The following is a 57,410-nucleotide window of genomic DNA, read 5'->3' as shown; positions in this document are numbered from 1 at the left end:
GGTATCACCGATGTACATGCCCGGTCGCTTGCGGACCGCATCGAGTCCCTTCAGGACCTTGATCTGGGTGGAGTCGTAGACGCTTGGGGAGAGATTCGGATCTGGCGTGGACATGAGGCGTTGTACTCGATCGATAGGCGCACAGTATAGCCGAAAGGGGCCGGACTCGGAGCGAAGGGCTTTGAGGCGTTGGGCGGGGATCAGTGGATGGATGGAGTGGTCCGTTTCACCTTCCGTGATTTCCGCGTTCTTCCGTGGCTGGATATTCACGCTAACTGTCATGCCGCCGGGCGCGCGGCACCCCCGATGATGAAAGATAATGGGCGTGCTGTCGCGTCGGGCTGAGGTCGCGATAATTCTTGATGGCGCCTGACCGCGCACGCTAACTCGACCCGCTGCCCTTCACTCGTACCCCGGATTGCCTGGCATGGCCTGGAAGGGTCATGGACAGCGCACGCTAAAAGAGCCGTCGAGTCCCGACAGGCCGTTGAAGGACGGCGCCCTTGGCGACAGCACATCGTGAAGGATAGTGCGTTTGCCCGAGGAGGTCAGCATGGACATTACCCCGATTCACCGGCGCGTTGTCGGTCTGGATGTGGCACCAGAGCAAGATCACGGCCCTGTGCGCTGATCGAGCAGCCCGATGGCAGTGTGGCGGTGGAGCACCGGGAGTTTGGTGGTTTCAAGCGCGATCGGCGGGCGTTGGCCGAGTGGGTTCGCGGGTTTGACCCCGAGGTCGTGGTGATGGAGAGCACTGGGATCTACTGGAAGAGCCCCCTATGCGGCCCTTGAGCGTGTGGGCGTCATGGCCTGGGTGGTCAATGCCCGTCACGCCCGAAACGTGCCTGGCCGCAAGACCGACCTCTCCGATGCCCAGTGGCTGGCCACGCTGGCCCGTGCCGGTCTGCTGCGGGCTTCGTTCATTCCTCCGGCCGAGATCCGCCATCTGCGCCTGATCGCCCGGCAGCGCCAGAAGCTGGTCGGGATGCTGGCCGCGGAGAAGAACCGGCTGCACAAGGTGCTGACCGATGCCGGGATTCGCCTGAACGTGCTGGTCTCCGACGTACACGGCGCGTCGGCACGGGCCATGATCAAGGCCCTGCTCGCCGATGCCCCCATGCACGCAATCCTCGACCTCGCCGGCCGCCTGCGGGCTTCCCGCGAAGAACTGTTCGAAGCCCTGCAACCGGAGGAACTGAGCACCAGGCACCGCTTCGTGCTCAACGAGGTTCTGGCGCACATCGAGTACCTCGAGGCCATGATCGCCCGCTTCGAACAGGAACTGCTTGCGGGTCTGGCCCCCTGGGAGCCGCAGGTGTGCCTGCTGGAACCGTGCCCGGCATCGACCGCATTGGCGCCGCCATGCTGCTCGTCGAAATCGGCACCGACATGGCGAGCTTCGGCAACGCGGAACGCCTGGCTTCCTGGGTCGGCATCTGCCCCGGCAACCACGAGAGCGCCGGTAAACGCAAGAGCGGACGCACGCGCAAGGGCAACGCCTGGGTCCGTCGCCTGCTGTGCGAGTTCGCGCAAGCCGCCTCCCGCACCCGCTGTGCGCTCAAGGACAAGTTTTCGGCCTTGTCCATCCGCAAGGGACACAAGCGCTCCATCGTGGCCCTGGCGCACAAGCTCCTGCGCATCGTCTACGCCCATGCTCAATCATGCGGCCCCCTACCCAGGATCGCACCGTCGATTACGAGGCTCTCGTCGTGCAGCGCAACGCGCCGCGCTGGCTGAAGATGCTGGAAAAGCACGGCTATCTCACCGCCACCTGAGCCGCCACACAGGCTCTTCGAGTCCCGCAAGCAGGCATTTGCGCACCGGCATGCGTCACGCCAGAATCTCGCTCGCCCCAACGTCAGGTTCTTTCACGCTAAGGGCTTCGCTTCTCGCGATGACGGTGGTTTCGATGACGGCCCGTTCCAATTTGGGGAGCTTCCGTGATAATCAGGAACAAGTTTGAAAGGCGCCATCGGCGTGGAACCGGCGTCGGTCGGACCGGCAGCGCGCAACTCGCTTCCGTACTGGGAACCGGTGACAGCGTCTTTACCGGGTGTTGGCGGTGTCAGATGGTGCTGCGAGCGTACGACGCTGTCGCGCCCTGCAGCGCGGGGGAGAACGAGAAAACCGGAGCTGGGACAGCACGGCATGGTGGCGGCCACGCGCGTGCCCAGCGTTCAGTCGCCTGGCACGTGTGATCGCAGCAGCGTGCCCTGTTTCACGTGAAACATCTCCGCGCCGCGATACCGGCTCGCGGTTCGCAACGCCCATTTCAGATCCACCGTGGTTGCCAGGCATTGCCACTGAAGCACGGCGATCGCATCCATCAGACCGCCCAGGCCCGCCTCGTCCATCTCGGCCACCGCGTCGTCCAGCAACAGCAATGGTGCAGCCCCCCCGGGACCGATCCCGACCAGCAACAGCCCCTGGGCAATCACCAGCACATTCAGTACCCGCTTCTGCTCTCCCCGCGACGCCTCACGGATCAGGCGCCCGCCCACCCGGATTTCGAGGTCGGCCTTCTGTGGCCCTGACTGACCGAACCCACGCTCCAAGTCACTCGACCGCGAACGGGCATACGCATCGCTCAGTGTTTCGTTCTCCGGCCACCCTTGTCGGAACGTCAGTTCGATCGCTCCGGCCAGCCCCTGCCGGAGTCCGCAGCTCGCCGCATCCGCAAGGTGGTGCCGCAGTTGCGCGACCACTGCCGCTCGCATTTCGGTCAAGCGGGTTCCTGCGTCGGCAGCGATCGCCTCGAAACGTGCCGCCGTCCGTGTGTCCTGTTGTCGCAGCGCCGCATTGCGCTGTTCATGGGCGCGACGCCAGGTCATCCACTGCTGCACGAAGTCTGCATGCAGATAGAAACTCCCCCAGTCCAGCAACCGCCGCCGCTCTTCCGGGGCACCGGCAAGGAGTTCGAACGACCCGGCGTGGACGCTCAGGAGCGGCATCCGCCTGGCGATCTCCCAATGGCCCTCGAGCCATTGTCCGTTCAAACGTGACCGACGTTGCCCCTTCCATTCCACGCCGGCCCACGATCGGCCGTGTATGGAATCCCATAGCTCGCCCGCGACCGAGAATGCCCCAAACCCGCTCCGGGCGACGCGCGCCAGGCGATGGGTACGGAACGACCGCCCGAGTGCCAGCACGTGACACGCCTCGAGCAGCGAGGTCTTCCCCGAGCCATTGGCACCGACGATCAGGTTGAGTTCGTTGCCGAACCGGATACGGGTTTCCTGCAGATTCCGCACGTCCCGCGTCCAGAGTTCGACCAACATCGCTTACCCACCAGCTCAGGCCCAAGGGACCCCATGAACGGAATCTGGATCCGGCCTTCTTGTTCCATGGGGATCCATCCCACTCGCTAGGATTTCCCATCCGGATTATCCCGGAAGCTCCGCGGAGAGTGAAACACCCCGCGACGTCGGTCGTCATTGCAAGCGTGCCGCTAATGCGCGTAGCGCGTTGAACAGCCGAACGCTAACTTTCATGGCCAGCGGCCACCCTGCAAGACAAAAAAGCGAGCCACGGAAAGCACCGACAGACACGGAACAAGGTTCCGGATAATCCCGGAAGCTCCGCAAATTGGAACAGGCCGTCATCGCGAGGAGCGAAGCCTTTAGCCGCGAGCGCAGCGTGGCGTCGTGCTCACGGTCGCGTTGGGTTCTGCCTGTTCAGAATTGTGCAGCTTCCGTGATCATCAGGTTACGCATTGGCGCCCCTGACCGGAGCCACGACGGTGGGGTACTCCCCGACTGCCACCGGCACGTGCTGCCGCTCCTGTCCGGCACCCCATCGCGCGAACGCGGTCCCGATCCGGAGGCACCGAATCGGCCCCGCGCTCAGCGACTATGACACGCCCATCGAGCCTCGGCCTCGGCCATCAGAGCCGCATCGGCATCACGACGTACCGTGCCCGATCGACGGGCTCTGAGCGGATCAGCGCGGATGAACCGCCGTCGCGCATATCGATCCGAATCTGTTCGGCATCGATCGCGTTCAGTACATCCTGAAGGTAAATGAGATTGAAACCGATCTCGATCTCCTCTCCCTGATACTGCGCCGGCAGTTCTTCCTCCGCCTCTTCCCGTTCCGCGTTGTGCGTCACCACGCGGCAGCCATCGGGATGGGCGATCAATCGAACTCCCCGGTATTTCTCGCTCGTCACGATCGCGACCCTCGCCAACGCCTGCCGGAACACCTCGCGTTCGACGACCAGATTCCCCGGAAGGTCGACCGGAATGACCCGTTCGTAATCCGGAAAACGGCCGTCGATCACCTTGCTCGTCAAGCGGGCGACCCCGAAATCGAACGCGACCTGCCCGGGAGCGAATCCGACTGCCACCGGCGTTTCGTCATCGAGAAGATTGCGTCGCAACTCCTGCACCGTCTTGCGAGGCACGATGCATTCCTGCTCGACGCCGAGCGGCGTCTCCAGGTCCGCCTCGCTGACCGCCAGCCGATGCCCGTCGGTCGCCACCGCTCTGAGCGTGTCGCCCTGCGCGACGAGCAATAGCCCTTGCAGGTAGTAGCGCACATCCTGCTGGGCCATCGAAAACATGGTCGCCTCGATCAACCGCCGCAGCAGTCGTTGCGGCATCTCGACCCAGTGTTCGATCGATTCCAGTTCCCATTCCGGGTAATCGGCCCCGGGCAGCGTCGCGAGACTGAACCGGGATGCTCCGAACCCGACACTCAGGTGATCTCCTTCTACCCGTGCCTGAATCGTCGATTCCGGCGGAGCCGCACGCACGATGTCGAGAAGCTTTTTGACCGCCACAGTGACATCGACTCCGGGACTGATTTCGCCGGCGCTCGTCGCCTTCCACGCGAGCTCGAGGTCGGTGGTGTCGAGCTGGATGCCTTCGCCGCCCGCGCGTATGCGGACGTTGCCCAGGATCGGCATCGTCAGCCGCTTTTCCGCGGCACCGACGATGCGCTGCAGCGTCTCGGTCATGGTGTCCCGGGAGAAGGATAGGTCCATGTCGGCGGTCCCTTATGATGATCTAGATATTTAAAGACAGTAGTAATAAGCAAACGGAAAACAGGCGATCCGTATGGAAGATTTCTCGCATTTTCAATTACTTATTCTTATTTTTGCTTCTGGGAACCTTGGTTCTTCCTGTGTTCACCCTGTGGATAAACCGCGACGAATTTTTCCGTTTCCGATCGCGGCGTATCCACGCACACGTTATCCACAGCGTCTCAACTGCTCAGTGTGCGTAACAGGTTCTTGTAGTCACTATCCACGTTGGCATCGCCTTCGCGCAGTTCCGCCACCTTGCGACAGGCATGCAGCACGGTGGTGTGGTCGCGCCCGCCGAAGGCCTCCCCGATTTCCGGGAGGCTGTGCTGAGTCAGTTCCTTCGACAATGCCATCGCGATCTGACGCGGACGCGTGATCGATCGGCTCCTGCGCGCGGAATGGAGGTCGCTGACCTTGACCCGGTAGTAGTCGGCCACGGTTTTCTGGATGTTTTCCAGCGTGATCAGTTTGCTCTGCACGGCGAGTAGATCGCGCAGCGCGTCCTTCGCGAAGTCGACGGTGATCGCCTTCCCCGTGAAATGCGCATTGGCAATCACCCGGCGCAGCGAGCCCTCGAGCTCGCGTACGTTCGAGCGAATGCGCTTGGCCATGAAGAACGCGACCTCACTCGGCAGCTCGACCCCCGCCTGCTCGGCCTTGCGCTGCAGGATCGCGACCCGAGTCTCGAGCTCGGGTGGCTCGATCGCGATCGTCAGGCCCCACCCGAACCGGGAGCGCAGGCGTTCCTCGAGGCCTTCCACTTCCTTGGGATAGCGGTCGGAGGTCAGGATGATCTGCTGTTGCCCTTCGAGCAGCGCGTTGAAAGTGTGAAAGAATTCCTCCTGCGAGCGCTCCTTGCCCGCAAAGAACTGGATGTCATCGATCAGCAACGCGTCCGCGGTGCGGTAGTGCTGCTTGAAGTCGTCGATCGCGTTGTGCTGCAGGGCCTTGATCATGTCGGCCACGAAACGCTCGGAATGCAGATAGATCACGCGCCCTTTCGGAATCCGTTCCAGGATCCGGTGCCCGATCGCGTGCATCAGATGCGTCTTGCCCAGGCCGACGCCGCCGTATACGAATAGCGGGTTGTAGGCCACGCCGGGGTTGGATGCGACCTGCAGGCTTGCAGCCCGTGCCAGCTGGTTGGACTTGCCTTCGACGAAGGTCTCGAACGTGAATGCGGGGTTCAGGTTGGAGACCGGGCCGCTGGGGCGCAACGGCGCTGGAGAACGCGACGGGCGCTCGGCCTGCGATGGAGCGCCCGCTTCCGGCCCGCCGATCCCCAGCACGACCTGCCAGCGCGATTCGCCGTTCCCGAGCTCGTCGACCGTGCCCTTGATTGCGGGCAGGAAATGATCACGGACGTGTTCAAGCACGAATTGGTTCGGCGCAAGCAGGCGCAGGTAGCCATCGGCCTCCTGTGCGTGCAATGGCCGCAGCCAAGTATTCAGCTGCTGCTCGGAGAGTTTCCCCTGCAAGCGATCCAGACAGGCTGACCACAGGGTATTCGGTGACACGCACTGACTCCGGGGAGAGAGACCACCGCCAGAGTCTACGCGCAACGCCTCCCGGGGTGCCAGCGGCCCCGGCGGCATCCACTCGTGCCGTCGCCCGGACGCCGGAGGATTGACTTTGGGGCGCCGCACGGGTAGCGTTCAGCGCCCGATAACGTTTTGAATTCCGGAAACTCGTCATGAAGCGCACATTCCAGCCCAGTCGCCTCCATCGCGCCCGTACCCACGGGTTTCGCGCGCGCATGGCCACTCGCTCCGGTCGCCGGGTGATCAACGCCCGCCGCGCCAAGGGCCGCAAGCGCCTCTGCCCGTAAGCAGCGCGTCCTCGTTGTGCCCGCCCAGGCGTGCACGCCGTGAGCGGGCCAGCTCCGACGCCGGGGGACCGTTTTCCCCGTAGCCTGCGCCTGCTCGACGGCCGCGCGTTCCAGCGCGTGTTTGCCCGCGCCCGCCGCATCCCGGGCCGGCGCTTCATGCTGTTGTACCGGGTTTGCGCACCGCCGCTCGATCATCCCCGGCTCGGGCTTGCGATCTCGAAGAAGCACGCCCGGCGCGCGGTGGACCGCAACCGGATCAAGCGCGTCGCCCGGGAGGCGTTTCGCGCGCGCCGTCGGTCACTGATCGCGGTGGACATCGTCGTGCTGTCCCGCGCCGGGATCGCCGATGCAGGCTCCCGGGAATTGCGCGCGGAACTCGACCAGTTGCTGGAGCACGTGAAATGATCCGGACCCTGATCCTGATGCCGATCCGGCTGTACCAGTACGCGATCTCGCCCTTCATGGCGCCGCATTGCCGGTATTATCCCAGCTGCTCCGAGTACACCGCCGAGGCCGTCTCCCGCCACGGGGCTCTGCGCGGGCTCTGGCTGGGGGTCCGGCGGGTCTCGCGCTGCCACCCCTGGTCGGAAGGCGGCTACGATCCCGTGCCGGAGACGACCCCGACCCACGAATCCCGGAAGTAACCGACCTCATGGAAAACCTGCGTCCCATCCTCTGGCTGTCCCTGGCATTTGTCCTGTTCCTGATGTGGCAGGCCTGGAACCAGGACTATGGGGTTCGACCGGAACCCCCGCGCGCGGTCGATCCGACCGCCGAGGAGACCGAGTTGCCCCCGGAAGACGTGCCCGAGGCCCCGGTCGCGGACGCGGATGCCCTGGATCCGGGCGCGATCCCGGAGGCCCTTCCGGAACCGACCCGGCGCCACGTGACGGTACGCACCGATCTGCTTGATCTCGCCATCGACACCCGCGGTGGCACGCTGGTCCGCGCCGATCTGCTCGAATACCCGGTCGATCTCGGCGAGCCATCGGTGCCGGTGCGCCTGTTCGACGAGCGCGTGCGTGGCTACGTCGCGCAGAGCGGCCTGACGCACGACCGCGTCGCCGATATCGACGCGGCGGCGCGTGCGCCTTCGCATCATGCGGAATTCCGGGTCGACGGCGATCGCTTCGAGATGATCGAGGGCCAGGACACGCTGCGGGTGCCGATGACCTGGACTTCCGACGACGGCACGGTCCGGGTGACGAAGACGTTCGTGTTCCAGCGCGGCACCCACCTGTTCGAGGTCGAGCACCGGATCGAGAATCTGGGTGACCAGCCCTGGATCGGCCGCCAGTACCGCCAGCTCCGCCATGGCCCGACCCCGTCGCGCGCGTCGTTCTTCCTGTATACCTTCACCGGTGCGGCCTACTTCGACGGGCGCTACAACAAGGAGAGCTTCGAATCGCTGCGCGATTCGCCGATCGAGCAGCGCCTGCAGGGCGGCTGGATTTCGGTCATCGAGCACTATTTCATGTCCGCCTGGGTACCGGGCGAGGACGAGGTCAACTCGATGTACGCGCGCGCGGTACCGGGTGCCGCCGGGACCGAGTACCTGATCGGCCTGCATTCGGAGCCGCTGACGGTTGCGCCCGGAAACGCGGGCGAGTTCCGTACCCGCATGTGGGTGGGTCCGAAGACCCAGGCCGAGCTGCGCGAGATCGCGCAGGGGCTGGAACTGACGGTCGATTACGGCATCTTCACGTTCCTCGCCAAGCCGCTGTTCTGGTTGCTGCGGGTAATTCACGACTTCGTCGGTAACTGGGGCTGGTCGATCGTATTCCTGACGATCCTGATCAAGCTGGCGTTCTTCCACCTGTCGGCAACCAGCTACCGCTCGATGGCCAAGATGCGCGCGGTGGCCCCGAAACTGCAGGCGCTGAAGGAGCGCTACAAGGACGACAAACAGCGCATGAATACCGCGCTGATGGAGCTGTACAAGAAGGAGAAAATCAATCCGCTCGGCGGCTGCCTGCCGATCCTGGTGCAGATCCCGGTGTTCATCGCGCTGTACTGGGTGCTTCTCGAGAGCGTCGAGCTGCGCCAGGCGCCGTGGTGGCTCTGGATCCAGGATCTGTCGACGCGGGATCCGTACTTCATCCTGCCCGTCCTGATGGGCCTGACGATGATCATCCAGTACAAGCTGAACCCGCCGCCGATGGATCCGATCCAGAAAAAGATCTTCATGGCGCTGCCGGTGGTGTTCACTGTGTTCTTCGCGTTCTTCCCCGCCGGGTTGGTGCTCTACTGGTTCACTAACAACCTGTTCTCGATCGGCCAGCAGTACGTGATCACGCGCAAGATCGACGCCGCCGGCGGCAAGAAGGACTGATCCGGTGGCCGGCGGCGCGGACACCATCGTCGCCGTCGCCACCCCGCCGGGAGTCGGCGGCATCGGCGTGTTGCGCCTGTCGGGTCCGCGGGCGCGTGTCGTGGCCGAGGCCATCGCCGGGCCGCGGCTCCCGGTGCGCTGCGCCAGCCACCGCCGCCTGCGCACCGCAGACGGGGCGGTCGTCGACGACGGTCTCGTGCTGTTCTTTCCCGAACCCGCGTCCTACACCGGCGAGGATGTCGTCGAACTGCAGGGCCACGGCAGCCCGGTGCTGCTGCAGCAGCTCCAGGACGCGGCATTGCAGCTCGGTGCGCGCCTGGCCCGTCCCGGGGAGTTCACCGAACGCGCCTTTCTGAACGACCGGATGGACCTGGCCCAGGCCGAAGCGGTCGCCGACCTGATTCATGCGCAAACCGCGGCCGCGGCACGACTCGCGCGCAGCAGCCTCGACGGCGCGCTCGCGCGCGAACTCGAGCCGGTGGCTGCCGAGATCCGCGCGCTGCGCGTGCTGATCGAGGCCGAGATCGATTTCGGCGAGACCGATCTCGAATCCACCGCCGCCGCCGATGTGGCTACACGCGCGGCCGTCCTCGCGGCCTCGATCGACGACCTGGTCGTGCGGCTGCGCCCGATGCGCGTGTTCGGTACCGGGCTGCGGCTTGCGCTGGTCGGGGCCCCCAACGTGGGCAAGTCCAGCCTGATGAACCGGCTCGCCGACGCCGACGTCGCGATCGTCACCGAGGTTCCCGGCACGACCCGCGACGTACTGCGCGCCCCGATCGCGATTGACGGCATTCCGGTAGAACTGATCGACACTGCCGGCCTGCGCGAAAGCGACGACGCGGTCGAGCGCATCGGCATTGAGCGCGCGCGCGGCGCCGCGGCGTCCGCCGACATCATCGTCGAGATTCTCGACCTGACGCGTCCCGCCGCACGAGCCCCACTGCCGGACCTGCCGGGGATTCCCGTGCTGCAGGTCTGGAACAAGGCCGATCTGATGCCCGGTGCGGGCGGCGAGGGCCTGCGGGTTTCCGCAGTCTCCGGTGAGGGAGTCGACACACTGCGTGCGGCGGTTCGCGCCGAGCTTGGTCTGGGCGATTCCGGCGAGCAGCGTTTCAGCGTCCGCAGCCGCCACCTCGAAGGCCTGTCGGCCGCAGTTGCCTGCCTGCGCCGGATCCACGCCGGCGTCGCGCCCGATCTGATCGCCGAGGAACTGCGGCTGGCCGAACGCGCACTCGAAGCACTGCTTGGCCGCGGTGATCACGAGGAGCTGCTCGGCGCGATCTTCGCCGGATTTTGCATCGGCAAGTAAGCTGGGATCTGTCGCCAGACACTGCTGCAGCGGCCGCGCCCACTCGTTATAGTCGGGCTCTCGATCAACTCCCCGGCTCGATCGATGGTTGGGAAAATTCTGGACGTCTTATGCTCTCGCGAGTACCATCGAACCTGCGTCCAGGACTTGAACTGGCACCGGTCGGGTCCCGGCGCAGGTATCCGTACCGAACCATGTCCGGCCGGATACGCGGGTCCCGCCCGGTGCCGCAGAGCACAGCCTGAGGACTGGCGATGGATGACACGCTGCAACGCCTGCTCGACGCCGAAACGAAGGCGGAGACCTTGGCCCGGGAGGCCGAGGAGGCGCATGAGCGAACCCTTCGCGAGGCCACCGCCGAGGCACACGAGCTCGACGATGCGTTTTCCTCGCGCATTCCCGACCTTCAGCGCGCCTGGACCACACGTGCGGAGGAACGTGCCGCCAAAGCGATCGCCGAGATCGAGCGCCGCTACAACGAACGGCACGAGCGCTTGCGCGACCTTGCCGAGGAACGCGAGGAGGAGGCTCTGAGCGCGGCCTTCGAGGTGTTGATCGATCCCAGCCTGTGAAGCCCATTCACCGCACCCGCGACCTCCGCGGGGACGAGGCCCCCAGTCCATGACCAGCGCAGCCCATAACGCCTACCTGAACACACGGGTGGCGGCTAAGGCAACGCAGTTGTTCTCACTCGACGACGTCCGCCGGTTCTCCCTTCTGAGCCTCGGCGAGATCGCGCAGGAGTTCGTCCTGGGTTCAATCCTGGAAGAGACGGGCAGCGCCCGGGCCAAGGGCCGGGCGGTCGAGCAGGCACTGATCCAGGTGCTGCTCGAGGAGCTGGCGCAGCTGGTGCGCCCGATGAACCACGAGGAACGAGGTCTGGTTCTCGCCTGGGCGCGCAAGTTCGCGCTGTTCAATCTGAAGACGCTGCTGCGTGGAAAGATCCGGCAGCTCGACCCGCAGGAGATTCGAGAGAACCTCTACGACCTGCCGCCGCAGGTCCGGCTGTCGAACGAAGACTTGTTCCGGGTGGAGAGCGCGGTCGAACTGCTGCGCTGCCTGGAAGGTGGTCCGCTGACCTTGCTCGCGCGCCAGGCCCGGGAAATCTACGAAAAGCGCCAGGAGTCGTTTGCGCTCGAGGCGGCGATCGACCAGCGCTATTACGCGGAACTGGCGCGACGGGTCGCGCGCCTGGGCGACGGCAAGGCGGCGCGTCAGATGCGCGTGCTGATCGGTTCGCTGGTCGACCACGCGAACGTGCTTTGGCTGCTGCGTTTCCGGTTCGCCTACCGGCTGTCGCCGTCGGAAACCTTCTATCAGTTGGTGCCATCGCCTCATCTGCTGTACCGGCAGCGGCTGCTGGACCTGGTTTCCCTGGACGACGAGGTGAAGGTGATCGCCGCGCTTCCGGGATCGCTGCGCGAGGTGCTGACCGGCTCCGGCAACCTGATGGAGATCCAGCGTCGCCTGGGCATGCACGGATCCGAGATCGCCCGCGACGTGCTGCGCCACGGCGAGTGCGGCCTCGCGCGCGCACTGGCCTACCTGATGCTGCGCGAGACCGACCAGCGGGTGGTATTCACGGTGGTGCAGAGCCAGCTGTTGAATCTTCCTGCCTACTACGTCGAACTCGCCCTCGGCCTGCAGCCTTCGATCTGCGTCCACCAGTGGCAGGAGGCGGCATGAATCCCGACGCCAGCGGGTGGCGGCCGCGCGAGAAGGAGATGCCGTGCTGAAGCCGAGACCGATGCGCCACGTGCGCCTGCTGGTACTGCGCGAGGACCTCCCGCAGGCCTCGCTGACGCTGGCCGATACCGAAAGCTTCCACCCCGACCCGCGGGCGCCACAGGAACAGCGCCTGACGCCGCTCGAGGACTGCCGCTACCAGAAACTGTACCAGCAGGCCCGCTCACGGCTCGACAAGATCCGGCAGGTGATCCCCGTCCCCGACGCGGATCTCCGCGAGATCCGCGTCGTTCCGCTCGAGGAACTGAGCGAAACCAACGCCTGGCTGGGCGAGGCCTGGGAAAGTTGCCTGCAACACCAGGAACGCTCCCGGAAGCTCGCCGAGCAGGCGCGTCTGCTCGAGGAGCAGGAGGCGGCGCTCGCGAACTTCTCTGAGCTGCACGTCGATCTTGGCGCGCTTCGGGCCCACAAGCGCTTTCTGGACCTCTTCATCGGTGTGGTCCCACGCGAAAACGTCGATCGCCTGCAGGGTGCGCTGGGACTCGCGGGACACCTGCTGTTCAAGTATATGGAACGCGGCGGCAACGCCCATGTGGTGATCGCCGGGCCCGCGGGGGAGCGCGAAACCGAGCTGCAGTCGCTGCTCGCGACTGCGGGCTTCACCGCGATCCCGTTGCCACAGGGGCTCGACGATTCCCCGGAGGCTATTCAGGCCGAGCAGCGCGCCGAGCGCGAGCATATCGAGCGGGCGCGCCGGGAGCTCGAACAGGAAGTCGAGGCCTGCGCCGCATCGTTCCGCGACCGGCTCGCCCGGGCCGAGACGGTGCTGACGCTTGCCGAGCCGTTCGTGACGCTGGACCCGGCGATCCGGAGTGCGGGACACCTTGCCTGCATTGCCGGCTGGGTTCCTGCCGAGGCGCTGCCACGTCTCGAGCGCCGCCTGGAGCAGACGCTCCCGCATCCTTTCAGCATGGAAAGTCGCAAGCCGCGTTCCGACGAGCGTCCGCTGGTGCCATCGGTACCGGTGCGTCACCGACTGCTGGCCCCGTTCGCGATGTTGGTGAAGCAGTACGGGGTACCGCGCTACGGCGAGATCGATCCCACCTTCCTGTTCACGATCACCTTCCTGCTGATGTTCGGCACGATGTTCGGCGACGTCGGCCACGGTGGCGTGCTGGCATTGCTGGCCTGGCTGTTCCGGCGCAAGCTCGGGCGCTTCTACCCCTTCGGCGTGCTGGCCGGCCTCTCGTCGGTGGTCTTCGGCTTCGTTTTCGGCAGCGTGTTCGGGTACAAGGACATCCTGCCGGCGCTGTGGATGTCGCCGCTGTACGACCCGATCCTGATGCTGCAGCTCGCGCTCGGCTGGGGCGTGCTGTTCCTCACGCTGGCGTGTTCGCTGACGATCTACAACCGCTTTGCGGTCGGCGAGCACATCGCCGCCGTGTTCGGCCATCACGGCCTGGTGAATCTGGTGTTCTACCTGGCGCTGGTCTGGGGTGGCGTGTCGCTCGGGGCCACCGGCGCGTTCGGTCTCGTTCCGGCGGCGCTGGTCATCGCTGCGCTGGCGGCGCTCGCGGTGTACAACTGGTTCCATCTCGACTCGCCGATCGGCGAGAAGATCCTGGTGGTGCTGATCGAGACCCTCGAGACCGTGATCGGCTACATCTCGAACACGCTCTCGTTCCTGCGCGTCGCCGCGTTCAGCATCAACCACGTCGCGCTGGCGATCGCGGTGCTGACGCTTGCCGGCATGATGGGCGCGGTGGGACACGTGCTGATGGTGATTTTCGGCAACATCTTCGTGATCGTGCTCGAGGGCGTGATCGTCACGATCCAGGTGATGCGTCTGCAGTATTTCGAGGGATTCTCGCGCTATTTCTCGGCCGACGGGCGGGAGTTCGCTCCGGTCCGCCTGCGCCGGCCGCCGCGGCCGGCATGAGGGATCCCATCCAGTTTCCGTTCACACAACCCGGGAGTTGATCATGTACTGGCTCGTAGGTCTCATGTCCGCCGCCATCCTCGGCCTGATTGCCGCAGGGGTGTACCTGGAGCTGCGCCCGGCGCTTTCCCCGCGCCTGCGCGAATTCTTCAAGCCCGCGCTGGCGATCCAGATGACGGTGTTCGTCGGCGCGATGTTCGGCCTGCTGGCGTTCGGTATCAACGACGCGCTGGCGCAGCCGGCCGGTGTGGACCAGGCGGTCACCGAGGTCAGTATCGGACTCGGGCTCGCGATCATCGGCGTCGGCATTCCGACCGCGCTGTCGACGATCGGCGCGGGCATCGCGGTGGGGCCGATCGGCTCAGCCGCGCTCGCCGCGATCACCGAGAAACCCGAGATGCTGGGCCGCAGCCTGATCTACATCGGTCTCGCCGAGGGCATCGCGATCTACGGCCTGGTCGTCAGTATCCTGCTGCTGAACCGGATCTGACCGGTGTCCGCCGTGACCACGGACGCGGTCCAGGTCCGCCCGACCCGGATGCTGTTTCTGGGCGAGAACAGCCTCGCGGACGGTTTCCGCCTGATCGGCTTCGAGACCATTCCCGACCCGGACGCGGCGCAGGTGAACCGTATCCTGCGTGATCTGAGCCGCTCGCGGGAGAGCGCGTTCGTCGTCGTCGACGATGCCATCATGGACTGGGATGTGCCCATGCTTGCCGAGCTTCGCCGCGAGGGCGGGCGCATCATCGTGATTTCCCTGCCCCCGCTGGCGATCAGGCCGCCACGGCTGACCAGCGATGTCGCCGCGCGGCTGCAGCGCCTGTTCGGGGCAGGCACTTTATCCGCCGGGGAACCATCGTGAATCAGGTACTGGAACTGGAGCAGGCGATTCTGGCACGGGCACAGCAGCTCGCGAGCCAGTATGCCGAGCAGGCGCAGCGGACGCGGGATTCGATCCTCCGCGAGGCCGCGGAGCGGCTGCGCCAGCGCGAACAGCGGGAAGAGACGATTGCACGCGCCCTGGCCGACCGCCACTACCGCCAGCGGGTGCAAGCCGCGGAACTGAAGCTGCAGAGTCACCTGGACCAGGTACGCTGGAACCTCGTCCGCGGCGTCGAGGCGCGCCTGGAGGACCGGATGCGCGCGTTCATCGACGACGTCGATGCCTACCGGGACTACCTGCGGGGCCTGATCCGGCGCGGCGCGGCGGAGTTGGAAAGCCCTGCGCTCACGCTGCGCGCCAACCGGGAAGACGCCGGCCGCCTGCGCGCGGACTGGGACCAGTTGCAGCAGGCCGTTCCCGGCAAGACGCTGAAGCTGTCCGACGAGCCGATCGAGACCCTCGCGGGTGTGCTGCTGGTCAGTGACGATGGCCGCATCCGGGTCGACAACACCTTCGAGGGCCGGCGGGCCCGCCTGCGTTCGCAGCTGCAGCGGGTGATTCTGGAACGACTGCTCCCGGCTTCGCTGGAATCGGCCAACCTCTTCACCGGATGAAATCATGAGCGAGAATCAACGCGTCGGCGCCGTCCACGACATCAACGGCCCGATTGTCACCATCACCCTCCCCGGCGTGCGTCACGGCGAGCAGGTCAAGATCGGCGATCTCGGCCTGTTCGGAGAGGTGATTTCGCTGAATGGCGATCAGGCCGTGGTGCAGACTTACGAATCCACCGACGGCGTGCGCCCCGGCGAACCGGCGGTCGGCCTCGGCTGGCCGCTGTCGGTGGAACTCGGGCCGGGCCTGATGGGCGGGATCTTCGACGGCGTGCAGCGCCCGCTGGAAAAGATCGCGCTGCAGTCGGGAGACTACATCCGCCGCGGCATCGACGTTGCCGCGCTCGACCGTTCCCGGCAGTGGGCCTTCGAGCCGGCCCGGGAGCTCGAGCCAGGTCAGACCATCGACCCGGGGACGGTGCTGGGTACCGTGCAGGAAACCGAGACCGTCGTGCACCGGATCCTGGTGCCGCCGGGCGTGCACGGCGAGCTCGAGGAGCTGGCGCCGGCCGGTGACTACGACATCGAGGCGACGATCGCCCGGGTGCGCGGCACCGACGGGCGCACCCGCCGCCTGCGCATGTATCACCGCTGGCCGGTGCGGACGCCGCGGCCGTACCTGCGCCGCGACGACGGAGTCGCCCCGCTGATCACCGGTCAGCGCGTGATCGACACCTTTTTCCCGCAGCTGAAGGGCGGCAAGGGCGCGGTCCCGGGGCCGTTCGGCGCGGGCAAGACGGTGGTGCAGCAGCAGATCGCGCGCTGGTCGAACGCCGACATCGTGATCTACGTCGGCTGCGGCGAGCGCGGAAACGAGCTGGTCGACGTGCTCGAGACCTTCCCGAAGCTCGACGACCCCTACACCGGACGCAAGCTGATGGAGCGCACGCTGCTCGTCGCCAACACCTCGAACATGCCGGTGGTCGCGCGCGAGGCGTCGGTCTACGTCGGCATCACGATGGCCGAGTACTACCGCGACATGGGCTACGACGTGGTGATGCTGGCCGATTCGACCAGCCGCTGGGCCGAGGCATTGCGCGAGGTCTCCGGCCGTCTCGGGCAGATGCCGGTCGAGGAGGGTTACCCGGCGTACCTGGCCTCGCGGCTGGCGGCAGTGTACGAGCGCGCCGGGCGCGTCGAGACGCATGGCGCCGGGTCGGGGTCGGTCACGCTGATCGGCGCGGTGTCGCCGCCGGGCGGGGATTTCTCCGAGCCGGTCACCAGTCACACCAAGGACATCATCGAGACCTTCTGGGCCTTGTCCAAGGAACTCGCCGACGCCCGCCACTACCCGTCGATCGACTGGGTGATGAGCTTCTCCGGCCACGTGCATACCGCCGCGCAGTGGTGGCACGAGAACGTCGATCCCGCGTGGGAGGAGCTGCGCCGGGAGTCGCTCGCGCTGCTCGCGCGCGATGCCGAACTGTCGCGCATCGTGAACCTGGTCGGGCCCGAGGCCCTGTCCTCCGCGCAGCGCTGGGATCTGGAGGGCGCCGCGCTGGTCAAGGAGGGCGTGTTGCAGCAGAGCGCGCTTGACGAGGTCGACACGTTCTGTTCGCCTGAGAAGCAGTTCGCGCTGCTGGAGCTCGTGCTGCTGATATACCATCTCGGCGCGGAACTGGTGAACCGCGGCGTGCCGGTGCAGGAACTGCAGCGCCAGCCGCAGCTGTCCCGGTCCCGCCGGATCAAGAGCCTGTATTCCAGCGATCAGCTCGACGAGATCGAAGCCTTCCGGACCGAGGTCGAGCAGGCTTTCGAGGCGCTGCGCCTGGAATACGCGACCCACGAGGAGCAGGCGGGATGAGCATCAAGGAATACCGCACCGCGGTCGCAGCCCGAGGCGGGCTGCTTGTGATGAAGAGCACGCCGGGTGTCGCGTTCGGCGACCGGGTGCGCATCGAGGATCACGCTGGCGGTATCCGCAACGGGCAAGTGATCCGCGCTTCCGACGAGGAGGTGCTGATCCTGGTGTTCGAGGGCGTCGAGGATCTCGACCTCGAGAACACCTGGGTGCGCTTTCTGGACGCGCCGGTCGAGATCGCGCTGTCGCCGGAGTTGCTGGGCCGCGAGTTCAACGGCCTCGGCGAGCCACGCGACGGCCGTCCGCCGATCCTCTCGAGCCTGCGCCGCGCGGTCGGCGGCTCGGCGATCAACCCGGCCGCGCGCACCTATCCGCGTGAGTTCATCCAGACCGGGATCTCGACGATCGACGGCCTGAACTCGCTGGTACGCGGTCAGAAACTGCCGATCTTCACCGGTTCGGGTCTGCCGCATAACCGGCTCGCGGCGCAGATCGTGCGCCAGGCGCGACTGAAGAACGAGGATGCGGCGTTCTCGATCGTGTTCGCGGCGATGGGCGTGTCCTACGCCGACGCCAAGTTCTTCCGCGACGAGTTCGCGTCGTCCGGGGTTCTGCGCAACGTGGTGATGTTCATCAATCTCGCCGACGACCCGCCGGTCGAGCGGCTGACCCTGCCGCGCACCGCGCTGACCGCCGCCGAATATCTCGCCTACGACCTCGACCGCCACGTACTCGTGGTGATGACCGACATGACCTACTACGCCGAGGCACTGCGCGAGGTCGCCACCGCGAAGGGCGACGTGCCCGCGCGCAAGGGATATCCCGGCTACCTGTACTCCGACCTCGCCGAAATCTACGAGCGCTGCGGGCGGATCCATCAGCGCCACGGCTCGATCACGATGATGCCGGTGGTGTCGATGCCGTCGGACGACATTACCCACCCGATCCCGGACCTGACCGGCTACATCACCGAGGGCCAGATCGTGCTCTCGCGCGAACTCAACAACCAGGGGATCTACCCGCCGGTGCACATTTCGCCCAGCTTGTCGCGACTGATGAAGGACGGCATCGGCAAGGACGACACGCGCGAGGACCACCCGCGGGTCGCGGCCCAGCTCTACGCGCTCTACGCCCGCGCACTGGAGACGCGCAACCTCGCGTCGATCATCGGTGCCGACGAGCTCTCCACTCATGACCGGCGCTATCTGACCTTCGCCGACGCCTTCGACCGACGCTTCGTCGGCCAGGGTGAGGCCGAGGACCGCAGCATCGAGGCGACGCTGGATCTCGCCTGGGAGCTGATGTCGATCTTCCCGAAGGACGTGCTAACCCGCGTCAGCGAGGCCGATATCGCGAAGCATTACCACGAGGCCGACGAGACGCAGTCCGGTACGCTCGCCAGCGGCCCGAGCAGTGGCGTCACGACCGCTGTGCAGTCGCATTCGCGGCGGCGCCGGCGCACCAGCACCGGGGCGCAGCCCGTCGCCGGCACCTGAGCCGATCGCGATGAGCCAGCAACTGATCAAGGTTCCGCCGACCAAGAACACCCTGCTGCGCCTGAAGCGGCAGGTGACCTTTCTCGAGGCCGGGCACGACCTGCTGGAGCGCAAGCGTGACCTGCTGACCCGGCTCGTCTACGAACGCATCGGCCAGTACCGACGGCTGCGCCAACAGGTCGAGACCATGCTCGAGCACGCCTACCGTTGCCTGAGCGTCGCGCAGATGCGCATGGGCGGTCGCAGCATCCACCAGGCCGCGCTCGGTGTCGAGCCGGCACTTTCGATCAGCATCGTGCCGCGGCGCAGCCTCGGGATCGAGTACCCGGCGGTGCGCGCCGAGCGGATCCAGCTCAAGCCGCTCGGGCTGCTCGGCACCGACATCAGCTTCGACACCACGCGCGAGATGCTCGCCGAGGCGACGGTGCTGCTGGCGCAGCTCGGCGAGGTCGAGATCGCGCTGCACCGGCTGATGGAGGAGCAGCGCAAGGCGCAGAAACTGGTAAACGCACTGAAGTACAATATCATCCCGCGCTACGAGCGCACGATCCGCTTCATTCAGTCCTCGCTCGAGGAAGAGGAACGCAACGCGCTGTTCCAGGTCAAGCTGCTGCGCGAGCGCGCCGAAACCGGCTGACCCGCGCGGGGTTTGCGCGGCCGCGATCCGTGCGACTGCCTATCCTGCGGCGCTTGCAGGCGACCGCGTCTGCAGCCAGAACGTGACCGGCCCGTTGTTGACCAGTGCCACCTGCATGTCGGCCCCGAAGCGGCCGCTGGCGACGTCCGGGTGCGACATCCGGGCCCGTTCGACGAGTCGTGCGAACATCGCGGTGCCGAGTTCAGGGCTCGCCGCGTCGCTGAAACCGGGACGCATGCCCTTGCGGGTGTCGGCCGCCAGCGTGAATTGCGGCACCAGTAACAGGCCGCCGCCGGTATCGCGCAGGCAGCGGTTCATGCGCCCCTGTTCGTCCGCAAACACCCGGTAGCCGAGCAGGCGTTCGAGCGTCCGCTCGACCGCCGCCTCGGTGTCCCCCCGCTCGACCGCGACCAGTGCCAGCAGCCCCGGTCCGATCGCGGCCGTTACCTCGGCACCGATCCGGACGCTGGCTTCGGACACGCGCTGGATCAGCGCGATCACGCCAGCCGAGCCGCGAAGTCGTCGGTCGCTGCCACCAGACGCTCGGCGATGCCGGGCTCCGCCGCGGAATGTCCGGCATCGGGAACGATCTGCAACTCGGCCGCAGGCCATGCGTGGTGCAGTGCGACCGCCTGTTCGACCGGGCAGACGATGTCGTAACGCCCGTGCACGATTACGCCCGGGATCCGTGCCAGACGTCCGGCATCGCGCAGCAGCTGATCCGGAGCCAGGAAGCTGTCGTTGATGAAATAGTGGCACTCGATCCGCGCCAGGCTGACCGCGACCGCAGGCGCCGCGAAATGCGCCAGCACGTCCGGGTTCGGTTGCAGGCAGGAGCAGCGACCTTCCCAGACCGACCAGGCCTGCGCCACCCGCTCGCGCACTGCCGGATCGGCATCGGTGAGGCGCCGATGGTAGGCCGCGACCAGGTCGCCGCGCTCGTCCTCGGGAATCGGCTCCAGGTAGTCGGCCCAGGCCTCCGGAAACAGCCGGTCGGCGCCCGACTGGTAGAACCACGCGATGTCCCGCGGCCGGCACAGGAAGATCCCGCGCAGGATCAGCCCCAGCACACGGCCCGGATGGCTTTCGGCATAGGCGAGCCCCAGCGTCGAGCCCCAGGATCCGCCGAACGCCAGCCAGCGCTTGATGCCGAGTTCAGTCCGCAACCGCTCGATGTCCGCGACCAGATGCGGCGTGGTGTTCGCGTCCAGGCCGGCGTGCGGGGTCGATCGTCCGGATCCGCGCTGGTCGAACAGCACGATGCGGTAGCGCGCCGGGTCGAAGAACCGGCGGTGCCAGGGTTCGCATCCGGAACCCGGACCGCCGTGCAGGAAGACAACGGGAATGCCGTCCGGGCGGCCGCACTCCTCCCAGTACAGCCGATGGCCGTCGCCGACATCGAGCGTGCCGGCCCGGTAGGGTTCGATCGCGGGGTAAAACGGGGTCATGTCGAGACGTGCTCCTGGATGCCGGATCCCGAAGTTTGTCGAAAATGTGCGCGCCGGGAAACCCGGGCCGCCGGTGCAGCCAACTGGAACCCGGATGCCCGCCCGATCCTGCATTGCAAAAAAAGCTTCGATCCGGCGCTTATCCATGCAGAAATACTGGTTTTGTGGCCTGCCCGCGACAGGCACCGCCGGAATCGGCCCGAAACTCGAGCCGAGCGGCTTCCGGAACCGAGACGTCCCGCGCGCGGGAGTGCTATAACGGGCTTGGGCCGCGCCCGCGCGCCGGATGGGAACCCACCGGCACAGCGAGCCCGGGCGGCCTTCGGCGCGTCGGCCAGAACCCCCGGCTCGCCGGATCCCGCGCGGTGTCCCCGGGAACGGCCTGCCGGCGTTATCGGCCGGCCCGGGGCATACCGCGGGACGGGTTCTGGCCCGGTCTCCGCAGGAAAGTCATTCCAATGGGCTGCGCCATGACCGTGGCCCGAACAAGGAGACTGCAATGAAGCATCGATTCATGGGTTGGCTGGTCATCGGGCTGACGGCCATCGCGATGGCTGGTACCGGCGCGCTGGCCCAGGAACGCAGCGACTGGCCCGGGTCGGTCAAGATCGGCACCGCCTCGCAGGGTGGCACCTACTTCATCTACGGCGCCGGGTGGGGCAACCGGGTCCAGGAACAGCTGGGCGTGAACACGACCGCCGAGGTGACCGGCGGCCCTGCCCAGAACCTCGTCCTGGTTCATTCCGGCGAACTGCAGTTCGGCATGACCACCATGGGCCCGGCCCGCGACGCTTGGGATGGCAAGCTGGAGATGGCGCCGGGACTGGAAACCCGAAATGTCCGCGCGATGTTCCCGATGTACATGACGCCGTTCCAGGTGGTCGCGCTGCAACGCTCCGGGATCGACTCGATCTCGGACCTGCGTGGCAAGCGTGTCGGCGTCGGCCCGCGCGGCGGCACCGCCAGCGTGTACTGGCCGCGCTTCTTCCAGGATCTGGGCGTGAACGTGCGCCTGCAGTACGGCGGTGCATCCGACCTCGCCGGCCAGCTGCAGGACGGTCTGATCGACGCTTTCGCGTTCGCGGCCGGTGTGCCGATTTCGGCATTCAGCCAGCTCGAGGCACAGCAGTCGGTGAACATCTTCTCCTTCACCGACGCCGAGCTCGACGTCGTCACCGCGAACAATCCGGTCAGCCCGGTCGTGATCCCCGGCGGCACCTACCGATCGGTGCCGGGGGATCAGACTACCGTGGCGATGTGGAACTACGCGATTGCGCACAAGGACATGCCGGAGTCGCTGGTTCAGCGAATCATGGAGGTGGTGCTGGATGACAACGAGCGCATGGTGCGCATCCATCGCTCCGCCACCGAGACGTTGCCCGAGAACTACACCACCAACAGCTTCATGTGGTTCCATCCCGGGGCCGTCTGCTACCTCCAGGCCAAGGGCTTCGAAGTCGACGAGCGGCTGATCCCGCCGGAAATGGCCGGCTGCCACTGAGCGGCCGCGCTCGTGCGTACCCGGTCCGAGGCCGGGTATGCCTTCGGCACAGCCCGGGCCGGGATCGGTCGTCGCCGGACCCGGTCGCCAACCTCTGGGGAACCACATGTCGGAGTCAGTCAGCCCCGTTAGGCAGGCACGCGCAGCAGCGGATCCGGAGGAACGCGCCGGTCAGGAGCGTGAGCTCTCCAGCTGGCAGGGATGGATCCTGTTCGTCGCCAGCGTCGGTTTCATCCTGTTTCACCTGATCGTCCTGAACCTGTTCCCGCTCGAGACCTGGACCTTCCGCATCGTTCACGTCGCCGGCGGCCTGTTCATCGGCTTCGCGCTGGTGGCGTCCTGGGCACCGCACCCGGAGAAGGCGGGCCAGCGGCGCTGGTGGCTGGAACTGCTGCCGATGCTGGCTGCGACGGTGCTGATCGCCTATGCGATCGGGGCGCTGGTCGCGGCCTATGCGATGCGCGACTGGATCGGTGTGACCCCGATCCCCCCGTGGCTGTTCCAGTACTTCGGCTGGTCGCTGTTTGCGTCGACCGTGATCGCGATTCCCGCTGGCTGGGCGTTTCGGCCGCAGGCGCACCGGATCGTCTGGTACGACTGGATCCTGATGGCCGCCAGCCTCGCGGTAGCGGGCTATCTGCTGTTTCATCTCAACATGCTGCAGTTCCGTGCCGGCGTGGTGCCCACACAGCCGGACATGTGGACGATCCTCGCAGGGATCCTGCTCATCCTGGAGATCACGCGGCGCGTGGCCGGGCTCGCGCTGGTGGTGATCGCGGCGATCTTCATCGCCTATGGCTTTGCCGGGCCCTGGCTGCCCGGCTTCCTGGAGCACAGTGGCTATCGGGCGGACCGGTTCTTCACCTACCTCTACACCGACAACGGCATCCTCGGTCCGACCACCGCGGTGTCGTCCACCTACATCGTGCTGTTCATCACCTTCGCGGCCTTTCTGCAGGCGTCCAAGGTCGGCGACTATTTCGTGAACTTCGCGTTCGCGGTCGCCGGGCGTCGGCGTGGCGGGCCGGCGAAGGTCGCGGTGTTTGCCAGCGGCCTGATGGGAATGATCAACGGTACCTCGGCCGGCAACGTGGTAGCCACCGGGTCGCTGACGATCCCGCTGATGAAACGGGTCGGGTACAAGCCGCGCTCATCCGGCGCGATCGAGGCCGCGGCGTCGACCGGCGGGCAGATCATGCCGCCGGTGATGGGCGCCGGGGCGTTCATCATGGCCGAGATCACCGGCATTCCCTACACCGAGCTGATCGTTGCGGCGCTGATCCCGGCATTGCTGTACTTCGCATCGGTGTATTTCATGGTGGACTTCGAGGCTGCGCGCACCGGCATCAAGGGTGTGCCGCGCAAGGAGCTGCCGCAGGTCGGCCGTCTGCTGCGGCGCATCTACCTGTTCACGCCGATCATCATCCTGATCGGCGCGCTGTTCATGGGCTACTCGGTGATCCGGGCCGGCACGGTTGCGCTGGCCAGCGCCGTGGTGGTGAGCTGGCTGACGCCGTTCCCGCTTGGGCTGGTCGGGATGCTGCGGGCGCTGAACCTGTCGGCGCGGATGGCGGTGCAGCTGATCGCGGTCTGCGCCGCCGCCGGGATCATCGTGGGCGTGATCGGGCTGACCGGGGTCGGGCTGCGCTTTTCGTCGATGCTGCTCGCGATCGCGGCGAACAGCCAGTTGCTCGCACTGCTGTTCGCGATGGCGATTTCGGTGTTGCTCGGCATGGGGATGCCGACCACCGCCGCGTACGCGGTGGCCGCGTCGGTGGTGGCGCCGGGGCTGATCCAGATGGGCGTGGAGCCGCTGGTGGCGCACTTCTTCGTGTTCTACTACTCGGTGATCTCGGCGATCACGCCGCCGGTCGCACTGGCAGCGTATGCCGGTGCCGCGATCGCGGGCTCGGAGCCGATGCGGACCTCGGTCACCGCGTTCAAGATCGGGCTGGCCGCGTTCATCGTGCCGTTCATGTTCTTCTACCACCCCGCGCTGCTGATGGTCGGCGATAACGTGACGATCGGGCTGAACTTCGCGACCGCCCTGATCGGCGTGTTCCTGCTCGCGGCCGCGGCCCAGGGCTGGTTCTTCGGTGCCGCCGCCTGGGCGGTGCGGGTGGTGCTGTTCGGCACCGCGCTGCTGATGATTTCGGGCGCGGTCGTGACCGATCTGGCCGGTCTGGCGCTGTTTGCAACGGCGCTGCTGTGGCAGTTGAAGCTCGCGCCGGCATTGGTGCAGCGGACCGCGCCGTAGCGGCCGGGTGCGGTTTGTCGGGAAGCGGCGTCCGGGCGGGCAAGGCCGCCGTTGGTCCCTGGCCTATCCCCACCCGGCTGCACGCCCGGGGCTGTGCATATGCCCGGGTCAGCGTGCGTAGTAGTCCGCTAGGGCCTCGATCTCGGCGTCGGTCAGATCCCAGGCGAACTGGCCCATGCCATGATAGACGTCGTTGTCCCGGCTGCGGTCGCGGAACGCGCGCATCGCACGCACCAGGTATTCCGGTTGCTGGCCGGCGAGCGCCGGGGTTTCGTTGCGGCCCCCCTGTCCTTCCACGCCGTGGCAGGCGGCACAGGGTGTGATCAGCCGTTCGGGATCGCCGCGGCGCACCAGCGTGTCGGCCGGGTGCTCCTTGCGCAGCGGCGCCAGCGCAGGCAGTTCCTGCGCATCGTAGAACGCGGCCACGTCCGCCATTTCCTGCTCGGACATCATTTCCGCCAGCACGGCCATGGGTTCGGCCTCGGGTTCTAACAGGCGCCCGTCCCGGTAGTCCAGCAGCATCTTGTAGACGTACGGCCCCCGCTGCCCAGCGACCGTGGGCCAGTTCCGGCTCGGGGATTCGCCGGAGGGGCCGTGGCAGGACGCGCAGAACATCCGGTCGTGGACCTCGCGCCCGCGGTCGGGGTCGCCTTTCGGCATCGCGGCCAGCGCCGCGTGCAACTCGGCCGGGGTCCAGGGTTCGGCCTTCGGGCCAGTTCCAGGTTCGGCCATGACGGGCCCCAGACCCACCCCCGCCAGCGACAGTGCAAGCAATGCGTATCGAATCTTCATCGGTCTCTCCGTCGGGCATCGGGACACCCGATGTCCGGTATTCAGAATCCGCCCTATCAGGTGCGTCGGGTTGCGTACCCCGGTCCGGCTCGCCCCCCGAGGTCAGCCTCAGGCAAAGCAGTCCTTGGTGAAAGTCTGCATCCAGTGGTTCTGGTACAGCGCACCGAGCCGGATCTGGGCGCGCGACGCGTCCAGCGGCAGAAAGCGTGGACCGTCCATGCGACGGATGCGATCGTCGACCAGCCGGAATACGTCCGCCACGTACAGTCCGTACTCCTGCCCGGCCAGCGCGTAACAGGTGTTCTCCCAGAACGGTTCCTCCGTCTCGCGCCCGGCCAGCAGGTCGACGACCGCGCGCGCCGCGACCTTGGCCTGGGTGTTCGCCGAGTACCCGGACTTCGGCATCGTGTCGGCCTGGCAGGCGTCACCGATCACATGGATGCCCGGGTGACGCGTGGATTCGTGGGTGCGCCGGTCGATCGGGCAGTAGCCGCTGCCGTCGACCAGGTCCATTTCGAACGCGACGCGACCGGCGACCATCGGCGGCACGATGTTGATCACGTCGGCCTCGAAGTGGCCCGCCTCGGCTTCGACCGCACCGCCATTGGCGTCCAGCGCCAGCACGCGCCCGCCGTCGTACCCAGGCACCCAGTCGATCATGCCCGGGCCGTCGTGCTCGCGCAGGGGCCAGTCGCCGTCGAGTGGCATCCCCTCGCGGAAATGTTCGGGAACGTTGTAGCCGTAGAGGCGGTTCCAGCCGAGCAGCATGCTGGGCCCGGGCACGAAGCTGTCTTTCGAGTCGAGAATGATCACTTTCGCGGTCGGGTTGTGCGTCTGGAACCACTCGGCCATCAGCGCGCCGCGTTCGTACGGACCCGGCGGGCAGCGGTAGGGGTTCGGCGGCGCGACGATCAGGAACGTGCCGCCGGGCCGCATTGCATGGAGCTGGTCGCGCAGTAACCGGGTCTGCCCGCCCGGGATCCAGGCGCTGGGCAGCCGGGTCTCGGCCAGCGTCTCGCTGTAGCCGTCGATCCGGTCGTACAGCAGCTCGATGCCCGGCGATACGATCATGCGGTCGTAAGGCAGGCGGGTGCCGCCGGCGGTCTGCACGACGCGCTGCTCCGGGTCCACGCCGGTCACGGTGTCGAACAGGAACTCGATCCCGTAGCGATCCCGCAGGGCATCGTAGCCGACCTCGAGGTCCTCCATCCCGATGTGGTCGTTCAGCACCTCGCTCGATCCGTACGGCCGGATGTAGACCGGGTTCTTTTCGATTACCGTCACGCGCAGGCCGGGATCGGCGAGCTTCAGGTATTTCGCTGCGGTGGCACCGCCGGCGCCGCCGCCGACGACCACCACGTGCGGGGCGGCTCCAGCGAAGGCGCTCCCGACCGGCAGACCACCGGCCAGTGCGGCCCCGGCGCCGATCAGCCTCAGAAATTCACGACGCTGCATGGATCTCATTCCTCCTTCGTCTGCGCGGCGAAGAACTCGGCCATCCGCCGGGTTTCCTCGTCGCTGAAGCCCTTGGCCACGCTGTGCATCAGCGTCGACGGGCGGGTGTTGTCCCGGAATTCGCGCATCGCGCGGATGAACTCGTCCTCGTCCATGCCGGCCAGCGGTACGAACGCGGACCCGGAAAGGCGGCCGTGGGTACCGTGGCAGGCGGCACAGGTGTTGCCCATCATCTCCCCGGTCGGGCCGGCAGACTCGGCGGCCAGCGCCCCCGGGAGCGCCAGCGCCAGGCCCAGCAGGAAGGTCGGGTAGAGCCGTGTCATGGTTCTCGTCTCCGTGTCGTTCACAGCGCCCACCAGTAGAAGCCGAGCGCGAAGTAATGCAGGATCCACAGCACCAGCATGCCGATCGCGACGTTGCCCATGCGGTCGACCGCGGCGCTGGCGGTGTACACGCCCCGGGTCTGGCCGGCGCGCCAGGCGACCGTCAGGTAGTAGGCGAGCACCCCGGCGCCCATCACGCCGAAGGTGATGAAGAAGGTCAGCGTGCTGTACCAGTCGGTGTTCACCTTGTAATCCAATGCGTTGTAGCCGTGGATGCCGTGCAGCATTCCCCAGCGCAGCGCCTCGCGGGCCGCGGCGACCATGATGATTGCGAGTGTGCCGACCGCGAGCACCGCGTAGGCCCAGGGGCTGTCGGCCCGGCTGCGCACCCAGTGTGCGAAGCCGACGAAACCGAGCAACCCGGCGAGCGCTCCCATCACCCAGGGGGAGAAGCCGAAGCGGGCGATCGATTCCGGCAGCGTGGCCATCCAGGCGGCGCCCAGCGCGACCGCGACCACCCCGCCGATGTTTATCAGCCGGAAGGCGAGCGTTCCGACCCAGTCGAGGTAGGCCGGATCGACGTCGTTGCGTGCGCGGAAGTAACGTTGGTAGGCGACCAGCAGGGCACCGGTCACCGGCGCGCCGAGCGCGATGAAGAACAGGAAACGCCAGGGATGGAACGCGTGCATGCCGGTCCCGCTGGTATCCAGTTCGCCGTTCGGCGCATACCAGGCCATCCACTGTTCGGGATGCAGCATCTGCTGGGCGAGCACGTGCATGATCCAGCCGACCACCAGCAGCAATGCCACCGATGCGATCATCGCCCAGGTCGAGCGCGCCCTGGGCGCGGTGGCAAGCGCGGTGTTGCGCCAGTAGAACACGTACAACAGCGTGTATCCGACCAGCAGGATCAGGATGAAGCCGATCACCCACCAGGCCGAGAGCACGTTCGAGGTATACCAGAACGGGTCGTAGATCACCTGCACGAACAGCAGCGGCGCGACTCCCAGCACGATCGCGACCGAAACCATCACCTTGGCGACGTTCACCATCGATTGCGCGAGCCGGCGCCGGTACTCGCCGCGGCTGAGCGCGCCCCAGATCGTCAGCGCGGCGGTGCCGAGCATCATCTGCACTGCGGCGATGTGCAGCGCGAAGGTCAGCACCCCCAGTACCAGGAAAATGACCGGGTGCGACGGCACCCCGGCCGGATCGCGCAGTGCGTAGAGCAGTTCGGTTTCCATGGTCTACTCCTTCGAGGTCGTGGCCGCGTCGTCGGACCGGGCAATCCCGGCGCGCTCCTGCGCATAGCGCAGCGGCAGCTCCGGGTCGTTGAGGCTGGCCAGGAACACCGCCAATGCCTCGGCCTCGTCGTCGGTCATCGGGATCTGCGGCATGTACAGCGTGTTGCCGGTCGCCAGCGCCCCCAGCAGGTAGGTCTTGATCCGGGCGACGTCGGTACTGCCGCCGAGATAGTTCCGGATCGGGCGCATCCCGGTATCGGTCACGCTGTGGCAGTTGGAGCACATGCTGAGCGCGATCGCGTGCCCGACCTGCGCCGCGTTGTCCGGCGCCACTTCGCGCAGTCCCTCGGGCAGGAACACATGGGTCTTCAGCAGCCCGTGTTCCTGGATCACCGGGATCTCCGAGCGGATTCCCATGCCGGGCACGTCGCGCGCGATCACCTGATTCGAGTACAGGTACTCGCCGGCGACGAAGGGCTTGCGGATCGATTCGCGCGCGACTTCCTCGGGCCACAGGCCGAAGACCAGGATCGCGACCGTCGCGACCCCGGCGACCGCCGGGGTCAGCATCCGCGGCACCAGCAGCGTCGCGATGAAATAGACAATGATTCCGCCAAGCACCGCGATCAGACTGATCGAGAACCAGTCGGGCAGCCGCGCCTGCATCACCAGGTGGGCATGTTCCGGTAGCGTGCTGGTATACCAGCTGAACAGTGCGGTCCCGACCACCGCCGAGACGATTCCCAGCCAGGCGAGCATGCGCGTGATCTCCCGGCGCAGCGCCAGGTCCTGGATCCGGGAGGCCACCACGCCGCCGACCACCGCGGTCATGGTCAGCATGAACGCCATGCGCATGGCCAGCTGCGCAAAGGTGTTCGGCCCGTAGAAGCCGTTCAGGTAGCCGCCCTCGTCGAACCAGATCTCCTTCCCGGGCCAGAGCATGAACGACAGGATGCCGATGATGATCAGCATCGTCGCCAGCGACGACAGCGCAAAGATCCAGGTGACGCGCAGATGGGTGCGCGGATCGACCTTGCCGACCAGGTACACGACCAGGTACACGCCGACGACTTCGATCACGAAGAAGACCCATTCGGTGGCCCACTTCCAGACGAAGCTGTGGATCAGCGCCGAGATCCCGCGCGGGCTTGCGACGGTGGTCGAATACCAGATGCCGACGCCGGTGATCGAGCCGGCGACGTAGGCGAACACCAGCAGGAACAGGCCGTACTGCTTCACGAAGGTCAGCAGCTCGGGCCGGTTGCGCTGGTAGGCGAGCGTCGCGAGGAACGCGAAGAAGATCGCCGCTCCCACCGAGGTATGGGAAAAGAGCACGTGGGCCGTGGCGATGATGCCGACGACCCAGCCGCTGCCGAGCGACGGTTCGAACCAGGTTGGATAAAGGCCGATGAATTCCATCGAGTCCCCCTTGCTGCCAGGGCTTGAACGAGACCCCGTCGTGAATCACGGCGGGCCGATTGCATGCGCGGACCGGAAAAGCACGATCCATGCCATGCATGGAGTTCGGCGGCTGCAAGCCGATGAAATTCCAAGCTTTGGCATCGAATCCGCGGGTTGATTCGGAATGTCCAGGCCGCGTTAGCCGGGGAGTGGCTCGGCAATCCGCTGCCACATGTGACAGAAACGAACCCGGCGCCGCCATAATTGGCAGCGTACTCTGCGTGGCTGGGCCCAGGCCGGGACTGCGCCAGAAGTCGTACCGGTTTCACAATGCCTGGGGCCGGAACGGCCTAGACTCTTTACTTCCGGATTTCCAAACCGCAAGGAGGACGCGATGCGTTATCTATTGATGCTGGCCCCACTCACCTTCGCACTGACGCTGGCCGGCTGCGAACCCAGCGACCCGCCCGCGCCTGCCGCGGAACCGCCGACGGAACCGGAGACGGTCGCACCCGAGATGCACGAACCCGACCCCACGGTAGCGCCCGACGAGGCCGAGCCGGCACCCCCGATGGACGAGATGGCAACAGACGAGCAGTCCGAGGCCGAGCGGTTGTGGAACCGTGCGCAGGACCTGGCCGAGGAGGCGCAGGAACGCGCCGAGCACGCCTGGCAGGTCGGTCAGGAGGAAGGCGGAGAGGCCTGGGAACGAGCCAAGGAAGCTGCTGCCACCGCCCGGGATCGGGCGCAGCAGGCCTGGGAAGACGCGCGCGAGTTCTCGGGGGACGCCTGGGAAGGCGCCCGGACGCGAACCGAGGCGCTGTGGGACGATATCCGGGGAACCTGGGACCGCCTGACCGACGACGGCGAGCCGGCTGAACCGGGTGCAGAGCCTACGGAAGCTTCCGATCCCAACGAATAGGCCAGCGCTTACCTGACCGCCACCCGGGTTCGATCAGGCCACGGGATCGAGCCGAGCGAAGCTGAGCACCAGCCACTTCGCGCCGACATCGGCGAAGTGCACCTGGACCCGGGCGGAGGCACCGCCGCCCTCGTACTCGGTGATCACACCTTCGCCGAACTTCGCGTGGCGGACCCGGCTGCCGATCGCGAGGCCCGCGTCGGCGGCCGCGGCCTGGCGCGCACCCTGCCCCGAGCGAATGCCGGCGAAGCGTCCTGCCGACGGGCCGCGTGCCTGCGGCCGCAGCGGTTCGACCATCTCCGCGGGCAGTTCGCCGATGAAACGCGATGGCATGTTGTAGGACTCGCGCCCGTACAGGCGCCGCGTCTCGGCATGGGTCAGGTACAGTTCCCGCTGCGCGCGGGTCATGCCAACATAGGCGAGCCGGCGTTCTTCCTCCAGCCGGCCCGGTTCCTCGAGCGAGCGGGCGTTCGGGAACAGGCCCTCCTCGAGGCCGGTCAGGAACACCAGCGGGAATTCCAGCCCCTTTGCGGAATGCAGCGTCATCAGCTGCACCGCATCCTCGTGTGGGTCGGCGGCACCCTCGCCGGCCTCGAGCGCGGCATGCGCGAGGAAATCGGTCAGCGTGCCGGTTTCAGCATCTACCGGCAGATCCTGGGCGAAGGCCCGCGCGGCGCCGACGAGTTCGTCGAGGTTCTCGACGCGAGCCTGGCCGCGCTCGCCCTTCTCGTTCGCGAAATGCTCGCGCAGGCCCGAGCGGGCGATCGCCGACTCGATCTGGTCCGGCAGCTCCTTTCCGGATATCTCCTCGCGCAGCCGCAGCACGAGCTGCAGGAAGCCGGCGACCGCATTGCGCGCGCGCCCCGGCATGGCTTCCGAGGCCACCGCCTGTTGCCCAGCCTGGATCAGGCTGAGCCCCTGCTGCTGGGCCCGCAGGCGCAGATCCTCCAGCGTCTTCTCGCCGATTCCGCGCGGCGGCTGGTTCACCGCTCGCAGGAACGCGGCATCGTCGTCGGCGTTCTCGACCAGGCGCAGGTAGGCCAGTGCATCCTTGATCTCGAGCCGCTCGAAGAAGCGAAGGCCGCCATAGACCCGGTACGGAATGCGCCGGGCGAACAGCGTGTCCTCGATCACCCGCGACTGCGCGTTGGAACGGTACAGCACCGCGCATTCGCGGTGCAGGCCGCCGTGTTCGACGTGGCGTGCGATCGTCTCGGCGACGAAGCGCGCCTCGTCCTGTTCGTTGATCGCCGCGAACAGCCGTACCGGAGCGCCGGCCTGTCCGTCGGTCCACAATTCCTTGCCGAGCCGTCCTTGGTTGTTGCGGATCAGCGCGTTGGCCGCATTCAGGATGTTGGCGCTGGAGCGGTAGTTCTGTTCCAGCCGCACCACCTGGGTTCCGGGAAAGTCCTTCTGGAAATGCTGCAGGTTCTCGACGCGCGCGCCGCGCCAGCCGTAGATCGACTGGTCGTCGTCGCCGACCGCGAACACCGGGGATCTGCCGCCTGCCAGCAGCCGCAGCCAGCCGTACTGGATGTCGTTGGTGTCCTGGAATTCGTCGACCAGCAGGTGCCTGAACCGGTGTCGGTAGTGCTCGAGCAGTTCTTCGTTGTCGCGCAGCAGTTCGAGCGAGCGCAGCAGCAGTTCGGCGAAGTCGACCACCCCGGCCCGCGCGCAAGCCTGCTCGTAGGCGGAGTAGACGCGTACCCACTGGCGTGACACCGGGTCCCCAGTATCGGGCAGGTGTTCGGGGCGGCGACCCTCGTCCTTGCGCGCATTGATGAACCACTGCGCCTGGCGCGGCGGCCAGCGTGCCTCGTCCATTTCCAGCGCGCGCAGCACGCGGCGAACCAGGCGCAGCTGATCGTCGCTGTCAAGGATCTGGAACGACTGCGGCAGCTTTGCCTCCTGCCAGTGTTGGCGCAACAGCCGGTGGGCGAGGCCGTGGAACGTACCCACCCAGAGCCCGCTGACCGGCTGGTCGAGCAGGGTCTCGATGCGCCCGCGCATCTCGTTCGCGGCCTTGTTGGTGAAGGTCACCGAGAGCAGGCTCCACGGTGCCACGCCTTCGACCTCGATCAGCCAGGCGATGCGATGCACCAATACGCGCGTCTTGCCGCTGCCGGCCCCCGCGAGAACCAGGGTCGGGCCGAGAGGGGCGGCAACGGCCTCGCGCTGGGCCGGGTTCAGGGAATCGAGCAGACGGGAAACATCCATTGCCGAATCGTATCAAAAGGGCACGCATCGATGGCCGATGGCCCGCTGTGTCACGGAATTTCGCGGCCATTCGCGCTAAGCTGACCGCCAACGGGATGCCAAACCCTGGACACGACTCTGGAGAGTCAGGAACGCTCATGAACGAACCCCCCTCACGGCAACGATCGCTCGGGATGCTGCGGCGCATGGATCTCCATCCCGACAGCCTGGCGTTCGCCGAGGCGTTGTTCGAACGCTACCGGAACGATCCCGACGCCGTCCCCGCGGCCTGGGCGGATTATTTCGGCGCACTGCAGCGGGAGACTGCTCCCTCCGCGTCGGCCGCCGGCGATTGCATCGACGAGCGCGACCTGCAACTCGAGCGCCTGCAGGTGCGCGTACTGCAGTACATCAATGCCTACCGCTTCCTCGGCCACTTCGCCGCTCGGCTCGACCCGCTGCAGCGGAATCTGCCGGAAACGCCGCCGGAACTGACGCGGGCCTATCACGAGCTGGACCGGGTGGATCCGGCCCAGACCTTCGATCCCGGTTCCCTGCACGGGCCAAGCCCGGCACGCCTGGACGAGATCGAGGAGATCCTGCAGGACACCTACTGCGCTTGCATCGGTGCGGAGTTCATGCATCTGACCTCCACCGCGGAAAAGCGCTGGCTGCAGCAGCGGCTGGAATCGGCGCGGGGGCATTTCGGCTTCGATCCGGATACACAGCAGGCGATCCTGGAGCGGATCACTGCGGCGGAGGGGCTGGAACGTTATCTGCACCACCGCTATGTCGGACAGAAGCGGTTCTCGCTGGAGGGGGCGGAGAGCCTGATTCCGCTGCTGAACGCGCTGGTGCAGCGCGGCGGCGCGCGCGGGGTGAAGGAGATCGTCGTGGGCATGGCCCATCGCGGGCGGCTGAACGTGCTGGTGAACGTGTTCGGCAAGTCGCCACGCGAGCTGGCCGACGAGTTCGAGGGCCGGCCGAGCCGCAATCGCGGTACCGGAGACGTGAAATATCATCTCGGCTACTCGAGCGATGTCCAGACCCCGGGTGGCGCGGTGCACCTGGCGCTGGCGTTCAACCCCTCGCACCTGGAGATCGTGACTCCGGTGGTCGAAGGTTCGGTCCGTGCCCGGCAGGTGCGGCTCGGCGACCGGCAGGGCCGGAAGGTGATGCCGGTGGTGATCCATGGCGATGCCGCGTTTGCGGGCCAGGGGGTGGTGATGGAGACCCTGAACATGGCGCAGACCCGGGGTTTCTCCACCAAGGGCACGGTGCATATCGTGGCGAACAACCAGATCGGGTTCACGACCAGCACGCTGAAGGATTCGCGGTCCACGCACTACTCGACCGATGTCGCAAAGATGGTCAGCGCACCGATCATGCATGTGAACGGCGATGACCCCGAGGCCGTCGTGTTCGTGACGCAGCTTGCGCTGGATTACCGGATGCGTTTCGGGAAAGACGTGGTGATCGACCTCGTCTGCTACCGTCGCCAGGGCCACAACGAGGCGGACGAGCCGGCCGCCACCCAACCGATGATGTACCGCATCATCCGGGAATTGCCGACGACCCGCGAGCACTACGCCCGCCGCCTGGTCGAGCAGGGCGTGATCGAGGAGTCGATGGCGCAGCGGCTGCAGGAGCGTTACCGCGACTCGCTGGAGTCGGGCGAGTCGGTGGTGCCGGGTCTGCTGTCGCCGGACGAGGCCGACGGCCACAAGCCAACCAACTGGGGGCCGTTCGTGAACCAGGCCTGGGACCAGGACATCGAAACCGGTGTTCCCCGGGAGCAGCTGAGCAGCCTGCTGGAGCGGCTGAACCGGCTGCCCGAGGGCTTCGTGGTGCATCCCCGCGTGCGCCGGATTCTGGAGGCACGGACCGCGATGGCCGTCGCCGAACAGCCACTGGACTGGGGCACCGCCGAGACGCTGGCGTATGCCACGCTGTTGCAGGATGGCTACCGAGTCCGGATGTCGGGACAGGATTCGGGCCGGGGCACGTTCTTCCATAGGCACGCGGTGTTGCACGATCAGGAGACCGGCCAATCCCTGGTGCCCCTGCGCCAGCTCGACTCCGAGGATCCGCGGTTCCTGGTGATCGATTCGCTGCTGTCCGAAGAAGCGGTGCTTGCTTTCGAATACGGCTACGCGACCGCCGCCCCCAACGCGCTGGTGCTGTGGGAGGCACAATTCGGCGATTTCGCGAACGGGGCGCAGGTGGTGATCGATCAGTTCATCAGCTCCGGGGAGCAGAAATGGGGCCGGCTGTGCGGACTGGTGCTGCTGCTGCCGCACGGCTACGAGGGGCAGGGGCCGGAACATTCCTCGGCGCGTCCGGAGCGTTTCCTGCAGCTCTGCGCGCAGGAGAATATGCAGGTGTGCGTGCCGACCACGCCCGCGCAGATCTTCCATCTGCTGCGGCGCCAGCTCGTTCGCCCCTACCGCAAGCCGTTGGTGGTGATGACGCCGAAGAGCCTCCTGCGCCACAAGTTCGCGGTCAGCGACCTGGATGACCTCGCATCCGGAGGGTTCGAGCTGGTGATCGACGACATCGACCGCCCGGACCCGGCCGACGTGCGCAGGGTGATCCTGACCTCCGGACGGATCTACTACGACCTGCTCGGCGAGAAGCGCGACGCGGGTCACGACGATGTCGCGATCCTGCGGGTCGAGCAGTGCTACCCGTTCCCGGATGCAGTTCTGACCCGTCTGCTCGGGCGTTACGATCAGGCCAGCGAATTCGTCTGGGTTCAGGACGAGCCGGAGAATCAGGGGTACCTCGGATTCATGGAGCCGCGCCTGAACGCGTTGCTGGAAGTGCGGGGCCAGCGCTTGCACGCGGTGGCCCGGCCGGCGGCCGCGGCCCCCGCGGTCGGGTATCCGGAGGTGCACAAGGCCCAGCAGCAGGAACTGATGCGCCGCAGTTTCGGACCCATCACCGCCCGGGATACTCCGCGCCCGACCGAGTAACCGCCAACACCAGGGAATCGCGATGCCTTCAGAACGTACCGCCCTCCGGGTCCCCGAACTGCCGGAATCCGTCGCCGATGCCACCGTGGTCGCGCTGCACAAGCAGCCGGGCGAGCGCATCCGGCGCGACGAACTGCTCGTCGAGCTCGAAACCGACAAGGTAGTGCTCGAAGTCCCGGCCCCGGCCGACGGGGTGCTCGAAGAGTACAGCGTGGAACAGGGCGCGGTGGTCGAGGCCGACACGGTACTTGGGTACATCAGGCCGGGCGCCGTCGAGGAGGGTAGGCCGGATGATACGGCGGAACGCGCGGAGCCCACAGGCGTCGACGATGCCCCCCGGCGGGAAACGCCGGCGCCCGAGCACAAGGCCGAGCGGGCGGCCGCCGAGAACGCGCCGCCACCACCAAGCCCGGCGGTGCGCCGCCTGCTGACCGAGCACGACCTCGATGCGGATGCGATCGCAGGTACGGGCCAGAATGGCCGAGTGCTGAAGGACGACGTGGAGCGGTTTCTTGCCGGGCGCGATGCCCGCCGACGCGCCGAGCCGCAGCCGGAGGAGACTACCGAGGCGGAGCCGCGCGGGCAACCAGCGGAGCGCGCGGCCGCCGCTCGCCCCCCGGAGGGCCGCAGCGAGGAACGCGTGCCGATGTCGCGACTGCGCAGGCGCATCGCCGAGCGCCTGCTCGAGGCCAGGCAGACCACCGCGATGCTGACCACCTTCAACGAGGTCGACCTGTCGGCGGTGATGGACCTGCGCGCGCGGCACAAGGAGGCGTTCGAAAAGCGGCACCGCGTGCGCCTGGGGTTCATGAGCTTCTTCGTGCGCGCCTGCACCGGCGCCCTGCAGCGGTTTCCGGTGGTCAACGCGGCGCTGGACGGCGACGAGATCGTCTACCACCACTATGCCGACATCGGCATCGCCGTGTCTTCGCCGCGTGGCCTGGTGGTTCCGGTACTGCGCGACGCCGGGGAGCTTCCGCTGGCGGCCATCGAAACGCAGATCCGGACGTTTGCGGACAAGGCACGGGACGGCAAGCTCGACGTCGACGACCTGCGCGGCGGCACTTTCACCATCACCAACGGAGGCGTGTTCGGCTCGCTGCTGTCGACGCCGATCCTGAATCCGCCACAGAGCGCGATCCTGGGCATGCACGCGGTGCAGGAGCGCCCGGTGGCGCGGGACGGCCAGGTGGTGATCCGGCCGATGATGTACCTCGCGCTATCCTACGATCACCGGCTGATCGACGGCGCCGACGCGGTGCGCTTCCTGGTCAGCGTGAAGGAGTCGCTGGAAGACCCCGGCCGGATGCTGCTGGATCTGTAGGCAAACATCCGCGGGTCCGGCCAGCGCGACGGGCCAAGGAATAAGTCGTACCCTTGAGCACGTCTGATAGACTGTCGATTGGCTCGGCGAACAACACCACCTGGAGGAACCCTGATGAAGAAAATGCTCGTGTCGCTCATGCTGGCCCTGGGCCTGATGGTTGCCGCGCAGTCGTCCGCGATGGAGATGGACAAGGAAACGATGCGGCAGATGGTCGACTACAGCATCCAGAAATGGAAGCTGGACGATGGAGTCACGGTGCAGGACGCAGTCGACTCGATGCAGCTGCGTGCCAACCTGCTCAACTTCATGATGGTCGCCGATCTGCCGCTGTCCGAGCAGGTCGAGGCCATGGGTGAAGAGGATGTGCCCTACATGCGTATCCTGGCCTTTTGCGACGCGCTGATTGCAAACGAGATGGTCAAGTACGACATCATCTTTTCCGGCTTCCTGCCCTGCCGCATTGCGGTGGTCGAGGATGAAGAGGGCCAGGGCTGGATCACCACGATGAACATGGACATGATGCTGCATGCCGTCGACCTGAGCCCCGAACTCGAGCCGCTGGCGCAGCATGTCCGCGACGTGATCTACGAGATCGTCGAGGCCGGGGTCTCGGGCGACTTCTGATCCCCGAGGGCAATGCGCTAGCCGAAGGGCGGTCCCAGCGACCGCCCTTTTTCGTAGCATCACGCCGGTGTGCCCGGCTGGCAGCAGGCACGGAGACATACCCACGGCAAGGACCCGTACAACTACCTGGATCCTGGGAGTCTATGACCCCGCGTGCCTGGTCACGCTCGCGGGCGTACTGATGGCCGGGGCCGCGATCGCGCTTGCGGCGGTGGGGCGGATCGAACTGGCGCTGGTCGGGCTGATGCTCGCGGGGTTGGCCGACCTGTTCGACGGCGCGGTCGCGCGGCGTCTGCGCTGAAACGACTACGCGCGCGCGTTTGGAATACAACTCGACACCGTCAGCGACGTGGTGTCCTTCGTGGTGACCCCGGTGGTGATCGCGCTGCACGCGGTCCCGCCCTCGGGTTCGGGAATCGCTGCAATGGGCGTATTCCTGATCGCGGGCGTGGTTCGCCTGGCGCATTTCAACACGCTCAGCGTGCGTGCAGAACACCCGGCAGGCCAGCATCGCGGGCTGCCGGTCACGTACACCGCCCTGCTGTTTCCGCTGCTGTTCCTGTTGCAGGGCGTAATGCCGACGGCGGATTTTGCATGGGTGCTCGCGTTCGCCTTCGGTTTGCTGGCGCTGCTATTCGTCGTCGACATCCCGGTACCGAGGCCCGGACGCGTGTTTTACGTGCTCCTGCCGATGCTTGCTGTGGGGCTGATCGTGTACTGGGTCTGGCGTTCGTTCGCCTGAGCCTCGGTGGTGGCCTACCGATGACCTGTACAGGATCGGCGGACGGGATCGACAGCCCGGGTCACACATGAACGCCGAACCGCTCTCCCAGGCGCTGTTCCTGCTGGTCACGATGAGCGCCGCGGGTGGTCTGCACGTGCTCTGGCTGCGCACGCGGCTGGCCCGTCGATGGCGGCCTGACCTTCCGGGGGCGGCGGCTGTTCGGGGGCAACAAGCGCGTCTGCGGATTCCTGGTGCTGCCGCCGGCTGCCGCGGCCGCGTTCGTGGTGCTCGAATCGCTGCGCGAGCGCATACCCGAACCGCTAATGGCGGGCTGGTGGCCACTCGGTCCGCTGGAATACGCCGGACTCGGATTCGGCTGCGGCGTCGCTTTCATGGCGGCGGAGTTGCCCAACTCCTTTCTGAAACGCCAGCTTGGCGTTCCCCCGGGCCGCGCGCCGGACCGGCGTTGGCTGCGCTTCGTCGCCTTCGCGATCGACCAGCTGGATTCGGTCGTCCGCGTGCTGCTGGCATTGACCCTCCTGGTGCCGGTCCATGCCGCGACCTGGCTCTGGGTGCTGCTGTTCGGCCCGGGGCTGCATGCCGGCTTCAGCCTGCTGATGTACCGGCTTGGCCTGAAGGTACGCGCGGCATGAAGCTGCAGGTGGCCAGCGCACTCCGCGACGCGGCCGACCCCGCGGTCTACGGCGCGAAGGCCGCAAACCTGGCGCGCTTGCAGGCGGCGGGTGTCCCGACGCTGCCCGGACTGGTCCTGGGCGTCGACGTGTTGCGCCGGCAGGTCGAACGCCTCGGGCTGGCTGCGGCGGCGGACGCGGTATTCGCACGCCTCGGTCGCGCTGATCCCGAAGCCGCACGCTCCGAGGCATATCGAATCCGTGAGGCCCTGCTGACGGCCGCGCTGGAACCGGAGCGGACCGCCACGCTGCAAGCACGCCTGAATCCGGGCACCGCGTATGCAGTGCGCAGTTCCGCCCCCGGCGAGGATGGCCGGGACGCATCCCTCGCCGGTCAGTTCGACACCGTGCTCCACTGCCAGTCGCTGGACGAAGTCGCGGTCGCGGTGCGTCGAGTCTGGGCGTCATTGTTCGGCGAGCGTCTTCTGCAATATGTGCAGCACCGGGGGCGCGCTCCACAGGGCATGGCGGTCCTGATCCAGCGCCAGGCCCTTGCGGCGGTCTCGGGAGTGCTGTTCACACGCGATCCGCGGCAACCCGAATCGGACAGCGTGCTCGTCGAATACTGCGCCGGGCTCGGTGAGGGGCTGGTTTCCGGGCAGTTGACCCCTGCGCGCCTGACCCTCCACCGCGACGACGGACGGGCCGTCAGGGAGCGCCCGCACGACCGCAATCTGCCGTGGGATCCCGGAGCCCCGGCTCACCGCCGCATCCTGCTGGCACTGGCCGACCGGATCGAGACGCTGTTCGACGGGCCCCAGGACATCGAGTGGAGCGTGGACGCGGCTGGTGACCTCTATCTGCTTCAGGCACGCCCGATCACCGCGGGTGTTCCGGAGCGGCCGACCGTCGCCTGGACCAACGCGAATATTGCAGAGAACTTTCCGGATCCGGTCTGCCCGCTGCTGAGGAGTTTCGTTACGCACGGGTATGCCGCGTACTTTCGGGGGCTCGGGCGGGCATTCGGGATCTCGCCACGGCGTCTTGAGGCGATGAACGAACCGCTGGAGCAGCTGGTCGGCTGCCATGGCGGCCGGCTCTACTCCAATCTGACGAACATTCACACGGTGCTGCATCTGGCGCCGGGCGGGCCGTGGCTGGCGCGCTTCTTCAACCAGTTTACTGGAGCTCGCGGTTTTCCCGTGCCCGCTCGGGTTGCGCAGGGTCGCATCGAGGCGCTGCTGGAGCGCCTGAATGTCGCGGCCCGCGTGTGCTCGTGCTAGCTGTGGCTCGGGCGCCGTCTGCGCCGGTTCGAGCACCGCGTGGACGCCCATGCCGCTGCGAGCACGCCGGACGACCTGGGGCGGAAGACCGCGCGGGAATTGGCCGCGCTGTTGCGTGAGTTCCGGTCGATCCGGCTCGATCACTGGACCCCGGCGGCGCTGTCGGACACCGCCGCGATGGTTTGCTATGGCGCGTTGCGTTCGCTGCTGCTGCGCGGGAGCGGAATCGGACCCGGCGACCTGCTCAAAGGTCTGCCCGGCTTGGCCAGCGCGGTCCCGGTCGAGCGGCTCTGGGACCTTTCCCGGGTGGTGCGCCAGGATCCGGGGCTCTTGCAGCTCGTGCTGGAGGCTCCACCGGAGGCGTTGTTGGCACGCGTCGAAGCTGGCGAGTTCGCGGCGTTTCGCGCCTCCCTGCGACATTATCTCGATACCTGGGGCTTTCGCTACTCGGGCGAGCTGACCCTGACGCAGCCGACCCCGCGCGAGGATCCGTTACCGGTGCTGCGGCTGCTGCGCAGCTATGCCGCGCTCGAGGGTGAGGGGCCGGCCGACATCAGCCGGCGCCAGGCGCTGGCACGGCAACGGGCGACGCGGAGCGCGCGCGGGCGTCTACGCGGGCTGCGCCGTGCCGCGTTCGGTCCGGTTCTGGCCGCTGCCCAAGCGTCGATCCGGCTCAGGGAACGGGCGCGGATGAAGCAGGCGCTGCTTTACACCCGGTTGCGGCTGGTGGCGCTGGCCTTGGGAGACCACCTGGTCGCACGCGGGTGGCTTGGGCGGCGGGACGACGTGCTGTTTCTCGAACTGAACGAGGCCATCGCGCTCGCGGAGGGTCGCATCGCCGTTGACGCGGACGTGAAGGAGCGCATCGCGGCCCGGCGCCGGGAACTGGAGGCTTGCCAGGGCTGGAGTCCGCCCGACAGCTTCGTGCTGCCCGCCGGCGAGGCATGGCGGGCCAGTGCCGGCTCTGCCGTCACCGATGCAGGTACGCCCGATGCGCCGCTGACGGGCACCGGGGCGTGTGGCGGGCGCGTCTGCGGGACCGCCGCGGTTGTGCTCGATGTATCCGGGATCGACCGGATCCTCCCCGACCAGATCCTGGTGACCCGGCAGACGGATCCGGGCTGGGCCGCGGTATTCTTCATGATTCGCGGCCGGCCCGGCTCGACGGCCGGCCGGCCCTACGAGTCCTACCTCGCCGCCGGCCAGCGCCGCATCGCTGGCACGCGAACGCGGGTCCTGCTGGACCGGCTCGGTCTGCAAGAGCCCCGGCTGGGAGCGGAGCTGCTGCACCGGTATTTCGCACAGTACCGGCGGCTCGGTGTCCTCCCGGCCCAGCCGATGCGTTCCCCGCCGAGCATCCGCGTCGAACGCGTGCTCGAGGGTCCCTGGCGCAGGACTGCTCGCGACGCGCCCGATTTCGACCCCGGGCTGCTTCCGCAGGCGCGGCTCGAGCGCATCGACTCCGACGATGCCATCCTGAGCGAAATCGCGTCTGCGCGGGTGGCCGATTCAGTCGCCCTGTGGCGGCTGGACCTCGCGCCTCGGGAGGGCGCCGCGGCCGCATCAGCGCGGCAACTGGTGCTGAAGGTCAAATCCGGCGAATGCGAGCTGGAGGAGCTGACCGTCACGCTCGCGGGCCTATGTCGGCCCGCGCTCGGGCAACTCTTCCAGCGTTTCCAGGGGGATCTGGGGCTGGCGGGTTCGACCGAAAGGGAACTGGAGCTGTATGCACTGAACGAACCACGGTTACAGCGTCATCTACCCCGCTGTTACGGCCTGCAGCGGCGGGTGAACGACGATCGCTGGGCGTTGCTGCTCGAATGCCTGCCGGAAACGCGGGATCCGGCCAGTCGGCAGCGCCTCCGGGATCCGGCGGTCGTGGCGCCGGCGCTGCTCGAGGCATTTGGCGCTATCCATGCCATCGGGTTTGGTCGCGGTCCGGCCCCTGCGGCGACCCCTGGAACCGGTACCCCCCGGAGCCCGGAACGGATGCTGGAGATGCTGCCGCTGTGGCACGAACTTGCCGACTTCGCGTCACCCTGGTTCGCACGCTGGGGCGGCCCGAACCTGCCGCGCCTGCACCTGGAAATTATTAAGGGCCTGGACACCTGGTGGCAGCGGTTGCAGGCTCTGCCGGCCGCGCTCGTCCACAACGACTTCAACCCCCGCAACGCAGTGCTGCGCGACCGGGGCGGGTGGCAGCGGCTTTGTGTCTACGACTGGGAACTGGCGACGCGGGGGATACCACAGCACGACCTGGCCGAATGGCTGTGCTTCTCGTCGCCCATGGCCCTTGCACCCGGGCATCTGGATGCGTTGCTTGTCGGGCACCGGGAGGCGCTGATCAGGGCCACCGGGCAGGATATCGATGCCCGCGAATGGCACGAGGGCTTCGTGCTGGCCCTGAGGCATCTGCTGATCGAGCGGTTGGCGATGTACACGCTGATCCATCGTTTCCGTCCGCTGGACTACCTGCCGAGCGTGCTCCGCAACTGGCTGCGCCAGTACGCCTGGGCGACCGACCGCCCTCGTTTCTGAGTCCGGATCAGGGCCGAGCGAAGACCCCGGCGGCGCCATCGCCGCGGGGATCCGATGCCGCCTCGAGCTGACCCTCGCTCCGGTCCCAGACGACCACCTGCATGTCGCCGAAGGGCCGTAGCTGCGGCACCATCCGGTGTCCGCGCCGGGCCAGGGACACCTGCAACGACGCAGTGAACGCGCCGGTTTCGAACTCGACCCGGTCGGGCAGGTACTGGTGGTGAAACCGCGGCTCGGCTGCGAGGGTCTCGGCGTCGGTGCCTTCCAGCGCGGCGAGGATACCCTGCAGCACGATCGTGATGATCCGGCTTCCGCCCGGGCTGCCGAGTACCACGATCCGCTCCGGGGTCTCGACGAACGTCGGGCTCATGCTGGACAGTGGCCGGCGGCCCGGTCCGACTGCATTCGCGTCGAACCCGATCAGGCCGTATACGTTCGGGGTGCCGTGGCGGATCGCGAAATCGTCCATCTCGTTGTTCAGCAGCACGCCGGTACCGGGCGGGACGAGGCCGGAACCGAAGGGATAGTTCAGTGTGATTGTGCCGGACACCCGGTTGCCATCGGCATCGAGCACCGAAAAGTGGCTGGTCTGCCGGCTCTCCCGGGCCGTTCGCGTCGTCGCCGTCGGTCGCGCCTCGCCTGTCAGCGGCAGATCCGCGCTCGGTGTGGCCCGGTCCGGGTCGATCCCGGCATACAGTTCGGCTGCGTAGTCCGGGGAAAGCAGCCGGGTCAGCGGGATGTGCACGTGGTCGGGGTCCCCGAGGTACAAGGCGCGGTCACGGTAGGCGCGGCGCATCGCTTCGATCAGCAGGTGGGTGCGCAGCGCGGTATCGTCGACCGGCCCGGCCGCAGCCACGATGTTCAGGATCTGCCCGATCGCGATTCCGCCCGATGACGGGGGAGCGGCGGTCACGATCCGCGCGCCTCGGTGCTCCACTACTACCGGCCGCCGTTCGACCACCCGGTAGCCCGCCAGATCGTCGCGGGTCCAGATTCCGCCCGCGTCCCGGATGCCCTCGACCAGCCGCTGGCCGACCTCGCCTTCATAGAAGCCGGAGCGCCCATGCTCCGCCAGCCGCCGCAACGTGCGCGCGAGGTCGGGTTGCACGATCCGGGTACCCTCGTTGGGTAGTTCGCCCTCTTCGAGGAAGATTCCGGCCGCATCCGCGCCTGCGCGCAGCGCCTGCAGGCGGAACGCGGCCAGCTGCAGGTAGGTCAGGCCGGCCGGCACCCCTTCTTCCGCCAGACGAATCGCCGGCGCGAGGCTTGCGCCGAGAGGTAGGCGCCCGTAGTACTCGGCGAGGTGCACCAGCGCCGCGGGCATTCCGGGGATCGCAGCGGCAAGCGCGCCGTCGAGCGACAGGCCGGGGACCGGCTTTCCAGTGTCGTCGAGGAAAAGATCCCGGTGCGCTGCTGCCGGAGCGGTCTCGCGGGCATCGAGCATCGTCGCGTGCCCGGTCTCTGCATGGTGCAGCAGGAAGAACCCGCCCCCGCCGAGGCCCGATCCCTGCGGCTGGGCTACCCCCAGCGCCGCGGTCACCGCGATCGCAGCGTCGAAAGCGTTGCCGCCTGCCGCGAATACGGTCTCTGCGGCTTTTGTGGCTAGCGGGTGCGCGGTGGCCACCGCGTGCTGATCCGGCCCGGCGTGGACGGACGTCCACGCCAGCAGCATCACGATCCAGGCGCAGGCGTGCACGCGCATCCAAGGCGCGCGCCGGGCGGTCCGGCGGTACATGTCGCTTCAGGCGATCAGGTGGCGCTGAGGCGCTCGTATTTCGCCATCAGCTCTTCGCGGGACTCCCGACGGTCCGGGTCCAGCGGAATGCAGTCGACCGGGCAGACCTGCTGGCACTGGGGCTCGTCGTAGTGGCCCACGCATTCGGTGCACAGGTCGGGGTCGATCACGTAGATCTCGTCTCCGGCCGAGATCGCGCCGTTCGGGCATTCAGGTTCACAGACATCACAATTGATGCATTCGTCGGTAATGATCAGGGCCATGGGCGCATCTCCGCTTCGATTTTCCGTCGCCGGGCCGGCTTAGGCGGCGGAATAACGCTCGGCGAGGGCCCGATCGACTGCCGGGCTGACGAAGTTTGAAACGTCTCCCCCCAGGCGGGCGATTTCCCGCACCAGACTGGAGGACACGAAGCTGTATTCTTCGGAGGGCGTCAGGAACATCGTCTCGACCCCCGGGTTCAGTTGCCGGTTCATCGCCGCGAGCTGGAACTCGTGCTCGAAGTCCGACACCGCGCGCAGTCCGCGCAGGATCACGTGGGCTCCCTGCTCGCGCGCGAAGCTGGCGAGCAGCATGTCGAACCCCCGGACCTCGACATTCGCAAGCCCCGCCAGCGCGCGCCGGGCAAGATCGACCCGGGCGTCCAGGGGCAGTTCGGGATGTTTCGCCGGGCTTTCCGCAACCGCCACGACAATGCGCCCGAACAGGCGCGACGCGCGCCGGACGATGTCGGTATGGCCGTGCGTGATGGGATCGAAAGTTCCGGGATAGATCGCGGTCAGGTTCATCGAGAAGGCATCGTCGGTTCGGTTCAAGCTTAACGCAAATCGCGGCAGACGCGTTCCGGCCGTCGCGCGCCGAGTCAGGGGATTCAGGGGCGGACGTCGCCCGGCGCGGCTTCTGTCTCCGCGGGACACGATGGCAGCGGCCGGCACGCGGTACCGGATGCGGCGGCACCGGCAGCCGTGCGCACGGTGCGCTGGTAGGTCTCGGACTGCGGTGCCAGTCGGCTGGCACAGGCAGCCGCTTGCCGGGCGAGCGGGCCGCACTGGCGCGCGACCAGCACGTGCGCCAGATTGTTCCAGACCTCATGGCGCCCGGGCTGCGTTTCCAGCAGCGCGTGCAGCGCGTCCTCCGCTCCCGGGAAGTCGCCAGCGGCGAACTGCGTGTTCGCGAGGCCGATATAGCCGATCGGCTGCCCGGGCCAGTGGCGGATCGCGGTCTCGTAACCGGTTCGGGCCGGCTCCAGCATTCCGGTCTGCTCCAGTTCGTTCACCGCGCTTAGCCAGCGCAGCGGTTCGGCGCTCGCGGGCAGCCGGTCCGGCGGCACGGCCACGAACGCCCAGTGGTCGCCCCGGGCCCAGGTCCGTTCGAAACGCGGCAGCGCGTTGACATGGCGTTCGATCGTGCCGCTGCGCAGCACGATCTGCCCGGCCTCGAGGTCGTACCCGATGACCACCGCATAATGCCAGCGCGGTGCGAAACCTAGGCCAAGGTTCTGGAACACGACCACGGGCCGCCCTGCCGCGATCTCCGCGAGCAAGTCGTCCAGTTCGGGCCGCAGCCGATAGGCGACCAGGCCGCGTGCCCTCGCGGCGGCCCGCATTTCGGCCTGCAGGCTGCCCCTGCGTTCGGGGACATAGACCTCGGCCACCAGATCGTCCGGCAGGACCTCGATGTCCTCTGCTGTCAGTACCGTCGCGAGCGCGGCCGGACCGCACTGATACTCCTGCTGGGGGAAGAACGGGGTCGCGGTCAGTTCCACGCGCGGCGGCAGGTCGGCGGGAACATCGTGCTGGATACGTGTGCTCTGCGGTGCGCTCGCACATCCCGCGGCGAGCGCCGCGAGCAGCAGCCATACCGGCATCGCCGGCCCGGCCCGGCGGATCCGGGGTCCGCGACGTCTCATGGTTCAGCGGGCCGGGCGCACGAAGCTGAAGACATCGGTGATGCCGAGCGCGTCGGTGATCACGAAAACGAGGAGTACGATCAGTACGGTCTCGAGCGCACCGGCCCCGACCGGGATCGCGTCAAGCCGTGCGTGGAGTTCGGCCGCTTCGGCGTCCGTCAGCCTCGCGACACGGGCCCGGGCATCGGCCGGATCCACGCCCAGGCGCGCGAGCGCCGATCCGAGTTCCTGCGAGTCCAGCCTCTGCACCAGTGCTGCGCGGGCCGATTCCGCACCGGCGGCCGCGATCAGTGCATCGGTGTCGAGCATCCCGGCCAGCACCGGCGTAGCCGGAAGCGAGGTCAGGAACAGCGTGCAGCACAGAACCAGCAGCCGCGAGCACCATCTTCCAGGGGTCGTCATTGGATACCCTCCACGGTAGGTTGCCAGGCCACGCCCGGATCGTCGCGCGTGTGCCCCCGAATGTCCTTATACAACACTCGCGCCGCCGGTTGCCGGAACTGCATCACCGTGTCGTGCGGGTTCGAATGTGGGTCTCAGTCGGTCCCAATCATGAACTCAGGACAGCGTTTCGGGCGCAGCACGCCGCGGATTCGGGGGTAGCAGGGCAGCCCGTTTTCGAACGGCGGACAGTCCTCGCCGTCGATCAGCGGTCGCAGGTAATCGCGACAGGCCTGGGTGATGCCGTATCCGTCCGGCGAAATGAATTCGCGCGGCATGCTTCGCTCGATGTTCGCAACGCGCTCGAGTGGCACGCGGCCGATGCTCCAGCGATACGGCACACTGGTCTGGCGGCGGATGACTGGCATGAAGCTGCGGTGTCCGGCAACGACGCCCTCCACCGCCGCCTTGCCGACTGCGTAGGCCTGCTCCACGTCGACCTTCGAAGCCAGGTGGCGGGCCGCGCGCTGGATGTAGTCGACCACCGACCAGTGTAGTTTGCGGCCCGTCTCCCTCTTGATCAGGTCGGCGAGGCGAGGGGCGGCGCCGCCGAGCTGCGTGTAGGCATAGACATCGTGGCTCTGCGCGACCGCGAACAGCGTACCGTCGGGTTCCTTCAGGCCTTCCGAGACCACCACCACGCAGTACCCGTGGCGCTCGATCGCCAGGTGCAGATGACGCAGAAAATCCGTCTGGTCGAAGGGCACCTCGGCGAACAGGATCAGCATCGGTGGCTGACCGTCGTATTCCTGGGCCAGTGCCGCCGCCGCGGCCAGCCAGCCCGCGTGGCGTCCCATGACCTCGAGCAGGAATACGCGGGTGGAGCTGGTGTGCATCGATTCCACGTCGAGGCTGGCTTCGCGCACCACCGTTGCGATGAATTTCGCGGCGGATCCGAAGCCGGGACTGGTATCGGTCGCGTCGAGGTCGTTGTCGATCGTTTTCGGCACCCCGACCGCTGTGATCGGATACCCCATCAGCTCGCCGATCCGTGCGACTTTCAGTGCGGTGTCCATCGAGCCGCCACCGCCGTTGTAGAAGAAATAGCCGATGTCGTGGGCACGGAAGACCTCGACTAGGCGCTGGTACTGGCGCGGATCGCGCTCGGGGTCTCCGAGATCGAAGCGGCAGGAACCGAACGCCCCTCCGGGCGTATGGCGCAGCGCGGCCAGCGTCAGCGGGTCTTCCTGGTCGAGATCGATGATTTCTTCGCGGAGCACTCCGAGGATCCCGTCGCGCGCGGCGAAGCAGGTACCGAAGTGCGCCGGATGCGCGCGCACCGCATCGATCACGCCGCAGGCGCTGGCATTGATCACCGCGGTGACCCCTCCGGACTGTGCATACAGTGCATTTTTGGGCATCGATCCCTCCCCCTGGTGACGCGGCGCAGACCCGGCACGATACCCATACAGACACGGTACCTGCGGGATTGCTGCACAGCTTTTGCTAACATGTGGCGAACTTGTGGCCGGGTCCAGCCCGGTGGCGCCCCGGAGCGGGCGCTCGCGGGCCGCGTTTGCTGCAGGATGCCGGTCGGCGCGGACGCCGGATGCCGATTTTGTGTCCCATCGGTCCGCCATGCAAACCGGGGTGCTCCGGCGGATTTGCGATCGCAGCGCCGATGTCCGCATGCCTGCATCCGGACCGCACAGCCCATACAGCGGCATGGCCGCAGACTCTCATCCGACCAACCAGGAACCAGATCATGCACATCGGCACTACACTGACGAACTACATCATCGAGACCCAGCGCCAGATCCAGGGCGCAACCGGAGAATTCACTGGTTTGCTGAACGACATCGCGGTCGCCTGCAAGAAGATCTCGGATCTCGTGAACAAGGGCGACCTGATCGGTGTGCTCGGCTCGGCGGGCTCCGAGAACGTGCAGGGCGAGACCCAGAAGAAGCTCGACGTGATCACCAACGAGGTGTTCATCGAGGCGCTGGCCCACAATGGCCACGTTGCCGGGTTGGCGTCGGAGGAGATGGATGAGATCTACCAGTTGCCGGCGGACGCGCCGCGCGGCCACTACCTGGTGCTCTTCGACCCGCTGGACGGCTCGTCCAACATCGACGTGAACGTGTCGGTAGGCACGATTTTCTCGATCATCAAGGCGCCGCCGGGGGTTGTGCAACCGACCACCGAGGATTTCCTGAAGCCCGGTGCGGAACAATGCGCTGCCGGCTACTGCCTGTACGGGCCGTCGACGATGATGGTCTTCGCCACCCGCGATCGCGGCGCGCAGATGTTCACGCTGGACAAGGATTTCGGCGAGTTCCTGCTGACCCACGAGAACGTGCAGATCCCGGAGGACACCGCCGAGTTCGCGATCAACGCGTCCAACAGCCGGTTCTGGGAGGCCCCGGTCCAGCGCTACGTGGACGAGTGCCTGGCCGGCAGCGAAGGTCCGCGCGGCAAGGACTTCAACATGCGCTGGGTCGCGTCCATGGTCGCCGAGGTGCACCGCATCCTGACGCGCGGCGGTGTGTTTCTGTATCCACTCGACGAGAAGCTGAAGACGAAAGGCCAGGGCGGCAAGCTGCGTCTGATGTACGAAGCCAACCCGATGAGCCTGATCATCGAACAGGCCGGGGGAGCCAGCACCACCGGCCGCGAGCGGATCCTGACGATGCGGCCCGAGGGCATCCACCAGCGCGTGCCGGTGGTGCTCGGCTCGAAGAACGAGGTCGAGCGGATCGCGTCGTATCACCTGGATTGAACCCCCGCTGCCGAATGCACGACTTGATGATCACGCAGCCTCCGCAGCGAGTACGGCACCGCGCTGGGTCGGTCGTCTTTCTCCCCATCCTTCTCCCGCAAGCAGGAGAGGAGGGTTCGTACGCGCTGCGCGCGATTTTCACGCTAACTGTCATGCCCTCGGCCGCGAGGCACCCCGAAGGATGAAAATACGATTATAAATCAGAGACATACGATTCTAGGGCGGCGTATTTTCACGCTAAGGCTTCGCTTCTCGCGATGACGGTGGTTTCGAGAAGGTCCGTTCCAAATGGCGGAGCATCGGTGACAATCACGATGCACGATGCACGATGCACGATGCACGATGACCGTCTGGGGCTGCTTCCGGCGGTGAACGAACGGTAGGGCGGAAGAGGCCGAAGGCCGTCATCCACCGTTCCGCCGTGAGATTGGCCCCGGTCGCCGACATAGGTCCGGGAAAATGCGGACTCGACGCGGTTCGTTCATGTATACTGTGCTGTTTGGCGCAGCGCGCCCAATCGCCGGTCTGCGATCGGCCATCCCCGAGTAATCCGAATGCCGCATTCCCCATCTTTTTCCGAGCTCGGCCTGTCCGGGCCGCTGGCGCTCGCCGTCGAGCGCCTGGGCTTCCAGCAACCCACGCCGGTCCAGGCGGCGTGTATCCCGGCCCTGCTGAGCGGCCGCGACGTGCTGGGCGAGGCTCAGACCGGCACCGGCAAGACCGGCGCATTCGGCCTGCCGTTGATCGAGCGCGTCGACGCCGGCGAGCGCCGCGTCCAGGCGCTGGTACTGACACCCACGCGCGAACTGGCGAACCAGGTGGCCGCGGCACTCGGTGGCTTTGCCGAAGGGATCGGCGGGATCGACATCCTCCCGGTCTACGGCGGACAGCCGATGGGCGCGCAGCTGCGCCGCCTGCGCGAGGGCCCGAAGATCGTCGTCGGAACCCCGGGGCGCGTGGTCGACCACATCAAGCGCGGTACGCTGGCGCTCGAAGGGCTGCGGCTGGTGGTGCTCGACGAGGCCGACGAGATGCTCCGGATGGGCTTCATCGAGGACATCGAGTGGATCCTCGAGCAAACCCCGGCCGAACGCCAGACAGCGCTGTTCTCGGCGACGATGCCGGCGCCGATCCGGCGCATCGCGCATCGCCACCTGCGCGAACCCGAGGAGATCCGCATCGGCGCCGGTAACGAGGCGGGGGCCGACATCGACCAGGGCTACTGCCTGGTCGATGGGCGCCACAAGCTCGAGGCCCTCGCGCGGCTGCTGGAGGTCGAGCCGGACCGCGATGCGGCGATCGTGTTCGCGCGGACCAAGGCGGCGACGCTGGAGATCGCCGACGCGCTCGCCGCCCGCGGGCACGCGGTGTCCGCGCTGAACGGTGACATGGAACAGAAGGAGCGCGAACGGGTCGTTGCCGAGCTGCGCGACGGCCGCATCGACGTGATCGTCGCGACCGACGTCGCAGCCCGTGGGATCGACGTGCCGCGCATCAGCCACGTGTTCAACTACGACGCCCCGGGAGACGCCGAGGCCTACGTGCACCGGATCGGCCGCACCGGTCGCGCCGGCCGCAAAGGCCGCGCGATCCTGTTCCTGGAGCCGCGCCGGCGGCGCATGCTGCGCGAGATCGAGACGCTGACCCGCAAACCGGTCCGGCCGCTGCCGGTGCCCGACCTCGAGGCCGTCGCAAGCAGTCGGCAGGCGCGCTTCGCTGGTCGGATCGAGTCGCTGCTCGCATCCGGGCATTCGCAACGCCACGGCGAGCTGGTCGATGCCCTGCTGGCACGCTGCAACGCGTCGGAGCGAGATCTCGCCGGCGCGCTGTTGGCGCTGGCTACCGAGCTGACCCCGCTGCTGGCCCCCGACCACCGGGAGCCGGATCCGCTCGCGGCGGCTGCCCGGGAGAGTGCGTCACCGCGCGCTCGCGCCGACGCGCGGCGTAACCGCGGCAGCGCTGGCGATCGCGGGTTCGACCCCGGCAATCGCAAGCGCACCGACCGCCGCGCCCCGGATGAGGACCGCGTGCGCTACTACATGCCCGTGGGTCGCCGCGACGGTATCGGCGCCCGAGAGATCGTCGGTGCGCTGACGCACGAAGGCGGGCTGTCCGGGTGCGACATCGGCCGGATCGGCCTGATGGATCATTACAGTCATGTGGACCTTCCCGCCGCCCTGAAGGATTCGGCGGTGCGCCGCCTGGGCCGCATCCATGTCGCGCAGCGCCGGCTGGAACTCACCCTGGAAACGCCGGAACTCGCGGGCGAGCGCATCGGCGTGACCGGCGCCCGTTCGCCGGCCGGCGCCGGTAGCGAGCGCCACCCTGCCCGCGCGCCCAAGCCCGCCCGCGCGAAGGGCGGCGAGGCCCCCGCGAAGCGCAAGCCTCGTGCCTGGGCGGGTTCCGGCAGGACGCCGGGCCGCGGCCCGGCCGCGGCCAAGCCCTACGCCCCGCGGGGCGGCCGGAACGCGGCCGGAACGCTCGCGATCCGCCGCAAGCCCGCCTGATCTCCGGGCGAACCCCCTCTCCCGCACGCGGGAGACGGGCTGGGGAAGGGGGGGCGCATGCCCCGCAGTGCAGCTGGCCGTCGACCCACCCGGCGCTCCTCCCGCCCGTGTGAGCGGGTAGAGAACGCCAGACCCAGCCGCTAGATCAGCCGGTTCAGGCACGGCTCGTCGTTGGCGAGGCAGCTCAGGTTTTCGACCGTGGTCCGGGCGATCTCCTCCATCGCCTGCCGGGTCAGGAAGCCCTGGTGCCCGGTGATCAGCACGTTGGGGAACGTCAGAAGGCGCTGGAACACGTCGTCCTGGATCACTTCTTCCGAGAGATCCTTGAAGAACAGGTTCTCCTCCTGCTCGTACACGTCCAGACCCAGGCTGCCGATCCGGCCGCTCTTCAGGCCCTCGATCACCGCATGAGTGTCGACGATCGCGCCGCGACTGGTATTGATCAGCATCGCGCCGGGCTTCATCAGGCTGATGGCCTTCGCGTCGATCATTGCATGGGTTTCCGGGGTCAGCGGGCAGTGCAGGCTGATGATGTCGGAGCGGTTCAGAAACCCTTCCCAGGGCAGGTACTCGATCCCCATCTCCTCCACCTCCGGGTCCGGGTACGGATCGAAGGCGACGATCTCGCAGCCGAAGCCTTGCATGATGCGCGCGAAACTGCGTCCGATGCGCCCGGTCCCGACGATGCCCACGGTGCAGCCGTTCACGTCGAAACCCATCAACCCGTCGAGCAGGAAATTGCCTTCCCGGACGCGGTTGAACGCGCGGTGCGTCTTGCGGTTCAGCGTCATGATCAACGCCACCGCGTGCTCGGCGACCGCGCTCGGTGAATAGGCGGGTACCCGCGCGACCCGGACCCCGAGCGTCTCGGCGGCCTTCAGGTCCACGTTGTTGAAGCCGGCGCAGCGCAGGGCCACCAGCTCGATGCCCGATTCTTTCAGGGCGGCCAGCACGTCGCTGTCGAGCCGGTCGTTCACGAATGCGCAGATCGCGTTCGCACCCTGGGCCAGGACCACGGTATCCGGTTCGAGCCGGGGCTCGAGGAAATGGAACTGGACGTTGCTGTCGGTCGCGGCCTGGGTCAGGAACAGGCGGTCGTATTTCTGGGTGCTGAACACAGCGACACGACACTCCCTGGAATCACTCATTCGGCATGCCTCGCAACGGTTGGGGAGCCCCCTACATTACCAGACGCGGCGCTTCAGGCGAGTGCCCTCCAGTACCTTGCCGCATAATCCCGCACCGGATCCTGGACCGGGAGCCGGTTGAACCCCCGCCGCACGAAAAAGCCCTCGGCCTCGGCCTGGGCGCGCACCAGGATGCCTTCGTACCGTGCCTCCTCTGCGCGCCGGATCCCGTCGTCCAGCAGGCGGGTCGCGAGGCCCTGCCGGTGGTGAGCAGGGCTGACATACAGCCCGTGCAGCAGCATGGCCGACCGGACCCCCCGGGGGGAATCGCGCGGGTCTGCGGGTTCCCAGGCCGAGATGCCGACCACGGCCTCCCCGTTTAGCAGCACCCGCAGCGATAGATGATCTAGATCGTCAACCGAGTACCGGTACGACGGCATCGCAAGGCGCTTCACGCGTTCGGGCAGGTTCCAGGTGCCGACGGCTGCCTCGATCACCGCGTTCGCGGATTCGAGATCGGCGGCGCCAGCGTCGCGGATCTCCTCAACGGGCCAGTCAGGCATTACGGCTTCAGCCCTGGAGGACATGGCCACCTCCCCCCGTGACTGTAGCGGGACGCCGGCGGATCCGGTCCCACACCTTTTCGTGGTAGTGATATGCAACGGTGTTCGCCAGCGGCTCGATCAGCGCCACCGCGCCGCCGATCACCACGCTGCCGGTGAGGACGTAGACGACGCCGAACGCGACCGAGACATGCACGATTCCGAACGAGGCGGTCTTGATCATTTCGCTTCCTCCGACTGTATTCTTGACTACAGTTGTACCCGGGGAGTCTTTGTAGAGGAAGTCAATAATGAATATATGAACGATAGAATCAAGCTACCGAGCCGCCAGTACCCGAAACGGGGCAGGCGACCCGGATGGTGCGCGGAGATACCATGTCCCGGTAACACGGCATAGGGCAGGCGAATGGACAAGCTTCGAACGACGGTGGAGGAACAGCGGCGGCGGATGGAGGCGCACCTGCATGCGCCGCTGACGCGCATCGCGCAGCGCCTGCCCGGCGTCTGGCCGAACCGCGAGGCATTGGACCGGGTGCTGCTGGCCGGGATCCGGGATCTTCCCGAATGCACGTTCCTGTACGCGCTGAATACCGACGGTATCCAGATCAGCGACAACATTTCCCACGACGGGTTGCTGACCGAGCATTTCGGCCGCGACCGTTCACAGCGTCCGTACATGAAGGAAGTCGTGCCCGCGGACGGCTTCCTGCTCTCGGAGGCATTCATCAGCCTGCTCGGGCGCCGGCCCTGCATGACCGCGCTGCAGCTGATTCGCGACCCGGGCGGGCGCGTGCTCGGTTTCATGGGGGCGGATTTCGACCTGCGCAACCTGCCACACAGCGGCATGCTGTACGAGGAATCGACGGAATGGCGCCAGATCAAGGGCGACCCGTCGATTCGTGGCACGGTGTTCCTGCAGAGCCGGGTCGAAAGCGCGCTGGACCGCGACATCGACGGGGTGCTGTCGGTGCTCGAGGAGCTGTTCACCGAGCGCGGGGTGTTCCAGTGCGTGCTGCATTTCTCCAGTAGCCGGGCCACGGTCTGGACGCTGGATGACCCCTACCGCTACCGCATCCTGACCCAGGATGCGCTCAGCGACCCCGATACCTGCCTGGCGTTCCCGAAGCGAACCTACCCCGAGAACGGGTTGATTCCGGCCGATGCGATTGGTTCGATCCTGGAGACGCTGAAAGGCCTGCGTTTCGCCGACGAGACGGTTTACCTGCGATCCACGTCGATCAACGTGTTCAACGGCATGATCAGCCTGACCTTCTCCTGCGACGGATCGCACTACATGACCTGGAAGGAGTTCCTCGACCGCTCGCTGGACTTCTGGCTGGGCCATACGCCCTGACAGCCCATCCCCCATTGACGGGGGATGGGCTGGCGAGAAGTGCACAACCAGCCTGTAGGGCACTCACCCCCCAGCCGCTCGGCCGCGAGCGGAAGGGAGGCTGGGGACAGCAGGCAACGTCGGGGGGTATGCAGGCAGGCTGTCAGATCTCGCGGTAGAGTGCGCCGCCTTTCGCGACGAATTCGGAGGCCTTTTCCTGCATGCCGCGCTCGAGCGCTTCGTGTTCGTCCAGACCCTGCCGCGCCGCGTAATCGCGCACGTCCTGCGTGATCTTCATCGAACAGAAGTTCGGGCCGCACATCGAGCAGAAGTGGGCGACCTTGTGCGCTTCCTTCGGCAGCGTCTGGTCGTGGTACTCGCGCGCGCGCTCGGGATCCAGGCTCAAGTTGAACTGGTCCTCCCAGCGGAACTCGAAACGCGCCTTCGACAATGCGTTGTCGCGCAGCTGCGCGCCGGGGAAACCCTTGGCGAGGTCGGCCGCATGCGCGGCGATCCGGTAGGTGATGATGCCGTCGCGCACGTCCTCGCGGTTCGGCAGCCCGAGATGCTCCTTTGGCGTCACGTAGCAGAGCATCGCGGTGCCGTACCAGCCGATATTCGCGGCGCCGATGCCCGAGGTAATGTGGTCGTAGGCGGGCGCGATGTCGGTGACCAGCGGCCCGAGGGTGTAAAACGGCGCCTCGTAGCAGTCGGCGAGTTCCTTGTCGACGTTCTCCTTGACCTTGTGCAGTGGCACGTGGCCCGGGCCCTCGATCATCACCTGAACGTCGTGCTCCCAGGCGATCCTGGTCAGTTCGCCGAGCGTTTCGAGTTCAGCGAACTGCGCGCGGTCGTTCGCATCCGCGATGCAGCCCGGGCGCAGGCCGTCGCCGAGCGAGAACGACACGTCGTAGGCCTTCATGATCTCGCAGATCTCGGCGAAACGCGTGTACAGGAAGTTCTCGCGGTGATGGGCAAGGCACCACTTGGCCATGATCGAGCCGCCGCGCGAGACGATGCCGGTGACCCGGTCGGCCGTCAGCGGCACGTAGGGCAGGCGCACGCCAGCGTGGATCGTGAAGTAGTCCACGCCCTGCTCCGCCTGCTCGATCAGCGTGTCCCGGAAGAGTTCCCAGGTCAGTTCCTCGGCCTTGCCGTCGACCTTCTCCAATGTTTGGTAGATTGGCACCGTGCCGATCGGCACCGGCGAGTTGCGCAGGATCCATTCGCGCGTCTCGTGGATGTTCCTGCCGGTCGACAGGTCCATTAACGTATCGCCGCCCCAGCGCGCGGACCAGACGAGCTTCTCGACTTCCTCCTCGATGCTCGAGGTCACGGCCGAGTTGCCGATGTTGGTGTTGACCTTCACCCGGAAGTTGCGGCCGATGATCATCGGTTCCAGTTCCGGGTGGTTGATGTTCGCGGGGATGATTGCGCGTCCGGCGGCGACCTCGGCGCGTACGAACTCGGGCGTGATCTCGTCGGGGATACGCGCGCCGAAGGCCTCGCCGGCATGGCTTCGCAGCAGGCGGGTGTAGCGCGGGTCGGCACGCATCTCGGCGAGACGGCAGTTCTCGCGGATCGCGACGAACTCCATCTCCGGGGTCACGATCCCGCGCCGGGCATAGTGCATCTGGGTCACGTTGCGGCCCGATAGCGCGCGCCGCGGCACGCGGATGTGCGCGAACCGCAGGGCTGCCAACGCCGGGTCGGCGGCACGGCTGCGGCCGTAGTCGGAGGTCGGGCCGTCGAGCACCGATGTGTCGCCGCGTTCCTTGATCCAGGCCGTCCGCACCGCCGGGAGACCGCGCAGCAGGTCGATTTCGGCCGACGGGTCCGTGTACGGACCGGAGGTGTCGTAGATCGTGATCGCCGGGTTA

Annotated in this window: 50 protein-coding genes and 1 pseudogene (2 of these 51 running past the window's edge); 29 read left to right on the top strand and 22 right to left on the bottom strand. The window is 67.1% G+C overall.

The window, feature by feature from the left end; all coding sequences use genetic code 11:
• Positions 1-114 carry the 5' end (the start) of a DNA topoisomerase (ATP-hydrolyzing) subunit B gene (gyrB, locus tag TVNIR_RS18085; RefSeq protein ID WP_015260532.1) on the bottom strand. Its footprint begins 2,319 nt before the window's first position, so only the first 114 of its 2,433 coding nucleotides appear in the window; its start codon is at positions 112-114; its stop codon lies beyond the left edge, outside the window.
• Between the two features lie 439 nt (positions 115-553).
• On the opposite strand from gyrB, the pseudogene TVNIR_RS18080 reads away from it, so the two are divergent.
• Positions 554-1,775, top strand: a pseudogene (locus TVNIR_RS18080) (IS110 family RNA-guided transposase).
• A 402-nt stretch (positions 1,776-2,177) separates the two neighbouring features.
• On the opposite strand, the gene recF reads toward TVNIR_RS18080, so the two are convergent.
• The 3 genes from recF to dnaA all read right to left on the bottom strand — a co-directional run bounded on the left by recF (position 2,178) and on the right by dnaA (position 6,543).
• Entirely contained in the window at positions 2,178-3,278 is a 1,101-nt protein-coding gene (recF, locus tag TVNIR_RS18075) for a DNA replication/repair protein RecF (protein ID WP_015260531.1), read from the bottom strand.
• 605 nt (positions 3,279-3,883) lie between these two features.
• Positions 3,884-4,984 (bottom strand): DNA polymerase III subunit beta, encoded by a 1,101-nt coding sequence (gene dnaN, locus TVNIR_RS18070; RefSeq protein WP_015260530.1) that lies wholly within the window; start codon positions 4,982-4,984, stop codon positions 3,884-3,886.
• A 221-nt stretch (positions 4,985-5,205) separates the two neighbouring features.
• A complete protein-coding gene (dnaA, locus tag TVNIR_RS18065) occupies positions 5,206-6,543 on the bottom strand; it encodes a chromosomal replication initiator protein DnaA (RefSeq protein ID WP_015260529.1) in 1,338 nt (445 codons plus the stop codon).
• Positions 6,544-6,719: 176 nt separating this feature from the next.
• Between dnaA and rpmH the strand changes: the two genes are divergently transcribed.
• The 14 genes from rpmH to TVNIR_RS18000 all read left to right on the top strand — a co-directional run bounded on the left by rpmH (position 6,720) and on the right by TVNIR_RS18000 (position 19,554).
• On the top strand, positions 6,720-6,854 hold the full coding sequence (rpmH, locus tag TVNIR_RS19425) for a 50S ribosomal protein L34 (RefSeq protein ID WP_015260528.1): 135 nt from the start codon (positions 6,720-6,722) through the stop codon (positions 6,852-6,854).
• Positions 6,855-6,893: 39 nt separating this feature from the next.
• Positions 6,894-7,259 carry a ribonuclease P protein component gene (gene rnpA, locus TVNIR_RS18060; protein WP_015260527.1) on the top strand — a complete coding sequence of 122 codons (366 nt, stop codon included), beginning with the start codon at positions 6,894-6,896 and terminating at the stop codon, positions 7,257-7,259.
• On the top strand, positions 7,256-7,498 hold the full coding sequence (gene yidD, locus TVNIR_RS18055; protein WP_015260526.1) for a membrane protein insertion efficiency factor YidD: 243 nt from the start codon (positions 7,256-7,258) through the stop codon (positions 7,496-7,498). Before rnpA ends, yidD begins: the two co-directional genes overlap by 4 nt.
• A gap of 8 nt (positions 7,499-7,506) precedes the next feature.
• Complete coding sequence (gene yidC / locus TVNIR_RS18050; protein WP_015260525.1) at positions 7,507-9,186, top strand: membrane protein insertase YidC; 1,680 nt, start codon at positions 7,507-7,509, stop codon at positions 9,184-9,186.
• Positions 9,187-9,190: 4 nt separating this feature from the next.
• Positions 9,191-10,498: a tRNA uridine-5-carboxymethylaminomethyl(34) synthesis GTPase MnmE gene (mnmE, locus tag TVNIR_RS18045; RefSeq protein ID WP_015260524.1), complete on the top strand. Its 1,308-nt coding sequence runs from the start codon at positions 9,191-9,193 to the stop codon at positions 10,496-10,498.
• A 254-nt stretch (positions 10,499-10,752) separates the two neighbouring features.
• The gene (locus tag TVNIR_RS18040; protein WP_015260523.1) at positions 10,753-11,070 is read left to right on the top strand and encodes a hypothetical protein; all 318 of its coding nucleotides are present in this window, start codon (positions 10,753-10,755) and stop codon (positions 11,068-11,070) included.
• Positions 11,071-11,119: 49 nt separating this feature from the next.
• Positions 11,120-12,184: a V-type ATPase subunit gene (locus TVNIR_RS18035; protein WP_015260522.1), complete on the top strand. Its 1,065-nt coding sequence runs from the start codon at positions 11,120-11,122 to the stop codon at positions 12,182-12,184.
• A 61-nt stretch (positions 12,185-12,245) separates the two neighbouring features.
• A complete protein-coding gene (locus TVNIR_RS18030) occupies positions 12,246-14,123 on the top strand; it encodes a V-type ATP synthase subunit I (RefSeq protein ID WP_015260521.1) in 1,878 nt (625 codons plus the stop codon).
• A 43-nt stretch (positions 14,124-14,166) separates the two neighbouring features.
• Positions 14,167-14,613, top strand: coding sequence for an ATP synthase subunit C (locus TVNIR_RS18025; RefSeq protein WP_015260520.1), 447 nt, complete (start codon positions 14,167-14,169; stop codon positions 14,611-14,613).
• A 3-nt stretch (positions 14,614-14,616) separates the two neighbouring features.
• Positions 14,617-14,985, top strand: a complete 369-nt coding sequence (locus tag TVNIR_RS18020; protein WP_015260519.1) for a V-type ATP synthase subunit F — start codon at positions 14,617-14,619, stop codon at positions 14,983-14,985.
• Entirely contained in the window at positions 14,982-15,620 is a 639-nt protein-coding gene (locus TVNIR_RS18015) for a V-type ATP synthase subunit E (RefSeq protein WP_015260518.1), read from the top strand. Before TVNIR_RS18020 ends, TVNIR_RS18015 begins: the two co-directional genes overlap by 4 nt.
• 4 nt (positions 15,621-15,624) lie before the next feature.
• Positions 15,625-17,424 carry a V-type ATP synthase subunit A gene (locus tag TVNIR_RS18010; RefSeq protein WP_015260517.1) on the top strand — a complete coding sequence of 600 codons (1,800 nt, stop codon included), beginning with the start codon at positions 15,625-15,627 and terminating at the stop codon, positions 17,422-17,424.
• Positions 17,421-18,917, top strand: a complete 1,497-nt coding sequence (locus tag TVNIR_RS18005; RefSeq protein WP_015260516.1) for a V-type ATP synthase subunit B — start codon at positions 17,421-17,423, stop codon at positions 18,915-18,917. Before TVNIR_RS18010 ends, TVNIR_RS18005 begins: the two co-directional genes overlap by 4 nt.
• A 10-nt stretch (positions 18,918-18,927) precedes the next feature.
• Positions 18,928-19,554, top strand: coding sequence for a V-type ATP synthase subunit D (locus TVNIR_RS18000; RefSeq protein WP_015260515.1), 627 nt, complete (start codon positions 18,928-18,930; stop codon positions 19,552-19,554).
• 39 nt (positions 19,555-19,593) lie between these two features.
• Here the strand turns inward: TVNIR_RS18000 and dtd are convergent, their stop codons facing one another.
• Positions 19,594-20,055, bottom strand: a complete 462-nt coding sequence (gene dtd, locus TVNIR_RS17995; RefSeq protein ID WP_015260514.1) for a D-aminoacyl-tRNA deacylase — start codon at positions 20,053-20,055, stop codon at positions 19,594-19,596.
• Positions 20,052-21,002 (bottom strand): prolyl aminopeptidase, encoded by a 951-nt coding sequence (gene pip / locus TVNIR_RS17990; protein WP_015260513.1) that lies wholly within the window; start codon positions 21,000-21,002, stop codon positions 20,052-20,054. The genes dtd and pip overlap by 4 nt, the downstream gene beginning before the upstream one ends.
• A gap of 499 nt (positions 21,003-21,501) precedes the next feature.
• On the opposite strand from pip, the gene TVNIR_RS17985 reads away from it, so the two are divergent.
• Both TVNIR_RS17985 and TVNIR_RS17980 read left to right on the top strand, forming a co-directional pair.
• Positions 21,502-22,503 carry a TAXI family TRAP transporter solute-binding subunit gene (locus TVNIR_RS17985; protein ID WP_015260511.1) on the top strand — a complete coding sequence of 334 codons (1,002 nt, stop codon included), beginning with the start codon at positions 21,502-21,504 and terminating at the stop codon, positions 22,501-22,503.
• A gap of 106 nt (positions 22,504-22,609) precedes the next feature.
• On the top strand, positions 22,610-24,760 hold the full coding sequence (locus TVNIR_RS17980) for a TRAP transporter permease (protein WP_015260510.1): 2,151 nt from the start codon (positions 22,610-22,612) through the stop codon (positions 24,758-24,760).
• Positions 24,761-24,868: 108 nt separating this feature from the next.
• Here the strand turns inward: TVNIR_RS17980 and TVNIR_RS17975 are convergent, their stop codons facing one another.
• The 5 genes from TVNIR_RS17975 to TVNIR_RS17955 all read right to left on the bottom strand — a co-directional run bounded on the left by TVNIR_RS17975 (position 24,869) and on the right by TVNIR_RS17955 (position 29,993).
• Positions 24,869-25,552, bottom strand: coding sequence for a c-type cytochrome (locus TVNIR_RS17975; protein WP_015260509.1), 684 nt, complete (start codon positions 25,550-25,552; stop codon positions 24,869-24,871).
• 108 nt (positions 25,553-25,660) lie between these two features.
• The gene (locus TVNIR_RS17970) at positions 25,661-27,007 is read right to left on the bottom strand and encodes an NAD(P)/FAD-dependent oxidoreductase (protein ID WP_015260508.1); all 1,347 of its coding nucleotides are present in this window, start codon (positions 27,005-27,007) and stop codon (positions 25,661-25,663) included.
• A 5-nt stretch (positions 27,008-27,012) separates the two neighbouring features.
• Complete coding sequence (locus TVNIR_RS17965) at positions 27,013-27,330, bottom strand: c-type cytochrome (protein WP_015260507.1); 318 nt, start codon at positions 27,328-27,330, stop codon at positions 27,013-27,015.
• 20 nt (positions 27,331-27,350) lie between these two features.
• A complete protein-coding gene (locus TVNIR_RS17960) occupies positions 27,351-28,574 on the bottom strand; it encodes a hypothetical protein (protein WP_015260506.1) in 1,224 nt (407 codons plus the stop codon).
• 3 nt (positions 28,575-28,577) lie between these two features.
• Positions 28,578-29,993 carry a c-type cytochrome gene (locus TVNIR_RS17955; RefSeq protein WP_015260505.1) on the bottom strand — a complete coding sequence of 472 codons (1,416 nt, stop codon included), beginning with the start codon at positions 29,991-29,993 and terminating at the stop codon, positions 28,578-28,580.
• Between the two features lie 376 nt (positions 29,994-30,369).
• On the opposite strand from TVNIR_RS17955, the gene TVNIR_RS17950 reads away from it, so the two are divergent.
• Positions 30,370-30,897 (top strand): TonB domain-containing protein, encoded by a 528-nt coding sequence (locus tag TVNIR_RS17950; protein WP_015260504.1) that lies wholly within the window; start codon positions 30,370-30,372, stop codon positions 30,895-30,897.
• A gap of 33 nt (positions 30,898-30,930) precedes the next feature.
• Here TVNIR_RS17950 and uvrD read toward each other — a convergent pair whose 3' ends face one another.
• Positions 30,931-33,114, bottom strand: a complete 2,184-nt coding sequence (gene uvrD, locus TVNIR_RS17945) for a DNA helicase II (protein WP_015260503.1) — start codon at positions 33,112-33,114, stop codon at positions 30,931-30,933.
• A gap of 137 nt (positions 33,115-33,251) precedes the next feature.
• Between uvrD and TVNIR_RS17940 the strand changes: the two genes are divergently transcribed.
• The 8 genes from TVNIR_RS17940 to TVNIR_RS17910 all read left to right on the top strand — a co-directional run bounded on the left by TVNIR_RS17940 (position 33,252) and on the right by TVNIR_RS17910 (position 43,196).
• Positions 33,252-36,068, top strand: coding sequence for a 2-oxoglutarate dehydrogenase E1 component (locus TVNIR_RS17940; protein ID WP_043739925.1), 2,817 nt, complete (start codon positions 33,252-33,254; stop codon positions 36,066-36,068).
• A gap of 22 nt (positions 36,069-36,090) precedes the next feature.
• Positions 36,091-37,392, top strand: coding sequence for a 2-oxoglutarate dehydrogenase complex dihydrolipoyllysine-residue succinyltransferase (gene odhB, locus TVNIR_RS17935; protein ID WP_015260501.1), 1,302 nt, complete (start codon positions 36,091-36,093; stop codon positions 37,390-37,392).
• A 114-nt stretch (positions 37,393-37,506) separates the two neighbouring features.
• Positions 37,507-38,019, top strand: coding sequence for a DUF302 domain-containing protein (locus TVNIR_RS17930; RefSeq protein ID WP_015260500.1), 513 nt, complete (start codon positions 37,507-37,509; stop codon positions 38,017-38,019).
• A 67-nt stretch (positions 38,020-38,086) separates the two neighbouring features.
• Complete coding sequence (locus tag TVNIR_RS21080; RefSeq protein WP_257720603.1) at positions 38,087-38,320, top strand: CDP-alcohol phosphatidyltransferase family protein; 234 nt, start codon at positions 38,087-38,089, stop codon at positions 38,318-38,320.
• Positions 38,321-38,380: 60 nt separating this feature from the next.
• Positions 38,381-38,761: a hypothetical protein gene (locus tag TVNIR_RS17925; RefSeq protein ID WP_157092311.1), complete on the top strand. Its 381-nt coding sequence runs from the start codon at positions 38,381-38,383 to the stop codon at positions 38,759-38,761.
• A 125-nt stretch (positions 38,762-38,886) separates the two neighbouring features.
• The gene (locus TVNIR_RS17920; RefSeq protein WP_043739923.1) at positions 38,887-39,396 is read left to right on the top strand and encodes a CDP-archaeol synthase; all 510 of its coding nucleotides are present in this window, start codon (positions 38,887-38,889) and stop codon (positions 39,394-39,396) included.
• Entirely contained in the window at positions 39,393-40,658 is a 1,266-nt protein-coding gene (locus tag TVNIR_RS17915) for a PEP/pyruvate-binding domain-containing protein (RefSeq protein ID WP_015260498.1), read from the top strand. The genes TVNIR_RS17920 and TVNIR_RS17915 overlap by 4 nt, the downstream gene beginning before the upstream one ends.
• Before the next feature lie 39 nt (positions 40,659-40,697).
• Positions 40,698-43,196: a phosphotransferase family protein gene (locus tag TVNIR_RS17910; protein WP_015260497.1), complete on the top strand. Its 2,499-nt coding sequence runs from the start codon at positions 40,698-40,700 to the stop codon at positions 43,194-43,196.
• A 7-nt stretch (positions 43,197-43,203) separates the two neighbouring features.
• Here TVNIR_RS17910 and ggt read toward each other — a convergent pair whose 3' ends face one another.
• From ggt to TVNIR_RS17880, 6 genes are all read right to left on the bottom strand, one after another.
• Positions 43,204-44,931, bottom strand: coding sequence for a gamma-glutamyltransferase (gene ggt / locus TVNIR_RS17905; protein WP_015260496.1), 1,728 nt, complete (start codon positions 44,929-44,931; stop codon positions 43,204-43,206).
• Positions 44,932-44,945: 14 nt separating this feature from the next.
• Positions 44,946-45,194: a YfhL family 4Fe-4S dicluster ferredoxin gene (locus tag TVNIR_RS17900; protein ID WP_015260495.1), complete on the bottom strand. Its 249-nt coding sequence runs from the start codon at positions 45,192-45,194 to the stop codon at positions 44,946-44,948.
• Between the two features lie 39 nt (positions 45,195-45,233).
• On the bottom strand, positions 45,234-45,719 hold the full coding sequence (gene coaD, locus TVNIR_RS17895) for a pantetheine-phosphate adenylyltransferase (protein ID WP_043740897.1): 486 nt from the start codon (positions 45,717-45,719) through the stop codon (positions 45,234-45,236).
• Between the two features lie 83 nt (positions 45,720-45,802).
• Positions 45,803-46,798, bottom strand: coding sequence for a PA2778 family cysteine peptidase (locus TVNIR_RS17890; RefSeq protein ID WP_015260493.1), 996 nt, complete (start codon positions 46,796-46,798; stop codon positions 45,803-45,805).
• A 45-nt stretch (positions 46,799-46,843) separates the two neighbouring features.
• Positions 46,844-47,242: a PA2779 family protein gene (locus TVNIR_RS17885; protein WP_015260492.1), complete on the bottom strand. Its 399-nt coding sequence runs from the start codon at positions 47,240-47,242 to the stop codon at positions 46,844-46,846.
• Between the two features lie 134 nt (positions 47,243-47,376).
• Positions 47,377-48,642, bottom strand: a complete 1,266-nt coding sequence (locus TVNIR_RS17880; RefSeq protein WP_015260491.1) for a 6-phosphofructokinase — start codon at positions 48,640-48,642, stop codon at positions 47,377-47,379.
• Between the two features lie 344 nt (positions 48,643-48,986).
• Here TVNIR_RS17880 and TVNIR_RS17875 point away from each other — a divergent pair, with 344 nt between their 5' ends.
• Together TVNIR_RS17875 and TVNIR_RS17870 are read left to right on the top strand one after the other, a co-directional pair.
• Positions 48,987-50,000, top strand: a complete 1,014-nt coding sequence (locus TVNIR_RS17875) for a class 1 fructose-bisphosphatase (RefSeq protein ID WP_015260490.1) — start codon at positions 48,987-48,989, stop codon at positions 49,998-50,000.
• 554 nt (positions 50,001-50,554) lie between these two features.
• On the top strand, positions 50,555-52,507 hold the full coding sequence (locus TVNIR_RS17870) for a DEAD/DEAH box helicase (RefSeq protein ID WP_015260488.1): 1,953 nt from the start codon (positions 50,555-50,557) through the stop codon (positions 52,505-52,507).
• A 140-nt stretch (positions 52,508-52,647) separates the two neighbouring features.
• Here TVNIR_RS17870 and TVNIR_RS17865 read toward each other — a convergent pair whose 3' ends face one another.
• The 3 genes from TVNIR_RS17865 to TVNIR_RS17855 are packed head-to-tail and all read right to left on the bottom strand — an operon-like array spanning position 52,648 to position 54,420.
• Positions 52,648-53,655, bottom strand: a complete 1,008-nt coding sequence (locus tag TVNIR_RS17865; RefSeq protein ID WP_043739922.1) for a 2-hydroxyacid dehydrogenase — start codon at positions 53,653-53,655, stop codon at positions 52,648-52,650.
• A 53-nt stretch (positions 53,656-53,708) separates the two neighbouring features.
• Positions 53,709-54,197 carry a GNAT family N-acetyltransferase gene (locus TVNIR_RS17860; RefSeq protein ID WP_015260485.1) on the bottom strand — a complete coding sequence of 163 codons (489 nt, stop codon included), beginning with the start codon at positions 54,195-54,197 and terminating at the stop codon, positions 53,709-53,711.
• A gap of 7 nt (positions 54,198-54,204) precedes the next feature.
• Complete coding sequence (locus TVNIR_RS17855) at positions 54,205-54,420, bottom strand: DUF2061 domain-containing protein (RefSeq protein ID WP_015260484.1); 216 nt, start codon at positions 54,418-54,420, stop codon at positions 54,205-54,207.
• Positions 54,421-54,603: 183 nt separating this feature from the next.
• Between TVNIR_RS17855 and TVNIR_RS17850 the strand changes: the two genes are divergently transcribed.
• Complete coding sequence (locus TVNIR_RS17850; RefSeq protein WP_015260483.1) at positions 54,604-55,551, top strand: PDC sensor domain-containing protein; 948 nt, start codon at positions 54,604-54,606, stop codon at positions 55,549-55,551.
• Positions 55,552-55,693: 142 nt separating this feature from the next.
• Here the strand turns inward: TVNIR_RS17850 and thiC are convergent, their stop codons facing one another.
• A protein-coding gene (gene thiC, locus TVNIR_RS17845; RefSeq protein WP_015260482.1) for a phosphomethylpyrimidine synthase ThiC crosses the window boundary here: on the bottom strand, positions 55,694-57,410 show its 3' portion. 173 nt of this gene lie beyond the right edge of the window; only the last 1,717 of its 1,890 coding nucleotides appear in the window; the start codon falls outside the window, past its right edge — the gene reads right to left on this strand; the stop codon is at positions 55,694-55,696.

It is taken from the genome of Thioalkalivibrio nitratireducens DSM 14787, from assembly GCF_000321415.2.
GTDB lineage: Bacteria > Pseudomonadota > Gammaproteobacteria > Ectothiorhodospirales > Ectothiorhodospiraceae > Thioalkalivibrio > Thioalkalivibrio nitratireducens.
Note: the sequence above shows the minus strand (reverse complement) of the source record. Positions and strands in the feature narration are given on the sequence as shown.

Coding starts and splice junctions, on each gene's coding strand:
- yidD (WP_015260526.1), top strand. CDS start 7,256: ATGATCCGGACCCTGATCCTGATGCCGATCCGGCTGTACCAGTACGCG.
- odhB (WP_015260501.1), top strand. CDS start 36,091: ATGCCTTCAGAACGTACCGCCCTCCGGGTCCCCGAACTGCCGGAATCC.
- rpmH (WP_015260528.1), top strand. CDS start 6,720: ATGAAGCGCACATTCCAGCCCAGTCGCCTCCATCGCGCCCGTACCCAC.
- TVNIR_RS18035 (WP_015260522.1), top strand. CDS start 11,120: ATGACCAGCGCAGCCCATAACGCCTACCTGAACACACGGGTGGCGGCT.
- TVNIR_RS18000 (WP_015260515.1), top strand. CDS start 18,928: ATGAGCCAGCAACTGATCAAGGTTCCGCCGACCAAGAACACCCTGCTG.
- coaD (WP_043740897.1), bottom strand. CDS start 45,719: ATGAACCTGACCGCGATCTATCCCGGAACTTTCGATCCCATCACGCAC.
- TVNIR_RS17855 (WP_015260484.1), bottom strand. CDS start 54,420: ATGATCAAGACCGCCTCGTTCGGAATCGTGCATGTCTCGGTCGCGTTC.
- TVNIR_RS17960 (WP_015260506.1), bottom strand. CDS start 28,574: ATGGAAACCGAACTGCTCTACGCACTGCGCGATCCGGCCGGGGTGCCG.
- TVNIR_RS17950 (WP_015260504.1), top strand. CDS start 30,370: ATGCGTTATCTATTGATGCTGGCCCCACTCACCTTCGCACTGACGCTG.
- uvrD (WP_015260503.1), bottom strand. CDS start 33,114: ATGGATGTTTCCCGTCTGCTCGATTCCCTGAACCCGGCCCAGCGCGAG.
- TVNIR_RS17985 (WP_015260511.1), top strand. CDS start 21,502: ATGAAGCATCGATTCATGGGTTGGCTGGTCATCGGGCTGACGGCCATC.
- TVNIR_RS17970 (WP_015260508.1), bottom strand. CDS start 27,007: ATGCAGCGTCGTGAATTTCTGAGGCTGATCGGCGCCGGGGCCGCACTG.
- TVNIR_RS17900 (WP_015260495.1), bottom strand. CDS start 45,194: ATGGCCCTGATCATTACCGACGAATGCATCAATTGTGATGTCTGTGAA.
- ggt (WP_015260496.1), bottom strand. CDS start 44,931: ATGTACCGCCGGACCGCCCGGCGCGCGCCTTGGATGCGCGTGCACGCC.
- recF (WP_015260531.1), bottom strand. CDS start 3,278: ATGTTGGTCGAACTCTGGACGCGGGACGTGCGGAATCTGCAGGAAACC.
- TVNIR_RS17865 (WP_043739922.1), bottom strand. CDS start 53,655: ATGAGTGATTCCAGGGAGTGTCGTGTCGCTGTGTTCAGCACCCAGAAA.
- TVNIR_RS17975 (WP_015260509.1), bottom strand. CDS start 25,552: ATGAAGATTCGATACGCATTGCTTGCACTGTCGCTGGCGGGGGTGGGT.
- TVNIR_RS17980 (WP_015260510.1), top strand. CDS start 22,610: ATGTCGGAGTCAGTCAGCCCCGTTAGGCAGGCACGCGCAGCAGCGGAT.
- TVNIR_RS17890 (WP_015260493.1), bottom strand. CDS start 46,798: ATGCCGGTATGGCTGCTGCTCGCGGCGCTCGCCGCGGGATGTGCGAGC.
- TVNIR_RS18010 (WP_015260517.1), top strand. CDS start 15,625: ATGAGCGAGAATCAACGCGTCGGCGCCGTCCACGACATCAACGGCCCG.
- TVNIR_RS17880 (WP_015260491.1), bottom strand. CDS start 48,642: ATGCCCAAAAATGCACTGTATGCACAGTCCGGAGGGGTCACCGCGGTG.
- TVNIR_RS17875 (WP_015260490.1), top strand. CDS start 48,987: ATGCACATCGGCACTACACTGACGAACTACATCATCGAGACCCAGCGC.
- TVNIR_RS18005 (WP_015260516.1), top strand. CDS start 17,421: ATGAGCATCAAGGAATACCGCACCGCGGTCGCAGCCCGAGGCGGGCTG.
- TVNIR_RS17915 (WP_015260498.1), top strand. CDS start 39,393: ATGAAGCTGCAGGTGGCCAGCGCACTCCGCGACGCGGCCGACCCCGCG.
- TVNIR_RS18025 (WP_015260520.1), top strand. CDS start 14,167: ATGTACTGGCTCGTAGGTCTCATGTCCGCCGCCATCCTCGGCCTGATT.
- pip (WP_015260513.1), bottom strand. CDS start 21,002: ATGACCCCGTTTTACCCCGCGATCGAACCCTACCGGGCCGGCACGCTC.
- TVNIR_RS17860 (WP_015260485.1), bottom strand. CDS start 54,197: ATGCCTGACTGGCCCGTTGAGGAGATCCGCGACGCTGGCGCCGCCGAT.
- TVNIR_RS17885 (WP_015260492.1), bottom strand. CDS start 47,242: ATGACGACCCCTGGAAGATGGTGCTCGCGGCTGCTGGTTCTGTGCTGC.
- TVNIR_RS18030 (WP_015260521.1), top strand. CDS start 12,246: ATGCGCCACGTGCGCCTGCTGGTACTGCGCGAGGACCTCCCGCAGGCC.
- TVNIR_RS17965 (WP_015260507.1), bottom strand. CDS start 27,330: ATGACACGGCTCTACCCGACCTTCCTGCTGGGCCTGGCGCTGGCGCTC.
- yidC (WP_015260525.1), top strand. CDS start 7,507: ATGGAAAACCTGCGTCCCATCCTCTGGCTGTCCCTGGCATTTGTCCTG.
- TVNIR_RS17870 (WP_015260488.1), top strand. CDS start 50,555: ATGCCGCATTCCCCATCTTTTTCCGAGCTCGGCCTGTCCGGGCCGCTG.
- TVNIR_RS17940 (WP_043739925.1), top strand. CDS start 33,252: ATGAACGAACCCCCCTCACGGCAACGATCGCTCGGGATGCTGCGGCGC.
- TVNIR_RS17850 (WP_015260483.1), top strand. CDS start 54,604: ATGGACAAGCTTCGAACGACGGTGGAGGAACAGCGGCGGCGGATGGAG.
- dnaN (WP_015260530.1), bottom strand. CDS start 4,984: ATGGACCTATCCTTCTCCCGGGACACCATGACCGAGACGCTGCAGCGC.
- TVNIR_RS17930 (WP_015260500.1), top strand. CDS start 37,507: ATGAAGAAAATGCTCGTGTCGCTCATGCTGGCCCTGGGCCTGATGGTT.
- TVNIR_RS17955 (WP_015260505.1), bottom strand. CDS start 29,993: ATGGAATTCATCGGCCTTTATCCAACCTGGTTCGAACCGTCGCTCGGC.
- TVNIR_RS18040 (WP_015260523.1), top strand. CDS start 10,753: ATGGATGACACGCTGCAACGCCTGCTCGACGCCGAAACGAAGGCGGAG.